At 28.9% G+C, this 57,671-nt stretch carries 58 protein-coding genes and 1 riboswitch (1 of these 59 running past the window's edge); of the genes, 15 read left to right on the top strand and 43 right to left on the bottom strand.

Annotation, left to right across the window (positions count from 1 at the left end; all coding sequences use genetic code 11):
* Together QZ286_RS07270 and hydG are read left to right on the top strand one after the other, a co-directional pair.
* Window positions 1-775, top strand: partial view of a YifB family Mg chelatase-like AAA ATPase gene (locus QZ286_RS07270; RefSeq protein ID WP_291256296.1) — the 3' portion only. It extends 737 nt beyond the left edge of the window; the window shows 775 of its 1,512 coding nt (coding positions 738-1,512); its start codon lies off the left edge, out of view; its stop codon occupies window positions 773-775.
* Window positions 776-838: 63 nt separating this feature from the next.
* Entirely contained in the window at window positions 839-2,242 is a 1,404-nt protein-coding gene (hydG, locus tag QZ286_RS07265; RefSeq protein WP_291256295.1) for a [FeFe] hydrogenase H-cluster radical SAM maturase HydG, read from the top strand.
* 75 nt (window positions 2,243-2,317) lie between these two features.
* Here the strand turns inward: hydG and QZ286_RS07260 are convergent, their stop codons facing one another.
* Window positions 2,318-3,058, bottom strand: coding sequence for a toxin-antitoxin system YwqK family antitoxin (locus QZ286_RS07260; RefSeq protein ID WP_291256294.1), 741 nt, complete (start codon window positions 3,056-3,058; stop codon window positions 2,318-2,320).
* 180 nt (window positions 3,059-3,238) lie between these two features.
* Window positions 3,239-3,416: riboswitch (cobalamin riboswitch) on the bottom strand.
* A 127-nt stretch (window positions 3,417-3,543) separates the two neighbouring features.
* Here QZ286_RS07260 and QZ286_RS07255 point away from each other — a divergent pair.
* Entirely contained in the window at window positions 3,544-4,974 is a 1,431-nt protein-coding gene (locus QZ286_RS07255) for an amino acid permease (protein WP_291256293.1), read from the top strand.
* Window positions 4,975-5,020: 46 nt separating this feature from the next.
* Here QZ286_RS07255 and QZ286_RS07250 read toward each other — a convergent pair whose 3' ends face one another.
* Together QZ286_RS07250 and QZ286_RS07245 are read right to left on the bottom strand one after the other, a co-directional pair.
* Window positions 5,021-5,740 carry a DNA alkylation repair protein gene (locus QZ286_RS07250; RefSeq protein WP_291256292.1) on the bottom strand — a complete coding sequence of 240 codons (720 nt, stop codon included), beginning with the start codon at window positions 5,738-5,740 and terminating at the stop codon, window positions 5,021-5,023.
* Window positions 5,740-6,876, bottom strand: a complete 1,137-nt coding sequence (locus QZ286_RS07245; RefSeq protein WP_291256291.1) for a replication initiation protein — start codon at window positions 6,874-6,876, stop codon at window positions 5,740-5,742. Before QZ286_RS07245 ends, QZ286_RS07250 begins: the two co-directional genes overlap by 1 nt.
* A 215-nt stretch (window positions 6,877-7,091) precedes the next feature.
* Here QZ286_RS07245 and QZ286_RS07240 point away from each other — a divergent pair, with 215 nt between their 5' ends.
* Together QZ286_RS07240 and QZ286_RS07235 are read left to right on the top strand one after the other, a co-directional pair.
* Complete coding sequence (locus QZ286_RS07240) at window positions 7,092-8,912, top strand: fructose-specific PTS transporter subunit EIIC (protein WP_291256290.1); 1,821 nt, start codon at window positions 7,092-7,094, stop codon at window positions 8,910-8,912.
* A gap of 59 nt (window positions 8,913-8,971) precedes the next feature.
* Entirely contained in the window at window positions 8,972-9,928 is a 957-nt protein-coding gene (locus QZ286_RS07235) for a fructose-specific PTS transporter subunit EIIC (RefSeq protein WP_291256289.1), read from the top strand.
* Between the two features lie 65 nt (window positions 9,929-9,993).
* Here the strand turns inward: QZ286_RS07235 and QZ286_RS07230 are convergent, their stop codons facing one another.
* The 7 genes from QZ286_RS07230 to QZ286_RS07200 all read right to left on the bottom strand — a co-directional run bounded on the left by QZ286_RS07230 (window position 9,994) and on the right by QZ286_RS07200 (window position 15,977).
* The gene (locus tag QZ286_RS07230; protein WP_291256288.1) at window positions 9,994-10,866 is read right to left on the bottom strand and encodes a DMT family transporter; all 873 of its coding nucleotides are present in this window, start codon (window positions 10,864-10,866) and stop codon (window positions 9,994-9,996) included.
* A gap of 89 nt (window positions 10,867-10,955) precedes the next feature.
* Window positions 10,956-11,564 carry a copper homeostasis protein CutC gene (locus tag QZ286_RS07225; RefSeq protein WP_291256287.1) on the bottom strand — a complete coding sequence of 203 codons (609 nt, stop codon included), beginning with the start codon at window positions 11,562-11,564 and terminating at the stop codon, window positions 10,956-10,958.
* Between the two features lie 8 nt (window positions 11,565-11,572).
* Window positions 11,573-12,967 carry a dipeptidase PepV gene (pepV, locus tag QZ286_RS07220; protein WP_291256286.1) on the bottom strand — a complete coding sequence of 465 codons (1,395 nt, stop codon included), beginning with the start codon at window positions 12,965-12,967 and terminating at the stop codon, window positions 11,573-11,575.
* 56 nt (window positions 12,968-13,023) lie between these two features.
* The gene (locus tag QZ286_RS07215; protein ID WP_291256285.1) at window positions 13,024-13,329 is read right to left on the bottom strand and encodes a PTS sugar transporter subunit IIB; all 306 of its coding nucleotides are present in this window, start codon (window positions 13,327-13,329) and stop codon (window positions 13,024-13,026) included.
* Between the two features lie 30 nt (window positions 13,330-13,359).
* On the bottom strand, window positions 13,360-14,643 hold the full coding sequence (locus QZ286_RS07210) for a PTS sugar transporter subunit IIC (RefSeq protein ID WP_291256284.1): 1,284 nt from the start codon (window positions 14,641-14,643) through the stop codon (window positions 13,360-13,362).
* A gap of 24 nt (window positions 14,644-14,667) precedes the next feature.
* Complete coding sequence (locus QZ286_RS07205; protein ID WP_291256283.1) at window positions 14,668-15,630, bottom strand: N(4)-(beta-N-acetylglucosaminyl)-L-asparaginase; 963 nt, start codon at window positions 15,628-15,630, stop codon at window positions 14,668-14,670.
* Between the two features lie 32 nt (window positions 15,631-15,662).
* Complete coding sequence (locus QZ286_RS07200) at window positions 15,663-15,977, bottom strand: PTS lactose/cellobiose transporter subunit IIA (RefSeq protein WP_291256282.1); 315 nt, start codon at window positions 15,975-15,977, stop codon at window positions 15,663-15,665.
* Window positions 15,978-16,224: 247 nt separating this feature from the next.
* On the opposite strand from QZ286_RS07200, the gene QZ286_RS07195 reads away from it, so the two are divergent.
* Together QZ286_RS07195 and QZ286_RS07190 are read left to right on the top strand one after the other, a co-directional pair.
* A complete protein-coding gene (locus QZ286_RS07195) occupies window positions 16,225-17,343 on the top strand; it encodes a replication initiation protein (RefSeq protein WP_291256281.1) in 1,119 nt (372 codons plus the stop codon).
* A 17-nt stretch (window positions 17,344-17,360) separates the two neighbouring features.
* Entirely contained in the window at window positions 17,361-18,665 is a 1,305-nt protein-coding gene (locus tag QZ286_RS07190; RefSeq protein WP_291256280.1) for a Na+/H+ antiporter NhaC family protein, read from the top strand.
* Between the two features lie 78 nt (window positions 18,666-18,743).
* Here QZ286_RS07190 and disA read toward each other — a convergent pair whose 3' ends face one another.
* The 33 genes from disA to QZ286_RS07025 all read right to left on the bottom strand — a co-directional run bounded on the left by disA (window position 18,744) and on the right by QZ286_RS07025 (window position 51,927).
* Window positions 18,744-19,796, bottom strand: a complete 1,053-nt coding sequence (gene disA, locus QZ286_RS07185) for a DNA integrity scanning diadenylate cyclase DisA (protein WP_291256279.1) — start codon at window positions 19,794-19,796, stop codon at window positions 18,744-18,746.
* Window positions 19,786-21,174: a DNA repair protein RadA gene (gene radA, locus QZ286_RS07180; protein WP_291256278.1), complete on the bottom strand. Its 1,389-nt coding sequence runs from the start codon at window positions 21,172-21,174 to the stop codon at window positions 19,786-19,788. Before radA ends, disA begins: the two co-directional genes overlap by 11 nt.
* 7 nt (window positions 21,175-21,181) lie before the next feature.
* Window positions 21,182-21,676, bottom strand: coding sequence for a pantetheine-phosphate adenylyltransferase (coaD, locus tag QZ286_RS07175; protein WP_291256277.1), 495 nt, complete (start codon window positions 21,674-21,676; stop codon window positions 21,182-21,184).
* A 10-nt stretch (window positions 21,677-21,686) separates the two neighbouring features.
* On the bottom strand, window positions 21,687-23,156 hold the full coding sequence (locus QZ286_RS07170; RefSeq protein WP_291256276.1) for an Rne/Rng family ribonuclease: 1,470 nt from the start codon (window positions 23,154-23,156) through the stop codon (window positions 21,687-21,689).
* The gene (locus tag QZ286_RS07165) at window positions 23,128-24,183 is read right to left on the bottom strand and encodes an elongator complex protein 3 (protein WP_291256275.1); all 1,056 of its coding nucleotides are present in this window, start codon (window positions 24,181-24,183) and stop codon (window positions 23,128-23,130) included. Before QZ286_RS07165 ends, QZ286_RS07170 begins: the two co-directional genes overlap by 29 nt.
* Window positions 24,170-24,892, bottom strand: a complete 723-nt coding sequence (rnc, locus tag QZ286_RS07160; RefSeq protein ID WP_291256274.1) for a ribonuclease III — start codon at window positions 24,890-24,892, stop codon at window positions 24,170-24,172. Before rnc ends, QZ286_RS07165 begins: the two co-directional genes overlap by 14 nt.
* A 23-nt stretch (window positions 24,893-24,915) precedes the next feature.
* Window positions 24,916-26,154, bottom strand: coding sequence for a beta-ketoacyl-ACP synthase II (gene fabF / locus QZ286_RS07155; RefSeq protein WP_291256273.1), 1,239 nt, complete (start codon window positions 26,152-26,154; stop codon window positions 24,916-24,918).
* A gap of 80 nt (window positions 26,155-26,234) precedes the next feature.
* Entirely contained in the window at window positions 26,235-26,456 is a 222-nt protein-coding gene (gene acpP, locus QZ286_RS07150) for an acyl carrier protein (protein ID WP_005883395.1), read from the bottom strand.
* Between the two features lie 62 nt (window positions 26,457-26,518).
* On the bottom strand, window positions 26,519-27,430 hold the full coding sequence (gene fabD, locus QZ286_RS07145) for an ACP S-malonyltransferase (protein WP_291256272.1): 912 nt from the start codon (window positions 27,428-27,430) through the stop codon (window positions 26,519-26,521).
* Window positions 27,431-27,498: 68 nt separating this feature from the next.
* Window positions 27,499-28,491: a beta-ketoacyl-ACP synthase III gene (locus tag QZ286_RS07140; protein ID WP_291256271.1), complete on the bottom strand. Its 993-nt coding sequence runs from the start codon at window positions 28,489-28,491 to the stop codon at window positions 27,499-27,501.
* An 18-nt stretch (window positions 28,492-28,509) separates the two neighbouring features.
* Window positions 28,510-29,517 carry a phosphate acyltransferase PlsX gene (gene plsX, locus QZ286_RS07135; RefSeq protein WP_291256270.1) on the bottom strand — a complete coding sequence of 336 codons (1,008 nt, stop codon included), beginning with the start codon at window positions 29,515-29,517 and terminating at the stop codon, window positions 28,510-28,512.
* A gap of 133 nt (window positions 29,518-29,650) precedes the next feature.
* The gene (rpmF, locus tag QZ286_RS07130; protein WP_291256269.1) at window positions 29,651-29,833 is read right to left on the bottom strand and encodes a 50S ribosomal protein L32; all 183 of its coding nucleotides are present in this window, start codon (window positions 29,831-29,833) and stop codon (window positions 29,651-29,653) included.
* Between the two features lie 36 nt (window positions 29,834-29,869).
* Window positions 29,870-30,352 carry a DUF177 domain-containing protein gene (locus QZ286_RS07125; RefSeq protein WP_291256268.1) on the bottom strand — a complete coding sequence of 161 codons (483 nt, stop codon included), beginning with the start codon at window positions 30,350-30,352 and terminating at the stop codon, window positions 29,870-29,872.
* A gap of 89 nt (window positions 30,353-30,441) precedes the next feature.
* Complete coding sequence (gene ychF / locus QZ286_RS07120; RefSeq protein ID WP_291256267.1) at window positions 30,442-31,539, bottom strand: redox-regulated ATPase YchF; 1,098 nt, start codon at window positions 31,537-31,539, stop codon at window positions 30,442-30,444.
* Window positions 31,540-31,717: 178 nt separating this feature from the next.
* Entirely contained in the window at window positions 31,718-32,131 is a 414-nt protein-coding gene (locus QZ286_RS07115) for a hypothetical protein (protein ID WP_291256266.1), read from the bottom strand.
* Window positions 32,132-32,150: 19 nt separating this feature from the next.
* Window positions 32,151-33,677, bottom strand: coding sequence for a Na+/H+ antiporter NhaC (gene nhaC / locus QZ286_RS07110; RefSeq protein ID WP_291256265.1), 1,527 nt, complete (start codon window positions 33,675-33,677; stop codon window positions 32,151-32,153).
* An 86-nt stretch (window positions 33,678-33,763) separates the two neighbouring features.
* On the bottom strand, window positions 33,764-34,564 hold the full coding sequence (locus tag QZ286_RS07105; RefSeq protein ID WP_291256264.1) for a response regulator: 801 nt from the start codon (window positions 34,562-34,564) through the stop codon (window positions 33,764-33,766).
* Window positions 34,539-35,828, bottom strand: coding sequence for a sensor histidine kinase (locus QZ286_RS07100; RefSeq protein WP_291256263.1), 1,290 nt, complete (start codon window positions 35,826-35,828; stop codon window positions 34,539-34,541). The genes QZ286_RS07105 and QZ286_RS07100 overlap by 26 nt, the downstream gene beginning before the upstream one ends.
* A 326-nt stretch (window positions 35,829-36,154) precedes the next feature.
* Window positions 36,155-37,357: a phosphopentomutase gene (locus QZ286_RS07095; protein ID WP_291256262.1), complete on the bottom strand. Its 1,203-nt coding sequence runs from the start codon at window positions 37,355-37,357 to the stop codon at window positions 36,155-36,157.
* The gene (locus tag QZ286_RS07090) at window positions 37,358-38,512 is read right to left on the bottom strand and encodes an alanine racemase (RefSeq protein WP_291256261.1); all 1,155 of its coding nucleotides are present in this window, start codon (window positions 38,510-38,512) and stop codon (window positions 37,358-37,360) included. It lies immediately after the preceding gene.
* A gap of 3 nt (window positions 38,513-38,515) precedes the next feature.
* On the bottom strand, window positions 38,516-39,619 hold the full coding sequence (locus QZ286_RS07085; protein ID WP_291256260.1) for an aminotransferase class V-fold PLP-dependent enzyme: 1,104 nt from the start codon (window positions 39,617-39,619) through the stop codon (window positions 38,516-38,518).
* Window positions 39,620-39,629: 10 nt separating this feature from the next.
* On the bottom strand, window positions 39,630-40,502 hold the full coding sequence (locus QZ286_RS07080; RefSeq protein WP_291256259.1) for a phosphotriesterase-related protein: 873 nt from the start codon (window positions 40,500-40,502) through the stop codon (window positions 39,630-39,632).
* Between the two features lie 2 nt (window positions 40,503-40,504).
* Complete coding sequence (locus QZ286_RS07075; RefSeq protein ID WP_291256258.1) at window positions 40,505-41,524, bottom strand: amidase family protein; 1,020 nt, start codon at window positions 41,522-41,524, stop codon at window positions 40,505-40,507.
* 58 nt (window positions 41,525-41,582) lie between these two features.
* Entirely contained in the window at window positions 41,583-42,869 is a 1,287-nt protein-coding gene (locus QZ286_RS07070) for a YhfT family protein (protein WP_291256257.1), read from the bottom strand.
* A 13-nt stretch (window positions 42,870-42,882) separates the two neighbouring features.
* Window positions 42,883-43,242, bottom strand: coding sequence for a DUF2620 domain-containing protein (locus tag QZ286_RS07065; RefSeq protein WP_291256256.1), 360 nt, complete (start codon window positions 43,240-43,242; stop codon window positions 42,883-42,885).
* A gap of 12 nt (window positions 43,243-43,254) precedes the next feature.
* Window positions 43,255-43,617, bottom strand: a complete 363-nt coding sequence (locus QZ286_RS07060; RefSeq protein ID WP_291256255.1) for a PRD domain-containing protein — start codon at window positions 43,615-43,617, stop codon at window positions 43,255-43,257.
* A gap of 13 nt (window positions 43,618-43,630) precedes the next feature.
* The gene (locus QZ286_RS07055) at window positions 43,631-44,518 is read right to left on the bottom strand and encodes a YhfZ family protein (protein ID WP_291256254.1); all 888 of its coding nucleotides are present in this window, start codon (window positions 44,516-44,518) and stop codon (window positions 43,631-43,633) included.
* 275 nt (window positions 44,519-44,793) lie between these two features.
* Complete coding sequence (locus tag QZ286_RS07050; RefSeq protein WP_291256253.1) at window positions 44,794-45,630, bottom strand: endonuclease/exonuclease/phosphatase family protein; 837 nt, start codon at window positions 45,628-45,630, stop codon at window positions 44,794-44,796.
* A 618-nt stretch (window positions 45,631-46,248) separates the two neighbouring features.
* The gene (locus QZ286_RS07045; protein WP_291256252.1) at window positions 46,249-47,652 is read right to left on the bottom strand and encodes a DNA cytosine methyltransferase; all 1,404 of its coding nucleotides are present in this window, start codon (window positions 47,650-47,652) and stop codon (window positions 46,249-46,251) included.
* A gap of 72 nt (window positions 47,653-47,724) precedes the next feature.
* Window positions 47,725-48,669: a hypothetical protein gene (locus QZ286_RS07040; RefSeq protein WP_291256251.1), complete on the bottom strand. Its 945-nt coding sequence runs from the start codon at window positions 48,667-48,669 to the stop codon at window positions 47,725-47,727.
* Window positions 48,670-49,022: 353 nt separating this feature from the next.
* On the bottom strand, window positions 49,023-50,660 hold the full coding sequence (locus QZ286_RS07035; RefSeq protein WP_291256250.1) for an AAA family ATPase: 1,638 nt from the start codon (window positions 50,658-50,660) through the stop codon (window positions 49,023-49,025).
* 242 nt (window positions 50,661-50,902) lie between these two features.
* Window positions 50,903-51,067 carry a hypothetical protein gene (locus QZ286_RS07030; RefSeq protein ID WP_291256249.1) on the bottom strand — a complete coding sequence of 55 codons (165 nt, stop codon included), beginning with the start codon at window positions 51,065-51,067 and terminating at the stop codon, window positions 50,903-50,905.
* Window positions 51,068-51,081: 14 nt separating this feature from the next.
* A complete protein-coding gene (locus tag QZ286_RS07025; protein WP_291256248.1) occupies window positions 51,082-51,927 on the bottom strand; it encodes a hypothetical protein in 846 nt (281 codons plus the stop codon).
* Between the two features lie 674 nt (window positions 51,928-52,601).
* On the opposite strand from QZ286_RS07025, the gene QZ286_RS07020 reads away from it, so the two are divergent.
* From QZ286_RS07020 to QZ286_RS06985, 8 genes are all read left to right on the top strand, one after another.
* The gene (locus QZ286_RS07020) at window positions 52,602-53,096 is read left to right on the top strand and encodes a siphovirus Gp157 family protein (RefSeq protein WP_291256247.1); all 495 of its coding nucleotides are present in this window, start codon (window positions 52,602-52,604) and stop codon (window positions 53,094-53,096) included.
* Window positions 53,097-53,109: 13 nt separating this feature from the next.
* Window positions 53,110-53,964, top strand: coding sequence for an ArdC-like ssDNA-binding domain-containing protein (locus QZ286_RS07015; protein ID WP_291256246.1), 855 nt, complete (start codon window positions 53,110-53,112; stop codon window positions 53,962-53,964).
* Complete coding sequence (locus tag QZ286_RS07010; RefSeq protein ID WP_291256245.1) at window positions 53,958-54,254, top strand: hypothetical protein; 297 nt, start codon at window positions 53,958-53,960, stop codon at window positions 54,252-54,254. The genes QZ286_RS07015 and QZ286_RS07010 overlap by 7 nt, the downstream gene beginning before the upstream one ends.
* 14 nt (window positions 54,255-54,268) lie before the next feature.
* A complete protein-coding gene (locus tag QZ286_RS07005) occupies window positions 54,269-54,562 on the top strand; it encodes a hypothetical protein (protein ID WP_291256244.1) in 294 nt (97 codons plus the stop codon).
* 16 nt (window positions 54,563-54,578) lie between these two features.
* Window positions 54,579-55,211 carry a Rad52/Rad22 family DNA repair protein gene (locus QZ286_RS07000; protein ID WP_291256243.1) on the top strand — a complete coding sequence of 211 codons (633 nt, stop codon included), beginning with the start codon at window positions 54,579-54,581 and terminating at the stop codon, window positions 55,209-55,211.
* Between the two features lie 302 nt (window positions 55,212-55,513).
* Window positions 55,514-56,032, top strand: a complete 519-nt coding sequence (locus QZ286_RS06995) for a hypothetical protein (protein ID WP_291256242.1) — start codon at window positions 55,514-55,516, stop codon at window positions 56,030-56,032.
* A gap of 406 nt (window positions 56,033-56,438) precedes the next feature.
* Window positions 56,439-57,065 (top strand): EcsC family protein, encoded by a 627-nt coding sequence (locus QZ286_RS06990; protein ID WP_291256241.1) that lies wholly within the window; start codon window positions 56,439-56,441, stop codon window positions 57,063-57,065.
* Between the two features lie 19 nt (window positions 57,066-57,084).
* Window positions 57,085-57,297 (top strand): hypothetical protein, encoded by a 213-nt coding sequence (locus QZ286_RS06985; RefSeq protein ID WP_291256240.1) that lies wholly within the window; start codon window positions 57,085-57,087, stop codon window positions 57,295-57,297.
* Window positions 57,298-57,671: the final 374 nt, after the last annotated feature.

Genomic DNA, 57,671 nt, shown 5'->3' with positions numbered 1-57,671 from the left:
AAGCACCAAAATATATAGTATTGCTGGAGAGTTGACAGAATCAAAGCCTATAATAAGCTCTCCTCCTTTCAGATCCCCTCATCACACAAGCACACCTGTATCTATAGTAGGTGGTGGAAAAAAAGTTATTCCTGGGGAGATCAGTCTCGCCTCAGGTGGAGTACTTTTTCTTGATGAGCTAGCTGAATTTCCTAGAAGCGTCCTTGAAAGTTTGAGACAACCTTTAGAAGACGGTATTGTTTCCATATCTAGAGCTCAATATAGAGTTGAATTTAAATCTAACTTTATCTTTGTAGCGGCAACCAATCCTTGTCCTTGTGGCTATGCTCTAGAACCTACAGGTAAATGTATCTGTACTCAGACCGAGATAAATAAATATATAAAAAAAATATCTGGTCCAATAATGGATAGAATTGATCTCCATGTTGAAATGAGAAGACTCAATGAAAATGAGTTACTTACATATCAAAGTGGGGACTCTTCAAAAATTATTAGAGAGAGAGTTATTAAAGCTCGAGCCATTCAAAAGGAGAGGTTTGGAGATGACATATACAACGGAATGATGTCTCAAAAAGATATCCAAAAATATTGTACTCTATCTGATGAAAATAGAGAATACTTTAAAAAGGTTATACAAACACTACAAATCTCTGCTAGAGGCTACGATAAGATTCTAAAAGTAGCTCGTACTATAGCAGATCTTGCTGGAAGTAGTGACATTGAAAAAGAACATCTTATGGAGGCAGTTTCTTTTAGAGAAAACTCAATAAATTAATTAGCAAATTGTATATCAATATGGTATAATAAAAAGAGTAAATTTTAAGAAAAGGTGAACGATATGAAAAAAGAAACATATGACATTAATTTCTTAAATGAAGATAAGATAAACGAGATCTTAATGTCTGCAAAAAAATATTCAAATGACAGAGAGACTATCAACAAGATAATAGAGAAAGCATCTCTTGCTGAAGGAATTACTCCTGAAGAGGCTGCAATTCTATTAAATGTGGAAGATAAGGATCTTTTAGAAAAAATATACAAAGTTGCAAAACAGATTAAAGAAAAAATTTATGGGAAAAGAATTGTTATGTTTGCTCCACTTTACGTGAGCAACTACTGTGTAAATAACTGTGTATACTGTGGTTACCAACATTGCAATGATAAACTTAATAGAAAAAAATTGACTAGAGAAGAGCTTGTAAGTGAAGTAAAAGCTTTAGAAAAACTTGGACATAAAAGAATTGTTCTTGAAGCTGGAGAAGATCCTATTAACTGCTCTTTAGACTATATTTTAGAGTGCATTAAAGATATCTATTCTATCAAATTTGAAAATGGAAACATCAGAAGAATAAATATCAATATTGCTGCTACAACTGTTGAAAACTATAGAAAATTAAAGGAAGCTGAAATAGGTACTTATACTCTTTTCCAAGAGACTTTCCATAAACCTACATACGAGTCTCAACACCTATCTGGTCCTAAGAAAGATTACTATTACCATACTACAGCTATGTTTAGAGCTAGAGAAGCTGAGATAGATGATATTGGAATCGGTGTACTGTATGGACTTTATGACCATAAATACGAAACTGTAGCTATGATACTTTATGCTAATGAGCTTGAAAGAGTCACTGGAGTTGGACCTCATACTATATCTGTTCCAAGACTTAGAGAAGCTAGCAATGTTACATTAAAAGAGTACCCACATCTTGTTAATGACGATGATTTTAGAAAAATAGTAGCTGTATTAAGATTAGCTGTTCCTTATACAGGTATGATACTTTCTACTAGAGAAGAGAGTGGATTTAGAGATGAGATTATTGAATTGGGAATTTCACAAGTAAGTACTGGTTCTTGTACTGGTGTAGGTGGATACTCTGAAGCTAATGAAAATACTGCTCAATTTGAAGTAGGGGATCACCGTTCTCCTATGGAGATGCTAGAAAGTCTAATAAAGAGTGGTTACATCCCTAGTTATTGTACTGCTTGTTATCGTTCTGGACGTACAGGAGATAGATTTATGGAGATAGCAAAGAGTGGAAACATCAATGTTATGTGTGAAGCTAACGCTCTTATGACTTTAAAAGAGTTCTTACTTGATTATGCTGATGATTCTTTAAGAGAATTGGGAAGTAAAGCTATTCTTGAAGCTTTAGAAAAAATGCCAAATGAAGAGTTTAAAAATAAGATTAAAGGATTCTTAAAAGATATTGAAAATGGAGCTAGAGATATTTCGGTATAGCTAGTATAAATGAATAAAGAAAAAGGAAAAAATTACTATCAAAAAGTAATTCTTTCCTTTTTTTATTAGTTTATTTTATAGATTTACTGCCTTTCCTTTTTCAAAATCAATCTGACCAAATAATTTTCCATTTTCATAGAATAGACTCCAATGTCCATCTAACATATTATCTTTAAAATTTCCCAATACATTTATTATTCCATTTTTATAATATCTTATATATCTTCCATTCTTCTTAGCTTCGTGATATTCCTCTTTTATCTCTATATCTCCATTCTCAAAATAATAAGTTACACTTCCATCTAATTCTCCCATTTTATAGTTTTTGATCTCTTGAATATTACCATTTTTATAGTACTTTATACTCTCTCCATTCAGAATATTATTTTTAAAAGTTATACTTTCATATACATCTCCATTAGGAGTATAAGTTATTCTCTTTCCATTTAGACTTCCTTTAATAAAAAAAGCTCTTACCCTTATACTTCCATCTATATAGTATTGTACCCACTCTCCATTCATTAAATTATCTTTAAATTGTACATACTCTTTTAAATTTCCATTTGGATAAAATTGCAAAAACTCTCCGTCCAACTTATTATCCTTATACTCTATACTCTCTTTTAAATACCCATTTGGGTAGTATTTTTTATCTATACCATTTTTTATTCCATCTATATAATCAGCTTCCTCTTTCAGAATATCATTGGAGTACTTGCATATTAACTTGCCTGTATAGGGCGTATCTTCTCCCTTTATAAACACTCTTCCATTGAATGTTATTTGATCAAAAAAATTTTCCACTCTTTTTTTCATAGTCTCACCTCACAATAAAAAATCCTAGACTTACAGTCGATTAAAAAACAAAAAAATAGGCTATTCATCACCACGACTAAAGTCAGGGGATTTCTAGCCTTTTGTTATAAATCTAGGATTAATATTTACAATTACAAAAAATACGAAAATATTCCTATTCCCCTATACTCGTCCTCGCAAGTTAGTTATTAAATCAATGGCAGGTCTCCTGACTTAGAATCTCTTTACTCACAACCTTCCCGAATATCTTCAGTGGTATTCTGCTTTCATCATCTTTACAGTGGCGGGACCGTGTAGTATTTTCACCTACTTCCCTTTTAATTCAGTTTAAATTGAAACCAATTGATCCATTATTTTGTTTATAATATAATTATATCCGTTACATTTTTCTTTGTCAATATCACTTTTTATCTTTTTTATTTTCTTTATATATTTTATATGATATAATTTATCTAAATTAATTCTATAAAAAGGAGAAAAGACTGATGAATACGAAAAAACTTAATTGGCGTACTCTTGCAATGATGGGATTCACAGTTGTATGGGGCTTTGGAAATGTGGTTAATAACTATGCTAACCAAGGTCTTACTGTCGTTATATCCTGGCTATTAATACTATCTTTATATTTCTTACCCTATGCTTTAATGGTAGGAGAGATGGGATCGGCCTTTGAACAAAAAGCTGGAGGTGTATCTAGCTGGATTGGATCTACTTATGGACCTATGATAGCTTACTTAGCTGGTTGGACATACTGGGTAGTACATATACCATACCTTGCCCAAAAACCTCAAGGAGCATTGATTGCTTTGAGTTGGGTATTTTTTCAAAATGGTGATATGATTAAAAGTTTTAATCCGTTGATGTTACAATCACTTGTTCTTTGTTTATTTTTACTTTTTTTATGGTTATCTTCAAAAGGTATAAATTCATTAAAAAAGATTGGAGCTTTAGCTGGAACTTCTATGTTCTTTATGGGAATACTATATATTCTTCTAACTGTTGCAGCTCCATCATTAATGAGTGTAAACTCTGCCACTGTTGATTGGAGTTTGAAAACTTTTATGCCTAAATTTGATTTCACTTATTTCACAACTATATCTATGCTTGTTTTTGCAGTTGGTGGTTGTGAAAAGATATCTCCATATGTTAAAGATGTAGATAATCCTAATAAAAATTTCCCTAAGGGAATGATAATCCTAGCTGCTTCTGTTGGATTATCTGCTCTATTAGGATCTCTTGCTATGGGAATAATGTTTAATAGTAATAATATTCCTTCAGATCTAAAAATGAACGGTCAATACTATGCTTTTAAACTACTTGGTGAGTACTATGGAGTAGGAAACTCTCTTATGATCCTATATGCTGTTGCTAATACATTAGGACAGATTTCTGCTCTGATGTTTTCAATAGATGCTCCTCTAAAAATATTAATTGGAGAGGGAGATCGTAGATTTATTCCAGCATCATTTACTAGAACAAATAAATACGGTGCTCCCATTGCTGGTTATAAATTAACTGCTATACTAGTTGGTATTCTTATTATTATCCCTGCTTTAGGTATTGGTGATATGAATAATCTATATAACTGGCTACTAGATCTTAACTCTATTGTTATGCCTTTGAGATATCTTTGGGTTTTCCTTGCTTATATAGGACTTAGAGGACTTGCTAAAAATAGAAATTTAACTTCAAATATAGCATTCAAATTTATAAACAATGATAAAGTAGCTACTTTAGTTGGTGTTTGGTGTTTTGGTTTTACAGCCTTTGCTTGTCTTATGGGAATCTTCCCTAAAAACTTAGCTCCATTTAGTTCTGAATGGATATTCCAAATCACTTTGAATATCTTAACTCCAATAGTACTTGTAGGTCTTGGATTTATCTTCCCTAAAATAGCTAAGAAACAAAATAACTGATAATTTATTTTAAAGTAGAGGTCAGATATAAATTATATCTGACCTTTTATTCATTAATTCTTAATTTTAAAACTAGATCTTTATCCTCAATACTAACCCTTTTAGATTCTCTGATTTTCTGTATAGCTTTATTCTGTATCCAACTATCTAATCTCTGACTCTTTAGATATTCTAATGTTTTTTCTCTAAATTTTATAAACATAATTGAAATCAACCAAGCTTGTGACATTTTTACATAGTAATCTTCATTTTTTATCCTTAAGCAGATCTCAAATATATTATCTATATAATCACTGATCAAATAAAAATCCAATAATACTACTACTCCAAACCTTATTCTCCAAGAATTGTCTGCTTCTATGCAATTTTTTATAAAATCGTAATATCTTTCTCGCTCTTTTTTTAAAAATTTTAAATTTGCAACTACTATATCACAAACAGCCCAGTTATCTATATTTTCTATAAATTGATTCAAGTATTCTATCCTTTCTTCATACATTGAAGAACAATAGCCCAATATCAAACCTTCTATTACGGATTCTTCATAGTACTCATCTCCACTATATTTCAAATACCCCTTCCAATCTCCTTTAGATATTATTTTAGCATACTCCTTTAATACTGGTGTTCTAATTCCAATAACATCTTTTTTTACTCCTAACAATTTAGAATGAAACTCTCTATACTTTTCATCTCCTTCTAACAAAAGAAATTTTTTAAACTCTTCATACTTTTCTAAATCCCAAACAATATTTTTTAATTCCATTATTTTCGCTCCTTTGACTCAAATATCTTAAAAAACCCCTTATTATTTTTATATTTTCCATAAATTATATATGTAGAATCTTTATAGTAGAGTGTCTCTCCCTCTATATAGTTTTTTATAACACTTAAAAATTTAAAGTTTAATGAATAATAAAAATCATATGCAATAATTGTATCATATATTATCTTTATAAAACTAGGAATATCCTTATATATACTATATTTCTCTTTTATAAGTATGTGATCAGAAAGTTTTAAAATTTCCTCGATATTTCTGCCATCATTTCTTAAATAGTTTTTTATCTCATTATCACTTATCTCAAATCCATTTTCCTTTAAAAATAGTAAATTTCTTTTAGTTGATTCAAATCCATAATTTTGGATAGAAGCATTAACTTCTTCCCAAATATCCCTATAATCCTGTACCATGTTTTTTATAATTTGAATTAAATAGTTTGTTTCACCTCTATTCTTTTCAATCTCTATATTATGTATAGTAAATCTAATTCCAATTACTTTATTATTTTTATTTTCTCCTTTTTTTATTTTGTCATATTTTATTGTAAAATTTGAAAATGTATTAAGTTTTTCCACAAGAGGTTTCAAAATATTTTTTTCAAAATCAAAAAATCTTTCATAAGAATCGTTAGAAATTTCTAATAGATCTTTTAGTTCTTCCAACTCTATCTCAATCTCCCTATCTTGTTCTATATTTTTTATCAATAGATTCATAAATTTTATCACTATTTTTTTTCTCAAATAAAAAAATGTTCTCAATGAAATTCCATATTCAAAACTATTCTTTGTAAAAGAATTTATTATACTAGGAACTACAAATATTGTAAAAGTTTCATTTATCTTTTGATAACCAGCTACATAGTTAAAAGAAACAACATTTTCCTTCTCTCCATCTAGATAACTCAACTTTAACCCCTTATTCATCAAGCCTTTTAGCCCTTGCTCTATCTCTTTTTCTTCAACTTCAAACTCCTCTTGTTTAAAAGTTAGTATTGTATATTCTTTTTCATTTTTCTCTATATTTTTCTTTATTTTTTCTAATATAATTTGAAAAATTTTATCCTCTAATCTTGAAGTCCTTACATTTATATCAACAAAAATATTTTTAATATTTTTCATTTATTTAAATTTCTCCCAACTTTTTTAATTTTTTTATTTAATTTTAACATATTTATAGACGAAATTAAATTATTAAAATAGAAAAAAATATTTTTTTTAGAAAATAATAGACGATATTTTTTATTAAAAATATGAAATTTGACAAAAATATACATTTTATTTTATATTATGAACATAAGAAACTATTACTGAGAAAATTTGATGGAGGTTGGAATATGTTAAGTAAAGAGTTTATTAAAATGAACCTTACTGGAAAAAATAAAAATGAGATTTTAGAAGAAATGGTTGATATTCTTGATAAAGGTGGAGTTCTAAATGATAAGGAAGAGTATTTAAGAGTAGTTAAAGAGAGAGAAGCTACATCTTCTACGGGATTAGAAGAGGGAATTGCTATTCCTCATGGAAAGACAAAAGCTGTAAAGAAAGCTACTATAGCTTTTGGAAAATCTGAAACTGGTGTAGATTTTAACTCATTAGATGGAGAGAAAGCAAGATTATTTTTTATGATTGCAGCTCCAGAAGGAACTACTGATGAGCATATTGAAATGCTATCTAAAATTACTAACAAACTTTTAAATGATGAATTTAGAGAAAAATTGGATAATGCTAAAACAGAAGATGAGATAATAAAATTATTTAACAGTGTTGAAAAGAAAGAAAATGAAGCAACAATAAAAAGAGACGGATATGTTGTAGCTGTAACTGCTTGTCCTGTTGGTATTGCTCATACATATATGGCTGCTGATTCATTAATTAATAAAGCTTTAGAATTAGGAGTGGATATAAAGGTTGAGACTAATGGTAGTGTTGGTGTTAAAAACGAACTAACTACTGAAGATATCAAAAGAGCTACTGGTGTTATTATAGCCGCTGATAAGAGCATAGATATGGATAGATTTGAAGGAAAAAAACTTATACAAGTTCCTGTGAAAGAAGCTATTAGAATTCCTGAAGAATTAATCAATAAAACTCTGAATGGAGAGGGTACAATATTCCACTCTTCATCTAAAAAAGAGAGTAAAACTACTGCTAAAAATGAAAAGACTGGAGCTTATAAACACTTAATGAATGGTGTTTCTAATATGTTACCATTAGTTGTTTGTGGGGGAGTTCTTATTGCTCTTTCAATTGCTCTATCTGGAATTAAAGCTGGAGCTGGAGCTGATGTTACAAATCCGTTTTTAAAATCAATGTTAGATTTAGGTGTTACTGCATTTGGACTTATGATTCCTGTTTTATCAGGATATATAGCTATGAGTATTGCTGATAGACCTGGTTTAGCTCCTGGACTTGTAGGTGGTGCTTTGGCTAATACAGCTGGAGCTGGATTTTTAGGTGGAATGGTTGCTGGTTTTGCTGCTGGTTACATTGCAAAATGGGTTAAAAACTGGAATGTCCCAGCTGGATTGAGACCTATTATGCCAATCTTTGTAATTCCCTTAGTTTCTACTGGTTTAGTAGGTATATTGATGTATTTTATCAGTTCTCCTATATCTGGATTTATGAATGCTTTAACTAATGTCCTTAAAGGAATGCAAGCAGGATCTATCTTTCTAGCATTGATTTTAGGGCTTATGATATCTTTTGATATGGGTGGACCTATCAATAAAGTTGCCTTCCTGTTTGGATCTGCTATGATCACTCAAGGAGTTCCAGAAGTTATGGGACCTATTGCTGTAGCTATCTGTATTCCTCCTATTGGAATGGGATTGGCTACTATGATTGGTGGTAAAAATTTTGAAATCTCTGAAAGAGAAGCTGGAAAAGCCGCATTTGCTATGGGACTTATAGGAATTACAGAGGGAGCTATTCCATTTGCCGCTGCTGATCCTTTAAGAGTAATCCCATCTATAATGACAGGTAGTGCTATTGGTGCTGTTATAGCTGCTATTGGTAAGGTTACTGATCATGCTCCTCATGGTGGACCTATTGTTTTACCAGTTGTTGACAATAAATTGATGTTTATTATAGCCATAGTTGTTGGTTCATTAATTACTGCTATCATGGTTAATATACTTAAAAAAATAAAAAAATAGTTCAAGTTGAAAAAAAATAACTCCCATGCTATTATTTATATAGAATGGGGGTTATTTTTATGAGAAAAATTTTAATGAAAAGTATTATTCAATCTATTCCAGCAGTGATTATTGGTGGAATAATGGCGATAATCGCCCTATATACAAAAATAGATTTTTTTAAAATTGTAAGTAACTACAGTTTTTTTATTGTTCCCCCACTTCTAGCTGGGTTTATCGCTAAAGAAAAGTGTGGTAGTACTGGATTTATTCCCGCTCTTATCTTAGGAAGTCTATCTCAATTTATCAATCTTGGACTTATTGGTGGAATTCTTTCAGGAATATTTATTGGATATTTTATTGAACTTTTAAAAAAGATAAAAGTTCCTTTGGAATTTAGCTCTATTATGTATCTGATAATTATTCCAATAGCTTCAACACTATTAGGTAGTTCTATTATGTTCTATCTTTTAAAAGAACCAATAACTTTTTTTATAGAAAATACAAATGTCTACCTCAATACCTTAAGTGATAAAAACATTATATTTTTGATCTTTATACTCGGGGGTATGATTGGAGCTGATTTAGGTGGACCAATTAACAAAATAGCATATATTTATGGCATTACAACTTTAGATTATGGTAAATATGATATTATGGGCCCTCTTGCTGTGGCTATATGCATTCCACCACTATCATTAGGAATAGCTCAATATATCTTAAAAAATAGATTTTCAAAAATTGAACGTGATACTGGTATTTTAGCTATATTTTTAGGTATACTTGGAATTACTGAAGGAGCCCTAATATATTTAACTAAAGATATTAAAATTCTTCCAATAACAGTTATAAGTTCTGCTATTGGTGCTTGTTCAGCAGCTATTCTTCACGTTACTTCAAAAGCTCCTCATGGTGGATTAATTGTTTTGCCACTTATAGATAATAAAATAGGTTTTTTAATTTCCATTGCTATTGGTAGTCTAGCAGCTATTTTCCTACTCTATTTCCTTAAAAATCCAGTAAACAAAGAAATTTAAAATAAAAAAGTTGATTGCTAGGAACACTTTCCTTAACAAATCAACTTTTTATTTTATACTCTTAGTTATTTTTTCAAATTGAAATCTCCTTCAGCTAAAACTACAGATGCAAATATCAAAATCCCACCAAATAACATCTTTATAGTTAAAATATCTCCCATAAATATCACTGAAGCTAATGCTCCAAATAATATCTCTGTTGAAAGTATCAAAGATGTTGTAGAAGCAGCCACATATCTTTGAGCAGCTGTTTGAACTAAATATGCTATCATTGTATTACAAATTACTAAAAATCCAATAGCCAATACTTGAACTGTATTTAGTTTTGTGCTAATTAAAGAGAAATTTTCAAATAAAATATTCAATACAAATGTCAAAATTCCAGCACTTAACATTTGAAAAGTATTGACTATAACAGGGTTCTTTCCCTTTATAGTAGCTCCAATTATCGACATTTGCAAAGCAAAAAATATAGCACACACAAAAGTTAGAAAATCTCCATAGTTCACGCTAAAATCCCCATCTAAAGAAAGAAATCCTATTCCAAACAAGCATAAAAAAGAAGCAAAATATATTATACTTTTTGGTTTTTCTTTAGTAATCAACCAAGAGATAAAAGGTACCATTACAACGTATGCACCTGTTATAAAAGCATTCTTTGAAGAGGTAGTATAAAACAATCCAACTGTTTGCAATGAAAATGCCAATCCTAAAACTAGTCCAGCTCCCAAGCCCAACTTTATCTCTGATCTTGTTGGTTTTTCTCCAGCAAATTTCAAATAGATAAACAGTATTAATGCTGTTACTAAAAATCTTATTGACATTAAAGCATTTGGTGCTATCCCACTCTCCAATGCAATCTTTGTAATTGGAAATCCACTTCCCCAAGAGGTTGCTACTAAAATTAGTGCCCCCTTATAAATACTCTTTTTCTCCATATTTGTATCCCCCCTACCAAATATTCTCATATTATAGGATACCCCATTATTCTCTTTTTTTCAATAAGGAGGATACAAAACTAAAAATTTTAAACTATTTTCTTTCCATGATACTCTTTGCTTGGTATAGTTTCAGATATCTCTTTTAGGCTATCCTTTGTAACCTTTCCTGCTACTATTATTATGATATCATCTCCAGCTTCTTTTATCATTGCATTTAAGATATCTTTTCCTTCTAAAGCAGTTTCTTTTGTTCCTGAAGTCAATATTCTATCAACTCCTAAATCTGCTAATTTTTTTACTTCAGCTACTGGATCTGCCAACTCATCTATTGCTTTATGAAAAGTTATTGACATAGGTTTAGCTAGTTCTATCATCTCTTTTATAGCTTCATAATTAATTGTATTATCTCTATTTAAAGCTCCTATAACAACACCTTTAACACCTAATTTTTTACAAACTCTTATATCCTCTTTCATTATCTCTAACTCTTCTTCTGTATAAAAGAAGTCTCCCCCTCTTGGTCTGATAATTACAAAAGCTGGAATATCTAGTTTGTCAACAACCATTTTTATAGTTCCATATGAAGGTGTTGTCCCTCCCTCTTCTAAGTTATCACAAAGTTCTACTCTCTCTGCTCCTAATTTTTGTGCTTCTATTGCTTCTAAAAAGCTCCCAATACATTTTTCTCTTAACATTTTTCCTCCTAAATATACTCACTTAATTTTAATATAGCTTTAGCATATACTTCTATTCCAATCTTTAACATATCCAAGTCCATACACTCATCAAAACTGTGGGGATTTCCTTTAAACTCCTTAAAATTTGGTCCAAAAGCCACTGTATTTGGCATAAGTTTAGCATAAGTTCCTCCACCTAAAGCTGCAGGCTCTTCATCTCTTCCAGTAATATCTCTATAGGTATCTTGCAAAGTTTTTACTAAGATAGAATCCTTTGCAAAATATAGTGGTGGATTGTGGTTCTCCTTAAAGAATACAACTCCATTTTCTTGGGCTCTACATTGTAACTCTCTATCTAAAATCTCCTCTGTTGTTGATATTGGATATCTAATATTGAATTTTATATTTATATACTCATCTATTTTTTTAGTAATTCCAGCACTGATAGTTAAATCCCCAGTTTCCATATTTAAACTATCTATTCCCAATAGTTTTCCGTCTGTTGTCTCTTGAATATGTTCAGCTATAAATCTTGCAAAATTTTTAAGTGAATCCTTTTCTTCTAATACCTCATTTAAAAATAAATACATTCCATAAATTGAGTTAATTCCTCTTTCAGGTGAACTTGCATGAGCAGCTTTTCCATTTACTGTCACTACCAATCTATCTTCCTCTTCCAATAATTCAAAACTACATTTTGAAAGTTCAACCATTTTTTTCAGACTCTCTTTAACTTTTGTAGCTGAACTATTTCTTAAAGTTATTTTTCCTTGTTCAGGAACTACATTAGATCTTGTCCCAGCTTGTATCTCTAAAACCTCTGTTCTATCCCAATCTATTCTCTCTCTAAAAGAAAATGTATATATACCCTTCTCTGAAAATATAACTGGAAATCTTCCATCAGGTGTAAAAGCATATTTTGGTGGTTTTTCTAAGCTTAGATAGTGTTTTATATCCTCATCTCCACTCTCTTCATTTGTTCCAAAGATCACTCTCACTCTTTTATTAAAGTGTGGATTCTCCTCTAATATAGCCTTTAATGAGTACAATGAAGATATGATTGGTCCTTTATTGTCTATAGCTCCTCTTGCTACCAGACAATTATTCTTTATCTCTCCTCCATATGGATCTACACTCCATTTAGAACAATCTCCTTCAGGTACAACATCTATATGTCCTAAGATAGCAATATACTCCTCTCCCTCTCCAATCTCAGCATAACCAACATAGTTATCTAGATTTTTAGTTCTAAATCCTAAATTTTGAGCCAATTCCAAAGTTTTTTCAAGTCCATATTTTAAATTCTCTCCAAATGGAGCATCTCCTACTGGTTCAGCTTTTACTGTTTTTATCTTTATAATATCTATAACATCTGACATTATCTTATCAAAATTATTATCTATATAGTTTTTAATTTTCATAGTTATCCTCCAAATAAACAAAGGAGCAACTAAAGAAGTTGCTCCTCATTTTTCAACTATCCTATTAAACCTAGAGCAAAGTCTAAAACTTTATCCCCTTTCATCATTCCATAATCAATAGTATTGATTACTTCTACTTTTTTTCCAACTTCAGCTGCCATCTTCTCAAATTCAGCTTTTCTATATTTAATTTGTGGTCCTAATAAGAAAACATCATATTTATCTAAGTTTTCTTTAAACATCTCTAGACCTACAGCTTTTATTTCAACCTCTATTCCCTTTTTTTCTGCTGCTTCTAACATTTTCTTTACCATCAAGCTTGTTGACATTCCGTTAGAGCAAAGTAATAATATTTTTTTCATATTGACACTCTCCTTATAACTCTGCTATTTTTATTCTCCTAATTCTGTTTCCTCTTTTAATGATGCTTTATCTAGTATTCTTAAGAATGGTAAGTAGATCATAGCTCCTAAAACTAAGTTAAATAACTGTATTAAAGCTCCTGATAATCCTCCTACTACAAAGAATCCACTTATAACTGCTGGTGTTGTCCAAGGTAAAGCAATTCCAATTGGTCTAGCTACAAGTCCTATATTCATAGCTATATACTGTGTTGTAACTACTACTAATGGAACTATATTAAATGGAATCAACATAATTGGGTTTAATATTACTGGTAATCCAAATAATAATGGTTCATTTATATTGAATAGACCTGGTACTGCTGCTATCTCTCCAACTGATTTTATATGTTTACTTTTTGCAAATATTATAATTGCTAATAATAGAGATAGTGTTGCTCCAGATCCTCCCATCCATACCATATCAAAGAATTGCTCTGTGATAACGTGTGGAATAGGTAATCCCTCTTTTATTGCTGCTATATTTTCTAATTGGTTCTCTAACCAGAATGGTCTAACAATACCATTTACCATTGATCCAGCATTAATTCCTACTGACCATAAAACAGATATTGAGAATACTGTTAACATAGATCCTATATATGAAGTTCCCAATGATTTTAATGGTATAGCTATCACTTTATATACAAAGTCATGAATAGTTCCAAATGATGTATGAGCCATTCCAACTCTTACTAATAGTGCTACTATTAATATTGCTGCTCCAGGAATAAGAGCTTCAAATGATCTAATTACTTCAGGTGGTACTCCATCTGGCATTTTTACTAAGATATTTCTTTTTACGAAAAATCTAAATATTACCATAGTAAAGAATCCTACCATCATAGCTATAAACATTCCTTTACTTCCTAACCAGTCAAAAGTGATTACACTTCCATACTCTTGTGTATTTCCTAAAGGTGTTAAGATAAAGAATGCCACTGTTGATAACAATCCTACTGCAACGCTATCCAATTCAAATTGCTTTGCTAATTGTTGAGCAACTAAAAATGATACATATACAGCTAACATTGAGAAAGTTGCATTTACAGGTATATCGAAAACTGATCCCCAGTTATCTCCAAAAACACTTTTCATAAAATTTTGATATGCTGGCAATGGAAATGATTGAATCATTAAAAATAATGACCCTATCATCAATGCTGGCATCAACATAACAAACGCTCTTCTTATTCCATTAACATATTTATTAGCTTCTAGCCAAGCAGCTATAGGAACAAGTTTTTCTTCTAATATATAAATTAATTTGTTCATTCTTCTCCTCCTATTTTATATTTACTACTCTATTGGTTTTTGAATACTTTTTTTATACTCTTCCATATACTCTTTACTAACTGCTTCTATCCTTACATCCTTGCTTCCCTCTATTGGATTAGCAATATAGACTTGAGGTATCTCCTCTGATGTAGTCGCTGCAAAAGTAAATTCCACATTTGTTCCTATTCCCCATTCACCTTTATTATTAAGGGCTATTACTGAAATAGCTCCAGCATGTCCTCTTCTTCTTTTTAACTCGTCAGTAAAGTCCATTACAGCACCTTGAGCTGCTTCTTGAGGAGTCTCTCCCTTTTTCATTCTTTGAACTACTTCATAAGATAGACAACCTTTCATTATATCTTCTCCAAGTCCTGTAGCTGCTGCTCCTCCAACTTCATTATCAACATAGAATCCCGATCCAGAAACAGGCGAATCTCCTACTCTACCTCTTTTTTTCATAAATAGTCCACTTGTTGATGTAGCCACAGCCATATCTTTTTCCTTATCAAGAGCTATCATACAAACTGTATCATGTCCATCATATGGAGAAAGATTTTTCTCATATATCTCTTTTTTTCTCTTTTCCCAAGTTTTCTTTGCTCTCTCAGTTAGCATATTCTGTCTAACAAAACCATTTTTATGAGCATATGCCTCTGCTCCAGCTCCAACTAAGAAAATATTAAATCTATCTTCACTTAATTTTCTTGCTATTGAAACAGGATTTTTATAGTCTTTTATTCCTGCTACTGCTCCTATTGATAAAGTTTTTCCATCCATAAATGCTGCATCTAATTCTACTTCACACTCTTCATTAGGAAGTCCACCATAACCTACAGATTTATAAAATGGATAATCTTCTACTTGCATAATTGCTTTTTCTACAGCATCTTGGCATTTTCCACCATTTTCTAATATATCAGCTCCTAGTGCAACAGCATCTCCTGCCATTCTCCAAGTTGCTATCATACCCCATTCTCTTTTCATTAACTCTTTTCCTCCTAAGGTTATTTCAATGATTATTTATCTAATCTCTTATATAGAGCGATCATCTCTTCAATTAACTCTCTAGCAAGTATTGAAGTCATTAAGTGGTCTTGAGCATGTACCATTAATAGATTCATCTCTATTCCATTTCCATCTGCTTCATTACATATTAACTCTGTTTGCATCTCGTGTGCTGCTAAACTTCTCTCTTTAGCTTGATCTAAACACTCTTTTGCTTTATCATAATTTCCCTCTTTTGCTTCTCTTAAAGCTTCAAATGCTAAGCTTCTCGCTTCTCCTGCATTTCCCACTATTGTCATTGCTATCTCTTCAATTGTTAAACTCATCTGTATTACCTCCACATATTTTTTATTTATTCACATCTTTATCATATATTATATATTATAAAAAGTCAAATCTGTCATTTTTTGAACTTTTTTCGTTATTATCATTATAGTTTTTTTGTTAGTTGTTGATTTTTTATAGAATAAATGGTAGACTAATTAGGTATAACGAAATATTATTTGTTATTTTTCGTTTTATTTTTATGAAAATTATATTCAAAATTTTTTTAATTTTTTTAAGGTGGTATGTATGAATGAAAAAAATGACAAAATAAGTCTTTTAGATTTTGAATTAATTGGAAAAGATATTAAACTTGATTTTACAAAACACTTAACAAAAAAAGATAAGGAGTTATTTCGTAATATAAGATTACAGAAATATAATCATATATCATTAAATAAATTTTTAAAAATTTTTAATTTTACTGAAAAAGAGGAGATTTTAAAATATCTAAATAGTTTGATGAGTAAAACTATCACAATTTTTTCCAAAGAGAATAACTATTTTACCTGTATTAGCATATTACAATCTTATTATATTAATAACGAAACTATATATCTTGTATTTTCAGATGAAATTACTAATTCATTTAAAAAGGGATCTTTTTTTGATAGAGTTGGTCTGAGAAACATACTGTTTCTTGAGGAGAAATTCTCCTATCGTCTCTATCAATATATTTACAATAATAAAGATAACAATATCTATATTCCAGTTGATACTCTTCGTGAAATTCTTGAAATAGGCGACTCTTATAAAAGATTTTATGACATTGAAAAAAATCTTCTCATTCCAATACTAGAAGATATTAAAACCAATGGTAAATTAAATCTTGAATATGAAAAAGTTAAAAATGGCGAACATAAAAGTGCCAAAATTTTAGGAATAACCATTAGTAAGAAAGTTGATTCTAATTCAATTGCTGAGGAAAATACAACTCAATTTATTGATTCGTTAATGGCTAAACTAGGGAAAAATATTAAAAATTTTTCTGAAATATACTCCCTACTTTTAAAATCTGTAGCAGAGTATGGAGAGGAGTTTGTAAAAAATAAAGTTGAATATGTTTTGCTCAATTTTGATATTGATATTGAAAAACATCTCCAACTATCTCTTGCACAAAATGAGGAACTTGATAAACCTGATTATATTTTGAAAAAGAAATTTAAATCTCTATTTCAAATGCACACAGATATCCTTGTCTTTATTCAAAAGAATAATCTTCCTCAACTATCTAAATATATGTTTACTATTACTCTTTACTCACTAAAAGATAAAGAGACAGTAGTTTTAAAAGATAAAACTCTCTCTATAAAGATAAGTTACAATAAAAATGATACATCAATTATTGAGTTTTATGTTCATAAATAATTTTAATGGAGGTTTTAATGAAAAATAATAACAATGGAAGTTTTATTGGCTTAGTTCCACTCATTGTATTTGTACTTTTTTATTTGGGAGCTGGTATTATACTTCAATTGCAAAAAATTCCAATGGCTTTCTATCAATTACCATCACCTATAGCAGCTTTTATTGGAATTGTTTTTGCTTTTATCCTTTTTAAAGGGAGTATTAAAGAGAAATTCAATACATTTTTAGAAGGGTGTGGACATCAAGATATTATCACTATGTGTATAATCTATCTTTTAGCTGGAGCTTTTGCTGGAGTAGCTAAAACTATGGGGGGAGTAGATTCTACTGTCAACTTAGCCCTATCTTTTATTCCAGTAAGATTTTTAGCTCCCAGCTTATTTGTTATAGCTGCTTTTATTTCAACAGCTACTGGTACATCTGTTGGAGCTATTGTTTCTATTGCACCTATTGCAGTTGGTCTTGCTGATAAAAGTGGAGTTTCTCTAGCTCTCATATTGGCGGCTGTTATGGGTGGAGCTATGTTTGGAGATAATCTCTCTGTTATCTCAGATACAACAATCGCCTCTACCCGAACTCAAGGAGTAGAGATGAAGGATAAATTTAGAGTAAATTTAAATATTGCTCTTCCTGCTGCTATTTTGACAGTTATTTTATTCTTTCTCTTCGGTGCTCCAAAAACAATAGTAAATTTGGAGGTATTAGATTATAGTTTCCTTAAAATAGTTCCATATTTATCTGTTTTAATCTTAGCTTTAAGTGGAATAAATGTCTTTGTAGTACTTACTCTTGGAATAGTAATAGCTGGAATAATTGGAATATTTCATGGAAATTTTACTTTTTTAACACTGTCTAAAGAGATATATAATGGATTTACTGGAATGAATGAGATCTTTCTTCTATCACTATTTTCAGGTGGTTTAGCTAATATGACATCAAAAGCAGGTGGAATACAGTGGCTAATTGGTCATATCCAAAAATTAATAATTGGTAAGAAGAGTGCTAAATTAGGTATAGGTATATTAGTATCTCTAATTGATATGGCTGTTGCCAATAATACTGTTGCTATAATAATCAGTGGTCCCATTGCAAAAAATATATCTAAAAAATATGATATTGATCCCAAAGAGAGTGCTGCCATTTTAGATATATTCTCTTGTATATTTCAAGGAATTATCCCATACGGTGCTCAAATGCTAATTCTATTAAGTTTTGCTTCTGAAAAAGTTTCACCTATAGAGTTAATATCTCTACTTTGGTATCAGATGCTTCTACTTGTCTTCACTTTAATTTTTATAAAATTAAAAGATAAAAAAGTTTAAAGCAAAAAAGGAAAAAAACTACTACAATAGGCATTATCCTATAAGTAACTTTTTTCCTTTTTCTATTTTCTACTTCTATTACACTTTTTCCAATTCAACAGTCAACTTCAATCTTTTCAAACCACTTTTTAAGGCTTTTATCTTAACCTTACTTATCTTCATATCTGATAACTCTTCATCTGGTACATCTTGAAGTTTTGAAATACTATTGTATCTATTTATTAATTTTTCTATATCTTTTTTTGTTAATTTACTTATTCTACCTAATAATCTGTAACCTTTAGGACTTACTTCATTATCTAATAGACTATAACTCTTTCCATATCCAAGAGAGTGTGAAAAATTCTCTACCTCTAACAACTCTTCATCATCAAGGCTCTTCATCTTCTCTTTTACCTCTTTATAGTCAATTCCATCCTCTATATAGTCTCTGATTAAGTCGTACTCATCTTCCTCTATATCTTGATTTAGGTCTTGAAATTGAAGATTTAACAATCTTCCCTCTACACCTAGCTCAACAACACAGTTATTTACCTCTGCTCCTATTCTTCTCAACATTTCAAATCTCTGTAGTGCAGTAGCCACATCATATAGAGTTGCTGTATTATCCAACTCCAATATTGTCAAGTTTGCTAAGGCTCTATCTAAAACTGCCTTGTATCTCTCCATTGTCTTTATAGCTTGAGCTGCTTCATTTTCTATTGAAGAAGCATCTTTCAATCTATATCTTATATCATCTTTATATAGAGTTATTACATTTCTTCTCTCTGAAACTGCTATTACCAATTTCCCTATCTGCTGTCCAGCTCTTTGAGCTGTTCTATGTCTTGTTCCACTCTCTGTAGATTTATATTTTCTATCTGGTTGCAAATGAACATTAGCATACATTATCTTTTTACACTCTGCATCTAAGATTATTGCTCCATCCATTTTTGCCAATTCATATACTCTTTCTGGAGTAAAATCACACTCTAAATAAAATCCACCATCTGCCATTTTTTTTACATTTTCATCAAAGCCTATAACTATTAAAGCTCCTAATCCTGCTTCTAATATATTATTTAGTCCCTCTCTAAGAGCTGTTCCTGGCGTTACAAATGACAGCATCTCTTCCAATTTTTTACTGTCCATCTTTATTCATCCTTTCTAAAAGTTCTTCTAAATTTTTTAAATATATCAGTTTTAAGTTATAATTTTTCTTATCAATCTCTTTTCTATTAGCTTCTGGTATATAAACCCCTTTAAATCCTAGTTTTTCTAATTCCCTAAGTCTTTTATCTATAAAAAATACCTTTCTAATCTCTCCTCTTAATCCCAATTCCCCAATAGCTGCTATTTTCTGACTTATCTCTACACCCTTGTATATTGATAGTATTGATATTAAAACAGCTAAATCTGCTGCTGGATCCTCGATACTAAGTCCTCCAGGAATATTTACAAATAGATCTTTCATAGCTAGATTCATATACATCTTTTTTTCAGCAATTGCTGTTAGAATCTGTATTCTATTTTTATCAAACCCTTGTACTATCCTCTTAGGAATTCCAATTGTTACCTCTGTAAGAAGAGTCTGCACCTCTAATAAAAATACTTTTGTTCCCTCTAGTACAGGAACTACCATACTTCCTATATTTCTTTCCTCTCTCTCGCTGAGAAAATATTCAGACGAATTTTTTATCTCCTTCATTCCGTCTTCTTCCATACTAAAAACTGCTAACTCATTTGTTGAGCCAAATCTATTTTTGGTACTTCTCAGTATACGATAGAAAAGCCCCTCTTCTCCCTCAAAATTAAATACTGCATCTACCATATGTTCCAATAATTTAGGTCCTGCCACTTTTCCATCTTTTGTAATATGTCCAACTATGAAAAATGAGATCCCATATTTTTTAGCTAACTCTATTATCTTCAGTGTACACTCTCTTATCTGTGTAGGTGTTCCTGGTATTGAATCTACAACTGAGTTGTATAGAGTCTGTATAGAATCCACTATCACAACTTTAGGTTTTTTTGCTATTAAAAATTCATATATTTTTGAAATATCTGTCTCTGACATCAAATAAAGATTTTTACTCTTTATTTTCAATCTCTCTCCTCTGCTCTTTACTTGAGCTGGAGACTCCTCACCTGATATATAAATTACATCTCCATATGTAGTATACTCATTTGCAACCTGTAATAATAAAGTTGATTTTCCTATTCCTGGATTTCCAGTGATAAGAACAACTTCACCACATAATAAACCTCCACCTAATACTCTATCAAACTCACCTATTTGAGTTTTGTATCTATCGCTCTCCTCTATTATGACATCATTAAAAGAGAAAACTTTCTCTGAAGTTTCCTTTATAGATACTGCAGAAGAGACTACTGGTGCTCCTACAGCTGAGGAAACTTCCAACTCCTCTTCAAAAGTTCCCCAACTATTGCATTGTGGACACTTTCCTGTCCATTTTACAGTTTTATATCCACATTCACTACATACATAAAAACTCTTAGTTTTTGCCATTTATAACCTATCCCTTTATATTTTTAGCTTTATTTTTAACTATATCCACTATTTTTGTATCTACAAAAATATCTAGCCTTGCTCCTACAGTTGCTGCCTCTCTTACTGCACTCGAACTTAAATACATGTACTCTCTTGCTGCTGGTATAAATATTGTATCAACTTCTCCAGCTGAAAGATCATGATTTACAAAAGCATAACCCAACTCATATTCATAATCAGATACTGCTCTCAATCCTCTTATTATGATCTCTGCATTATGCTCCTTCATAAAATCTATTAACAAGCCATCAAAACTCTTCACTTCTACCTTTTCACCAAATTCATTTGTTAGCATTTTTATCAGTTCTTTTCTCTCTTCTAATGAAAACCAGCACTTTTTATTGGCATTATTCATAACTGCCACTATCAATTTGTCTGTTATTTTTAAAGATTTTTTTATAACATCAAAATGCCCTTTAGTTATTGGATCAAAACTTCCTGCATACACTCCTATTTTCATATATTCACCTTTACTTTATTAAAACAATCTCATACTCGTAATTATTCTCTTTATTCTCTTCCAATATAAGCTCTTTCTTTCTATTTTTTACAAAATCTTCTACAAACTCAAAATACAACTCTTTAAAAGCTATCTTTAATTTTTTAGATAATACTACCTTTATCTTTGATATGTCCTCATCTTTTGCACAGATTCTAATTTCTGACATCATCTCGTGAATAACTGCATCTTTAGATTTTATCTTTCCTGTTCCACTACACATTGGACAAGTTTCTTGAAAATAACTATACAATGGTTTCCCTGTTCTTTTTCTAGTCATCTCTATCAAACCTAAATCTGTAAAATGAACGATATTATTTTTTATTCTATCTTTGGCCAGATTCTCTTCCAATGTCTTTAATACCTGTTCCTTATCCTCATCTAATCTCATATCAATAAAATCTATTATTATAATTCCACCATAATTTCTCAATCTCAACTGTCTTGGAATCTCTCTTGCAGCCTCTAAATTTGTATTTAAAACTGTTTTTTCAAGATTATAGCTTCCTGTATTCTTTCCAGTATTTACATCAATACTTATCAATGCTTCTGTTTTCTGAATTACCAGTGAGCCCCCACACTCTAATCTTACCTCTTCCTTTAAAGCGTTTTGTATCTCTTTATCAATTTCAAATACTTCAAATATATTTCTTTCATCTTCTCCTTTAAAAAGTTTTATCTTTGTTTTTAAAGTCTTTTCACTAAAAGCGTTTATATAATCTATAATTTCCCAATAAGCTTCCTCATTATCAACTATAAGTTCATCTATATCATTGGAGAAAATATCTCTTAAAACAGTTGTTATAACTCCATTATCTTTGTATAACACCTCTCCTATTTTAGCATTTTTCGTTTTTTTCTCTATATCTTCCCATTTTTTTACTAGGTACTCTATCTCTCTTTCAAAATGAAAAATACTCTTTCCAAAGGCTGCTGTTCTAATTATAATTCCCATATTTTCAGGCTTTATATCCTTAAATATCTCCTCTAATCTAGATCTCTCTGCCTCATCTTTTATCTTTTTAGATATTGCAAGATGATCATTATTTGGCATCAATACCAAGTATTTTCCAGGCAATGTATAGTGTGTAGTCACTCTTGCACCCTTGCTTCCTCTTGGTTCATTCAAAACCTGTACTACAACCTCATCTCCAACATTTAATATATCCTCTATTGGTCTTTCACTATTACATATCCCATCTAAATACTTTTCTTCAAACTCTCTCAGATCATTTACATAGAGAAAGGCATTTTTTTCCAACCCTATATTCAAAAAAGCTGACTCCATTCCAGGAAGAACATTAGCTACTTTTCCTTTATAAATACTCCCATTTATTCTTCCCTCTTCTTCTCTTTCGATCAGAATCTCGATCACTTTTTTATCTTCAATTATAGCTGCTCTTGACTGAAACTCATCTATGTTGATCACTATCTGATTCATTTCTTTTTAACTCTCCTCTTAGTATATCTAACCTAGAATATTTTTTTCCATTTACAACTACATCATCTTTTTCGATTGAATTATCTATCTTTATATTAAAATACTCTTTTAATCTCAATCTATTAGCTTTATTTATTCCAACAAATTTTGAAACAGACTTCTCATTGGCTAAAATATCCAACCTCTTATCTTTCAGTGCTATATCTTTAAAGAAGTCATAGTGTATCTCTGTTTCAACTAGCTCCCTAAATGCTGAGTGGAACGGTCCTGCAATAACTACTCCATCCTCTCTCAAATCATCACTTGGCTGTAATCCTACTCTGATTACATTCACTCCTTTACTCTCTACAAGAGAGTAAATTTTCCTAGTTATCTCAACAGCCTCTTCCAATGTTAACGGAATATATTCTCCATTGTAAAACATTCTCTCCATCTTAGTATTTTTTATCACTAATGTCGGATATATTCTTACCATGTCTGGTTCCATAGCTAAGGCTTTTTTAGCTGTTTCATACTCTTTTTCTTGAGTAGATTTTGGTAATCCTATCATCAATTGGATTCCAACTTTTATCCCATATTTTTTTAGTAATCTACAAGCATTTTCTACTACCTCTAGAGGATAGTATCTCTCAGTTGCCAACAATACATCTTTATCAAGAGATTGAACTCCTAATTCAACAACTGTTACTCCATATTTTTTTAACTGTTCTACTATCTCCTCTGTTATACAATCTGGACGAGTAGACAATCTTATCCCATCAATACTTCCAGCTTTTATATATTCATAAGTTGTCTCTAAGTATTCTTTTTGTAAATTCATAGAAATTCCTGTAAAAGTTCCACCAAAGAAAGCCACTTCTTTCTTGGAATTCTTTGGAAGAGTTTCTAAATATGTCTCTATTGTATCTTTTAAATCTTGAATTGTAACATCTGTTTCTCTACCATTTATCTTTTTTTGGTTACAAAAAACACATGAATTTGGGCAACCAAAATGACTTATAAATATTGGAATATTATAGTGCTTCATGAATCTTTACTCCTAATTTTTTACACAATGACTTAGCAGCTGCTTGTTCTGCTGTCTTTTTATTCTTACCTTTACCTATTTCAGACTGTTTTTCCTCAATTCCATTATCTATCTTAACCTCTATCTCAAACACTTTTTGATGATCTGGTCCTATCTCTTTTATCACTGAATATTCAGGTATAATTTTATATACTTTCTGACTATACTCTTGTAATATTGTTTTAAAGTCTAAAATATCCTCATTGTTGTCCACATTATCAATAGCATCTTTTATATGTGAAAGTGCAAATTTCTTGGCTGTTTCAAAATTTGAATCTATATATATTGCCCCTAATATAGCTTCAAATGCATCTCCTAATATAGAGCTTCTCTCTCTTCCACCAGTTAGTTCCTCACCTCTACTCAACAGTAGATATTTTCCAACTTCTAATTTTTTAGATATCCCTGCTAAAACTGGTTCACTTACCACCATAGATTTTACTTTTGCCAAATCTCCCTCTGTAGAGTTTGCATAGCTTTTATATAGATACTCTGTAACAACGAGGTCTAGAACTGCATCTCCTAGCAGTTCTAGTCTCTCATTACTTATCTTTTTATATCTTCTATGCTCATTTCCAAATGAACGGTGAATAAGTGAATTTTTTAGAAGTTCTTTATTTTTAAAATTATACCCAAGATTTTTTTCAAAATCTAAGTAATTTTTTTTCATTTCTCCTCCTAAATTCTACAATTCTACTTATATTTTCTCATAGCTATTACAGCATTATGTCCACCAAATCCTAGTGAACTTGACATTGCTACATTTACCTCCTTCTCAACTGCCTTATTTGGCACATAGTTTAAATCACACTCTGGATCTGGATTATCATAGTTTATTGTTGGTGGAACAACACCTTCAAAAATACTCTTCGCTATAATTACAGCCTCAATTCCTCCAGCAGCTCCCAATCCGTGTCCTGTAGCTCCTTTTGTTGAAGATACCATCAATTCCTTAGCATGATCTCCAAATACAGCTTTTATTGCTGCAGTTTCATTTTTATCATTTGCTGGTGTTGAAGTTCCATGAGCATTTATATAATCAACATCTTCTAATGCTATTTCTCCCTCTTTAAGAGCCATTTTAAATGCTCTTGCTGCTCCTTCTCCTCCATCTACTGGAGCTGTTATATGGTAAGCGTCACAAGTCTCTCCATATCCAACTATTTCAGCATATATCTTTGCTCCTCTTGCTTTTGCAGATTCTAACTCCTCAAGAATTAACACTCCTGCTCCCTCTCCCATTACAAATCCATCTCTGTCAGCAGTAAATGGTCTTGAAGCTTTTTCAGGCTCATCATTTCTTGTTGAAAGAGCTTTCATATTAGCAAAGGCATTCATAGCAAAAGGTGTTATAGCTGCTTCTGTTCCTCCTGCTATCATCACTTTTGCTCTTCCATTTTTTATCATTTCAAAAGCTTCTCCAACTGAGTGAGTTCCAGCAGCACAAGCTGTTACAACTGATTTATTAGGTCCCTTTGCTCCAAAATAAATCCCTATATTTCCTGCAGCCATATTAGCTATCATAGCAGGAATTGTAAATGGAGATATTCTTCTTACTCCCTTTTCTAACATTGCTTGGTGTTGAGCTTCAAATACCTCTATTCCACCAATTCCAGAAGAAACAACTACTCCTACCTCTTCAGCATTATTCTCATCTATTACTAATTTAGAATCATCTAAAGCCATTTTTGTAGCTGCTATTGCAAATTGAGTATTTCTAGCTAATTTTTTTATCTCTTTCTTTTCAATTCCAAACTCTGTAGGATCAAAGTCTTTTACCTCTCCAGCTATCTGTACTGGCATCTCAGCTACATCATAAGATTCTATCTTAGCTATTCCTGTCTCTCCAGCCACTATTCTCTTCCAACTCTTCTCTATTCCTGTTCCTAAAGCAGTTATTAGTCCTAGACCTGTAACGACTACTCTATTCATAACATCACCTCTAATTTTGCTCTAATATATATAAGTAACGGGGTACCTACTCAATACCCCGTTCATTTTTATCCAATTAATTATTTTGATTCAATATAATCAATAACATCTTGAACTGTTTTTATTTTCTCTGCATCTGTATCAGGAATCTCAACGTCAAACTCTTCTTCGAATGCCATTATTAACTCAACAGTATCTAAAGAATCTGCTCCTAAATCCTCAACAAAGTTTGCCTCAGGTACTACTTGCTCAGCGTCTACACCTAATTGCTCTACTACTATTTCTCTTATTTTATCTAACATTTTTTCTTCCTCCTTAATTTTTTCTTTATATATTTTAAAAACGTTATATATTATAGATTTTACTATATATTTGACAAATCTTCAAGTTTTTCTATATTTTTTACTATAATTTCTTTATCAATTTTCTTTATAAGTCCTGCTAATACTTTTCCAGGTCCTATTTCATAAATTGTATCTACCCCTTCAGCTTTCAATCTATTTATTGTTTCAACCCATTTTACTGGACCAAAACTCTGTCTATAGATCTCTTCCTTTACCTCATCAACTGAATTTAAAATTTCAGCTGTTGTATTTGCTACTAACTTAACATCTGTCATAGTAAAGTTATACTTTTCAGCCTCTAATTTTAATTTTTCTCCTGCTTCCTTCATCAATGATGAATGGAAAGGACCTGATACTGCTAATGGCATTGCTCTTCTAGCTCCAGCTTCTTTAAGAGCCACACAAGCTCTCTCAATAGCATCTTTATCTCCAGCTATTACAGTTTGCTTAGGTTCATTAAAGTTTACTGCTTCAACTACTCCCTCTACTCCTTCAAGTACTTCAACTATCTTTGAAGAATCCAATCCAATAATTGCTGCCATTCCACCATTAACTTTATGTGCTACTTCATTCATATAGCTTCCTCTAGCAGCAGTTAATTTAACTGTATCCTTCAATGACAAATACCCAGCTGCTCCAAAAGCTGCATACTCTCCTACAGAGTGTCCTGCTACATAATCAGCCTTTACTCCTTTAGCTTCTAATAATTTTGTCAATATTAAACTCATTGATACTATAGCTGGTTGAGTATTTTTAGTCTCTTTTAACTCCTCTTCTGGACCTTCAAACATAACTTTTTTTAAATCAAAATCCAGTTTTGAAAATAGATTATCAAACTCTTGCTTTGCTAGCTCATTGTTCTCATATAATTCTTTTCCCATTCCAACATATTGTGTTCCCTGTCCTGGAAATACAAAAGCTACTTTAGACATCTTTTCCTCCTTAATAAAAACACGTGTAATTTAATATATCATAGCATCTAAATTCTGTCAATTCTTTATTAATATGTCCATCTCATTATTATAGAACCATATGTTAATCCTGCTCCAAAACCTGTTAAAGCTATTAGATCTCCTTTTTTTACAAGTCCTTTCTCTAACGCTTCTCCCAATGCAAGACCTACAGAAGCTGATGAAGTATTTCCAAATTTTTGAAGATTCATATAGAACTTCTCAATTGGTACATGGATTCTTTTTGCTGCTGACTCTATTATTCTTACATTAGCTTGATGTGGGAATATCATAGTTAGATCATTAGCACTTACATCAGCTGTATTTAAAGCATTTTTTGTAGCATTTGGTAGTGCATGTACAGCAAATTTGAATACATCTTGTCCCTTCATCTTTACAAAGTTCTCTCTATTCTCTATTGTTTGTGCATCATTTGGTTTTTTTGTTCCACCAGCAGGAGTTCTTAATATATCATCATCTTCTCCTTCAGCACCTAGATAAGTTGATAGTATTCCGTATCCCTCTTCAACCTCTCCAACTACTGCAGCTGCAGCACCATCACCAAATAATATACAAGTATTTCTATCCTGCATATCTATAATTCTTGAAAGTGTCTCTGCTCCTATTACAAGTATATTTTTGTATACTCCACCCTTTATCATTCCGTTAGCAACTGTAAGTCCATATATAAATCCACTACAAGCTGCATTTAAGTCAAAACATGGAATATTCTTTCCACCTAATTTATGTTGTACCAAACATGCAGTTGCTTGAACTAAATAATCTGGAGTACAAGTAGCCACTAATATTAAATCTAAGTCTTCCACTGTCATATTGGCTCTATCTAAAGCTTTTTTAGCAGCCTCTACACATAGATCTGAAGTTGCCTGATCAACAGCAGCAAATCTTCTCTCCTCTATTCCTGTTCTTGTTCTAATCCATTCATCAGATGTATCTATTATCTTTTCAAAATCAAAGTTAGTCATTACTTTTTCTGGAACATAGTATCCTAATCCTTTGATTCCTACGCTTTTAAATTCCATTATCTCCTCCTATAAGGTCTATTCTTTAATATTATCTATATCTATAACATTTTTTAACTCTTCAATAAAATTCATCTCAGCAAATTTATTAGCCACCTTTATAGCATTTTTTATTCCTGTTGAATCTGAATTTCCGTGAGCTTTTATAGAGATTCCATTCAAGCCTAAAAATATAGCTCCACCATACTCTGATGAATCCATCTTTTTAGCTATATGTTTTATTGCTGGTTTGATTAGTAAAGCTCCCAGCTTATATATAAATGATTTACCTATCTCCTCTTTCAATGATGAGACGATAAACTTTGCAACCCCTTCAGAAGTCTTTAAAACCATATTTCCTGTAAATCCATCAGTTACTACTACATCTATATTTCCATTCATAACCTCTGTACTCTCTACATTTCCCATAAAATTTATAGTTTTATTCTCTTTTAAAAGAAGGTAGGCTTCTCTAGTTACCTCATTTCCTTTACCCTCTTCAGTTCCAATATTTAATAATCCTACAGTCGGATTTTTCTTTCCTAACAATACTTCCAAATATTTAGAACCCATCATAGCATATTGATTTAAAAACTCTGGCTTACAATCTGCAGTTGCACCAACATCTAGCATCAACATCTTTCCAGTCTTATTAGGAAACATTGTAGCAATAGCTGGTCTCAATACACCCTTTATTCTTTTTAGTTTTAATTGACTAGCAGTTATTAAGGCACCTGTATTTCCAGCTGAAACAGAAGCATCTGCTATTCCCTCTTTAACAAGCTCTAAAGTTCTATTCATAGATGAATCCTTCTTTCCTTTAACTGCTGTTACAGGATCATCAGTCATCTCTATTTTCTCTCTAGCATCTACTATCTCTATTCTATCTCTATCAACTTTGTATTTTGATAGCTCCTCTTCTACTATCTCTTTCTTTCCAACAAGTATGAGGTGTAAACTTTCACTCTCTTCTAAGGCTTTCACTGCTCCTTTTACCGTTTCAAAGGGAGCTTTATCTCCACCCATAGCATCTAAAGCTATTCTCATTGTTGCCTCCTATATAATTATCTTTACAACATTATACATCATATTTGTGAATTTTAAAAATATTTTTCTTATTTTTATAATAAAAAAAGGCAAGAGCTTATCTTGCCTTTTTTTATCTAATTAAACAATCTAATTACTCAGCTTGTCCTGCTAGAACTTGTTTTCCATTGTAATCTCCACATGAAAGACATACTCTGTGTGGTCTTCTTGGAGCTCCACATTTTTCACAAGTTGCTAATCCAGTTCCAGTTAAAGCATGATGAGATCTTCTCATGTTTTTCTTAGCTTTAGATGTTTTCTTCTTAGGTACTGCCATCTTAGTTTCCCTCCTACTTACATTCTTATTTAAAAATTAATTTTTTATTTGTAATAATTGCTGCCATCTTGGATCAATTCCATTATCACTGTGCTTCTCTATCTCTGAATCATCTTCACAAACAGGTTCACACTGTGGATATGGTGGCATATCAAGTATTATATACTCTCTTATTAATCCTTCTAAGTCTATAACTCCATCTTTTATCTCGTCATAAATCTCATTTTGATTAATTTCACATTCTGCATTTAAACTTTTTAAATACTGAACATACTCACTTTCATCTAAGAAAGTTCCCATAAAATCATTACTTAATTCTATTTCAATCTCTTTTAGACATCTTACACATTGTGTTTTTACTTTAGTTGAATATTTTCCACTTATTTCAACCTTACCATTGTTATTTACAGCTGTTCCTATAACATGCACTCTATCTTTTAGATCTATGTCCTCCATACTATCAATATAGAAGTCAAATTCTAAAATTTGGTTTGGAAAATTTTTAATCTCTAATCTCAAAACAATTTCCTCCAATCGTACACCTAGATATTTTACTAAGTTTTTTAAATATTGTCAAGTAATTTTTCTTAACAAAAGATTTTTTTATTCTACACATTGAATAAAAATTCCATTAAATCTCCATCTTGAACTATATACTCTTTTCCTTCTAATCTTAATACTCCAGCTTCCTGAGCACCCTTCCATCCTGAATACTTTATAAAATCAGCAAATGAAACTACTTTTGCTCTGATAAATCCTTTTTCAAAATCTGTATGAATCTCTCCAGCAGCTTTTGGAGCAGTATCTCCGATTCTTATTGTCCAAGCTCTAACCTCTTTTACTCCTGCTGTAAAATAAGTTTGAAGACCTAATAACTTGTATCCAGCTCTTATCAATCTATTCAATCCTGCCTCTTCAACACCAAGTGCCTCTAAGTACTCTTTCTTGCTCTCTTCATCATCCATCTCTTGTAATTCAGCTTCAACTTTTGCAGAAACTATTACAACTTCTGAACCTAATTTTTCAGCATACTCTCTTACTTTTTCTACATACTCATTTCCTGTTGCTAAATCATCTTCAGCCACATTTGCTGCAAATATCATAGGTTTTAAAGTCAATAATTGATATGTTCTTATTACCTCTAACTCCTCTTCTGTCATAGATAGAGTTTTTAATAGCTGAAACTCTTCTAAATGTGCTTTACATTTTTCTAATACAGGCATTAATGCCATAGATTCTTTATTCTTATTCATAGCTAATTTTTTATGTTTTTCAATTGCTTTATCTACAGTTTCCATATCAGCAAATATTAGCTCTGTGTTTATTACCTCAATATCTCTTATTGGATCTACTGAACCACTTACGTGAATTACATTATCATCTTCAAAACATCTTACTACTTGGCAAATTGCTGCTGTAGATCTAATATTTGATAAGAATTTATTTCCTAATCCCTCTCCTTTTGCTGCTCCTTTTACTAATCCAGCTATATCAACAAACTCTACAGTAGCTTGAACTACTCTTTGAGGATTAATTATTTTTGATAACTCATCTAATCTTGAATCTGGTACAGTTACCATTCCTACATTTGGTTCTATTGTACAGAATGGGTAGTTTGCTGCCTCTGCTGCACCCGCTTTTGTTATTGCATTAAAAAGTGTTGATTTCCCGACATTTGGAAGACCTACTATTCCTATTCCAATCATTGAAAAGCCCCTCCTAAAAAATTTATATTACTACAAATTTTACCATAATTTAAAGAATTTGTAAATACCTTAGCTTTATCAATCTTGTAAATTATTTTAAAATAAAAATATATAAAAAGTTGTTATGAAAACAATATTTTTTATATTTTCATAACAACTTTTATTTCTGAAAAACCTTCTATTTTCTTTCTATTTCAGATATATAAATTTTGGAATTTGCTTTTTTTATAACCTCTATTATTTCACAAATATTTAAGTTTTGAAAAATAAATCTTCTAGAAACTATTCCTTTACTAATATGAAATTCAACATTTGGTTTTGAATTTTTATAATCCAAATGAACACTTCTTATTTCACTCCATTTCCATATATTATGAAATTGAAATCCACAAATACTATAATAAATATCTACGCCATCAGCTGTTAATATATGTTTTTTTCTACAAAAAGTTGCAAATATTAGTATAATACCAAATAAAATATAAAATAAATTTATATTTAAAATAGAGGTGTAAATGCTATATAAACCTAAACTTATAGCTCCTATTTTTATTCCCATCCCTCGTTTAGGGATAATTCCATAATGCTCCATTACTCTTTCCTTTCTAATTTTATACTCTAATATTATCTGTTTCATTTGTACTTCTTATTTTTGCTAGTGCTTTCATTGCTTTATCATATGCTTTTTCTGGAGCTTCTGCTGGTCCACGTCCTTTTTTTAACTTTCCAAAAACATTTGTTTTAGATCCATCCACATATAAAATATTTCCACCCCAACTTAAAGTAACTATTGCATAGATTGGATTTATTATATTCATAAAACAATATGGTAGATATAAAAGTGTCGGAACTCCAAGTACAGCTGCATGATATGCTCCACATGATGACCAAGGAACAAGTGGTGACCATAATGTTCCACCATCTTCTAAAGTCCTTGAAAGCATATTTCTTCCAAGTCCCATCTCATCAAAACGATCCTTATACATAGAAGCTGGAATTATTAAACCTAAATATTGATCACACATAGTTGTAATACAAAATATTGAAGTTCCCATAGTTAAAAGAACTAATTGGAAAGGAGTCTTTACTTTATTTATAAATCCACCTAAAATAGATTCTACTGCACCTATTTTTTGAAGAATTCCACCAAAAGCAACAGCAACAATAACAAGATTATTGGTCCATAGCATACTGTTCATCCCACCTCTATTTACAAGTGTAGTAAATAGTTCATTATTTGACTGGGCATGATATCCATAATGTAGCATCTTTATACAGTCTGCAAATCCTGCTCCTTGAAAAATTACTGCAAAAATACATCCTAATAAAGAAAGTAAAACCACCGAAGGGATTGCAGGCATTTTTATAACTGCTACAACTACAATCAATAAAACAGGAATAAGCAAAATAGGACTCATATAAGTATAATGTTCCAATATAGCAGCTGATAATTCATTTGCAAGAGTAGGATCATAAACTCCAACTTTAGAAAAAGAGAAAAAAGCATATATAATTACTGCTATAACTAGACTTGGAAAAGTAGTTGTTACCATAGCAGCTACATGATCAAAAAGACCTGTTTGTGCTGATCCTGCTGCTAAATTTGTTGAATCTGAAAGAGGAGAAAATTTATCTCCACAACAAGCTCCAGAAAGAATAGCTCCAGCTATTAATGCTGGATTTAATCCCATTGTTGTTCCTATAGCCATAAATGCTATCCCAAGTGTTGCTGTTACAGTCCACGCTGATCCAAGTGCAACTCCTACAGCAGCACATAAAATAGTTACAAATGGTAAAAATATAATAGGTGTAAATAATTTCAATCCATAATATACAACAGCCGGAATAGTCCCACTAGCTGTAAATGATCCTATTAAACAACCTACAAGAAGAATAATTATTATAGCTTCAAGCGATTGATTTACAGCTTCAAGTCCTGCTGCTAGCATCTCTTTGTAATTATATCCACATATCTTTCCAATAATCATAGCAACTCCACAAGATAAAGTTACAGGTATATGTGGGTCAAATCCCCATCCTAAAGTATAGTTAGCAATCATAATTGCTAAAAGGAAAAAAATTGGAATCATTGCCTCGATTCGACTTGGTAATCTCCCCATCTGATTCTGTGTACTCATTTTAATACCTCCAAGAAATTTTAATTTATATTATATTAACTTTAATATAACATTCTTACTGTCAAGGAAGTGTCAATGAAAATATTTTAATCTTTATTTTGATATTTTTCCATATCTAAAAAAGCATTTATTTCTTGTCCCCAAGAATATTGTGCCATATATTCTCCATGATAAAGTTTTTTTCCTTCAACACTATTTTCTCTCCATTTAAAATAGTCACACTGTATATCTTCTAATCTTGAAAGACCAATTTGACCCCTTTCACTGTATATTATATTCCCACATCCTAATTCATTTAATACATCTTGTAAATCTTTTTTTAACATCCTGTAATATGAATCATGTCCGTCTTCTTCCCATAAATTAGCAATTATCTCCTTCGCTGTACATCTTGCACCTCTTCTATGAACAAGATAAGCTAATAATTCTTTCGTCTTTTCAAACTTAAACTTAACAGGCTTTTTATCTATAAGTACATCAAAATTTCCAAAACAAGTAATCTCTATTCTCCCTTTTTTAATTTCATCTTTAGATACAGAATATCTTAAATTTTCAAGTGCATGTCTTATTTGTTCAATATCAACTGGTTTCATTATATAATCACTAGCATCTAGTTTAAATGCTTCCCCCATAAAATTAGAATCTCCTGTCACAAAGATAAAATTTATTTTTGAATATATTTTTTTTAATTTAGTTGCAAATTCTATTCCATTCAATCCTGGCATCTGTATATCGATAAAGCATACATTAAATTGTTGCTTTATTGATTCTAAAGCTTGAATCGGATTATTCACAACTACAATTTCTGCAGTTTTATCAATCTCCAATAACAATGATTTTAAATACTCTCCAGCAAGTATCTCATCGTCCAATACTAAGTATTTCACGCCTTCTTCCCCTTTCTATCTCTTTATTCTTCCCTTTTTTAGGAATAATAATTTTTACAACTGTTCCTAATCCTATAAAACTTGTTATTTCTAGCTCTGCATTAATAATATTTTTTAATCTTTCTTTTACATTTTGTATTCCAATATGTACTTTTCCATCACTTAATATTTTTTCCATACTAAAACCTATACCATCATCTGAAATAACTATTATATTTTCCTTATCTTTGCTTTCAGTAGTTATTTTTATAGTTCCACCTTCCATTTTTTTACACACTCCATGTTTAACTGCATTTTCAACTATTGGCTGTAAAGTCAGGGTTGGCATATCAAAATTTTCTACTTTTATGTCATACTCAACTCTCACTCTATCTCCAAATCTTAATTTTTCAATATCAATATATATCTTAGTGTGTTCTAATTCTTTCGAAAAAGGTTGAGTATCATTTTTTCCTAAATTATACATATTTTCTCTCAAATAACTTGAAAACTTTACTGTAGTTTCCTCTGCAAGTTTTGGATTTATCCTACAAAGTGCCGTTATTGTATTTAAAGTATTATATAAAAAATGAGGCTGTATTTGAGATAACATTAGTGACATCCGCTGTTCTCTTAATTTTATCTCCTTTTCTTCAACTACTTTTTGAGATATTTTTACATGTAATACAAGATAATAAAATAAAAATATCATAGCATAAGTTACATTTAAAATTCCTTCTTGTAACTCTGAAATTTCTGCAATAGTAGCTGTCATTAACCAGGCTATACAACAAAATATTTGTAGATGGTTTACCTCTAAATTTTTATATAACTTAAAATCCAATATCAAAAGAAATACAATCCAATATATACATGTTGTTACAATAAAAGAATATATTAAAGCATCTGATTCAAATATTTTTGTTTTTGTAAAATATATTATTTTATCCTGAAAAATTACACTACAACTAATTACAGCATTTATTATTGCTGGAATATAAATCAATTTTATCTTTGGTTTTAAAATAGTTATCGCTATTGGCATTACCAGTATTCTTATCGAACTATATACCATCTTTACTACTGGTAATATCATATTTCCATTTAATTTAATATAAAATTCTAAAATAGATAATATCAAAATAAGTGACATATTTATAATTATTCTTTTTTTTATAAATACATCTACTGCTGATTTCATCGAAACAACAAAATATGTTCCCAACACTATCATAATTAAAATATAATTTTGAATAAGATACTTTTGAATATACAACTCTTGCATAAATATCTCTCCTAATGTTTTTCTATATATTTGTATTTATTTTTTAATTTTTGTTTTTATATATTATAACACGTTCTTTATAAAAACGATATTTATGTTTATATAAATTATTATTTGTTTGAAATATTTTTTATATTAGTACTATAAATATTTTTATAATAATTTTTCCATAACCTTCACAATCTATATAACTATTATAAATTTGATTAAGCAATTAAAAAGTTTTAACATTTTTTAATTTTTATATTGATAAATTACATAAAAAAATGTTACAAACTAATGACTAAAATTCATCAGTTTATAACACCTTATACAATTAAATATATTTATATATTTTTTAAAAATGATTTCCCATTTTCTGGTAAATTTTTCCCGAAATATTCTGCTACAGTTTGTCCTATATTTGCTAAACTTTCCATTTCACCTATATTTATTAATTTATCAATATTTTTTTTATAAATTAAAATAGGAACATTTTCTCTTGTATGATGTGAATGTTTTATTTCTGGATCATTTCCATGATCTGCTGTTATTATTAAAATATCTTCATCATTTAGTAAGGGAAATAATTCATTTAATTTCTTATCAACTACTTCTAATTTTTCAGCATATTTTTTTGAATTTTCTTCATGCCCAGCTAAATCTGTTTCTTGTATATTTGCACATATAAATGCTTTTTCATTATTTTTTATTTCTTCTATGAGTTTATTCATAACTAATTCACTATCTACTGCAAATATTGATTTTCCATATTTATTTTCAACAATATCAGCTACTTTCCCAATTAAAATAGTTTTTATCTCTGTTCCTAAAATATTTGGAAGTTGTACCTCTGTTTTTACTCCATAACCTAAATGTTGCACTTGATATCCTTTATTATAAACCTTTGATTTTGGAGCATTAACTCCTGCATATATGTTATCTTTACATTCATATGCATTTTTTAAATCATCCAAAGTTACATCTTCTCCACCAAAAGTTATTACTCTTGGAACCTTTACAATTTTCCTAACTATTTTTCCTATTTTTAAGAGATTATCAAAACTAATTTTATCAAAAATTCCTGTTATATTATATACTTGTCCCAAATCAGCCTCTAAATTATCTCCTATACTTAAACAATCATCTACAATTAATATTTTTTGTTCAGTCCCATATCTTCCTACTTTATGACCTTCAAGCAATAATTTTTTTTCAACTTCATCTATATTTTTAAAAAAAGGTTCATTTATAGGTTCCTTTGGTTCTGTTCCCATTAACTCTTGATGACCATAAAATGTATCACATCCAAAATGCTTCAATTTACTTTTTCCAAAAATAGCTATATTCGAAAATTTTATATCATCAACTTCTAAATTAGCTGCATTTGCTATTCCTAATTTTTGTAAATTAGGAATAACTATCCCTTTATTTTTAGAAACAACACTTTTATATGTATTTGCTCCTATATCTTGTGGTCTTGTGGCCTTTACATCTTCCATTTCACCAATTCCAAAGCTATCCAAAACAAGAACTATGAATCTTCCCATTTATTTCTCCCTTCCTAAACTATCATATATCCCTATTATATATGGTTTATTTTCCTTCATTCCACCTATTAAAGCAACATCACTTCTTGTTACAAATATTTGTGTCCTAAATGCTCCTAAAACTGTGTCTCCAACGTTTGCTTCTTCATTAAGCTCAAAATAATAGTCTATACTTTCATCTGTTGGAGGAGTTACTTTTATTTCCTTCAGAGATTTTGATTTATTTCCTACTAAAACACTTTCTATTCCAGAACGTCTATAATATCCTCCACCATAAAAATAACCTTTTCCTCTTAAATTATGAGAAATTTCTGAAAGGTATAAAATTGCTGGTTTTTCTCCCTCATCATTATATGCATTAAATGGTGTAGTTCCTGTTAGTGCATGTCCTGGTTCTCCGTGTGTTCCTCCATTTTCTCTAATATTCTTTATATTAGCTAAACTTGTTGCTGAGGGAAAATTAAGCTGTTCTACTTTTATTCTATATTTACTTAAAATATTTTTTGCTTTTTTTATGGTTTCAACATTTTTTGTAGGGTTAATCTTATTTAGACTTTTATCATACAAATAACAAGGAAAAGAAGTTAATCCATTTATTTTAATGTTTTTTAGCTTTTTTATCTTCATACAAAGCCCTTCAAGTTCATTTAAATAAAATCCACCACTTTGTCCTGAATATATTATGCTATCTTCTTCTAAGACTCTCAACATAATATTTTGTATCTTATTTAATTTCTTAGCCACTTTATCTATTTGTTCTATCTTTTCATAAGAATAAACTGTCATTATTTCAACATTGCTTTTTATAATTTCCTCAAGTAACTTTGTTGGTGCTTGTACTAAATGTCCTACATTTCCAAGAGGAATATTATTTTTTATCATTATTTCTGCTTCTTTAAAATCAACAGCAACCACTCCTGAATATCCTAATTCCAAAATTTTTTTAGCTAAAAAAGGTATTCTTCCTATTTGTTTTGTCATTGCATATAACTTTATATTATTTTTTTTTGCTTTTTCTATTAATAATTTAGCATTATCTAAAATAGTATCTACATCTAGTAAATATGTGTCTGGAGAAAGTAATCCTTTTTGATGAAATTCAATTGCTACATTTAGTAAATTTTGATTTCTTTCTTGTAATTTCTTTAAAAACATTACCTATTCCTCCTGTATTTTCTTATAACTTTCCTCTAAAATTCTAATTATTGTCTCCACTCCTGCTCTATTAGGATTTATTCTAATCATTCTTTTTTCAAGTGTTGGATCTGTTTTTCTGAATGTACCTGATATTCTATAGAATAATGGTGAAAACTCATATTTCGATTCAGCTCCTACTGGATTTGGCAAAGCTCCTAATTTTTCAGAATAAACTAACATTTCTTCTGCTATATTTTCTTTTAACTCAACAATAACAACTTTTGATTGAGCATTTACTAAATATGCATTTTTTATAAATGATAATCTTCCATTGTTTAAAATTTGGATCAATTCATCATTTACTTCTCCTTGAATAGCTAGAGAAACAGGGGCATATACCATTCCTCTTAATACATCTAGTGCCTCATGTCCTTGAACTTGTCCACCACCAGAGTAATTTGATTCTATTACTTGGGATACATATTTTTCATCTCCAACTAAACATCCTATTCCTTCTGGACCTAATAATTTAAAAGTTGAAAATGCTGATAAATTAGCTCCTAATTCAACTCCAATATTTTTAACTTTCATTACTGCATAATTATCGTCTGTTAATATAGGAACTTCATATTCTTTTATTTTTTCTATTACCTCAGTAATTTTATAACTATCATCTATTTTTTGACGAGTATACTGTACAACCACTACATCAATCTTCTCATTTTTTAAAATTTTTTCTAACTCTTCTAAATTATTATAATCTACCTCTAAAATATTTGCATTTAACATCTGTAAAGATACTAAAGTTGTTGGATAAATAGGTGCTTTGTGTACTAATACTCTTCTTCTTTTAGAATTCTTTAAAATACTATACAATCCCCATTTTATAGCTGATGTTCCTGCCCCTCTAACTAAAATAGCTTTCTCTACATCAAAAAAATCTGCTATTATTTCTTCAACCTTCTTGGTAGTTCTTGGTTTATTTAATCCCTTTACTACCCCTAGATCCCCTCTTGTTAAAATTTCACTTCCTCTAAATTTTCTTGTAATTATATCTATTAATTTAAATTGTTTTCTTTTTGCCTCTTCTAATGTAATTGATTCTAATGGATATGTTTTCATCATTTTTTCCTTTCTATTTTATTCCTAAAATTTTTTTTGGATTTTCAACTAAAAACTTTTCTATTTTTTCTAATTCTACCCCATTCTCAATTAACTTTGGAACAAATTCTTCAAGTAAATAGGAATACCCTATTCCACCATTCTCTTTTAAATGAGATTGTCTTGTTAAATCTACTGATAATAGAATTTTATTTTCCCATCCTCTATCACATAAATATTTAATATATTCAACTCTTTTTTCTTCTGAAAGATATTTTATCTTTCCTATTGTGTCAAAAGAAATATAAACTCCTCTTTTTAATAAACTCTCTATATAATGTATATCTTTTGATAAATCAGTGTGTCCTAAAATAACTTTTTCTAAATTTCCACCATTTTTTTCAATTATATCTAACTGTTCGTGTCCTAATTTTCCTAGACTTGTGTGTGTTGATACATATACTCCCGTTTTTTTCTGTACTCTACTTGCTACTGTAAAAATCTTTTCTTCAAGGGAAGTCATTTTTTCAAAGCCTGTTCCTATTTCACCTATAAAAGTTGCTTTTTTATTTGTTCCATCTATTCCTATTTTTATATCCTTTATTAATTTTTCTTCTAATTTTTCTATACTTAATTTTTCAACTTCCTCTGGAAAAAATGGTTCTTTATAATAACCTGTTGACATTAAAATTTCTATTCCTGTTTCCTTTTCCAACCTTATTATAAATTCAACATTTCTTCCCATTCCAATATTCGTAACATCAACTATTCTTACTACTCCTAATTCTTTTAATCTTAATAATTCTTTTTTCGTTTTTTCGAACTCATCTAATTTACAATCGATATTATTTTTTATTCCAGATAAATCTATTGTCATATGTTCATGTATATATGTTATATCTTTCATCCCTACATCTCCTCTAAAATTTCAAATGTTCTATTATCTATTCTTTTTAAAGGATAATTAAAAAAATATTCTTGAAATAATTTTGGACGATATTCATAGTCTAATATTTTTCCTATTTCTAAAACATATTTCAAACCATCCTTTCCCTTTGGTGTTACTATTACTATAGAACTCCCTATATTTTTTAAAGGAATTGTAATCGCAGTACAATCAAGCATATTAAAAACTTTTAAAAATTTTTTATTAGAGTTTTCTTGAAAAGTTTTACCACTATCTCCTAAACAACCTAAAATACTATCCCCTATACCATCTACTTCTATATTTTTTTCAACATATATAAAAACATCTCCCAGTTGAAAAATATTGTTTAGCTCTATCATCAATTCTTCTCTAGAGAAAAGTGATCTGTCTTTCCAAATTGTAATTTCATAATTATTTTTTAGTTTATCTCTGATCTCTTTCTCAAGAGTATCACTCAAAACTAATTTCTTTAATTTTTTTTCACTTTCTTCATAAAAAATTTTCAAAATTTTTTCTAATTCTACAAAATTTTGAGTTATAAATCCAATTCCAGCAGTAAAGACTATTTCATCTGTTGATTTCTTTTTATTTTTACCTTTCAATCCCATTCCAGATAAAAGAGCTGAATATAAGTTTAAAGAAATTGCTGGTCCTAAAACAGAACCGCCACCATCAGTTCCTATCCCTACTGTATTTAATCCATAAAGAACATTTATTGCCGTTCCACTTGATGAACCTGTCATGACTTTTGAAGTTATTGGATTTAATAACCTGATATCAATAGCTCTTCCCCTATCTGATGAAAAATCTACTGTATTCCAAATATATCCATTTCTTAAAAGTTTTTTTATTAATTTATTATCAATTTCTTTGCTATCTTTTACTCCTATTGTTTTTCCTTTATTTTTACAAAACTCTAAAATAATATTTGGATTTTGTTCCTTAACTGTTTTTCCTATAAAATTTTTCGTTCTATCGATTCCTGCTAAAATCTTTTCCATAACTCAACCTCATATCTTATAATTTAAGAGGAGTCCCCCTCCTCTTAAAACTTTAATTTTATCCTACATATAATCCTATAAGTGAAAAAATATTCAGTATTATTCCTAGCATAATTGCTGAAACTGGTCCTACTGCCATATCTACTAAAGGTTTTTTTACTGTTTTATTTAACACATATACTCCTGCAACAAATAAATACCCTAATCCTGGAGCCATGGCATCTGCTGCTATCATTCCTCCAACTATTAAAGAAATTTCAAGAACTTTTGACATTGCAGTTCTAATTTGATCTCCACATGCTTTAACTCCTGGGAATTTATCTAAAAATTTAGCTACTGCACCTAAAGCATAAATCTCAATAATAATTGCTAATACTCCCCCTATAAATGCTATAATAGGATTTCTTAAAAATATTCCAACTACAAATACAAATGTCATTCCTGCTGGAGCATATACTCCTGTTGCTATTGCTGTTGTTGCTACTAAAGGAACAAAACCAATCGCTCTAGCCAAAGCTGCTAGCCCCGCTTCTGATATTTTTCCTTCTGCTAATAAGTTTAAAGAAATTGGGTCTCCTGCAACTAAATTTAAACTTATTGCTGTAGCTATAACTCCTCCCATTAATCCTAATGGAATTACATTCTTCTTAATTTTTTCTACTCTTGTTGCAAATATATTTAATAACATTTCATTTGATCCGACACCATTTGTTGTTGCTTTTTCTCTCATTGCAAAAGTTACCATTATAATCATTCCTACCAATAAAGCCATTCCATCTGGATTTAAAGTTATTGTACTTCCCTCAAAAGAAATTTTTCCATATACTTGAAATAACTGTCTAACTAAAATAGTTGTTATAAATGTTATTACTCCTTTTTTAAATCCATATTGATAAGCTACCACTAAAGCAGGAAAGGCTGCAAATGCAATAATTATTGGTGCTCCTACTTTTCCCAATGCTGGCAAAAAATTTACAGGTAATTTTGCAAATAATTCTACAATTATTTTTAACCCTAATGTTATCAATAATCCATATACTCCACCAATAACAGTTGAAAAAATTGCTCCCTTTTTATCCATACTAAATGATGTTCCTATTATATCTGTTGCTAATAAAATACTATGTACTAATATTATTGGTGTTGTTAATGAAAATGGAATTCCAAATCCAACAACAAGTCCAAAGCTTAGTGCAAAACTTGTTGCTGCCAAAGATTTTCTATCCATTCTTCCTTCTAAAAATTCTGGAACAATCGGTCTTAATCCATCATTAAATACTGCAACTCCTCTATTTGCTAAAAATGAAGCTAGTGCTCCCAGTAAAATTGCAACTACATAATTCATATTAACACACTCCTTATTTTAAAATTTCCTTTAAAATTACTGGAACTACTTGTTCTATATGTTGTGCTGTAAATCCAAATGCTTTTTTACCTGCATTAACCTCTGCTATTATTTCTACATCAGATTTTATGTTTCCTGGCATTGATACTGTAGCACAATTATTTGCTCCTAATAATGCTATAGCCATTGCTAAAGCACCGCCACCACCAGTATTACAAGCTCCTAAATAAATATCTGCTACTCCTGTTTTAACATCCATAGCTGCTTCTATATCACTTTTTATTGTTATAATTGCTTCTTCTCCAACTATTTTCTTTACTACTTCTGCTAATTTTTCTTTATCAATTTGTCCTCCAATAACTATTTTTTTCATAAAAACCCCCTTCTAATCATTTATAATATCTAATATTGTACATATATTTGCTAACATATATTTTTTTTCATCTTCTGGTAATTTTATATCTAAAACTCTCTCTAAATCTATGTATATTTCTTCAGATTTTTCAAAAAATTCGCTTTCTAATACTTCTTTATAAACCTCTTCATCAATAATTTTTACTGGTTCATTATTTTTTACTCTTGTTATAGCCATTGATAAGTGCATTGTCATCATAGCTCCATTTTCTTCTGTCAACATAATTTGATATTTTTCTTGAAACATTTTTATTACATTTAATACCACTTCTCTTGTTTCTTTACTAATTATTCCCGTTGAATATAAAATTTCAAGTCTTGTTTGTAAATCCATTACTCCTCCTCACCTAATCTATTAATTTAAAACTTTCTTTATCAAAAAACTTATTAAAAAGTGTTTTCATGGTTTTATTATTTTTAGGAATTACTATAACTGATTCAGTTGCTAATAAACTAATTCCACTTTCGTCCTTTAACTCTTCAATAACAATATTATTTTTTTCTAATAATATCAATTTATCTAAAACATCATCATAATTCCAAATTGCTGCGTCTATAGTCTTATCTATTAGTTTCTCTATTACTTCTGAATACTTAATTTCTTTAAAACTTATATTTTCATTTTTTTGAAAATTAATATTAGTTAAAAATGTATGATCATTTGATTCTAAATCTACTCCTACTCTTTTTACTAAGCCATCTTTTCTTTTTAAAACAACATGTTTAGTGACATACGTTCTTGGTCCAAATTCTTCAATAATTTCTAGATTTAATCCTGATATAATAGCCTCTTGTGCTGCCAATTTTGATACAACTCCAAATTGAAAAACACCTTGCTCTATCAGTTTAAGTCTTACATATCCACCACGCATATGTGAAAAATATAATGAAATTGGAATTTTAAAACTGTCATTTATACTCTCCATTATTTTTTTATATCTTGATGAATAAGTTATAGGCATCACACACAGTAAATATTCATATCCTAAAATATCCAATAACTTTTTATAATCAATTTTTTCTATTCTAGTTCCATATTTTCCCATTTTTACCAATTTTACTATTTTCTTTTCGCATAATAATGTCAATGATTTTTGAATTGTTCCTAATGATAAGTTAAATTTTGCTGAATAATTAATAATTGTATCTATATTTTCTCCAATTTCTCTTGAAAGAATATCTTTAGCTAACTCAATTGTTCCTATTTCTATTTTTTTATATTTATTATTCTCCATAAACTCCTCCATTATTTTCAATTTTTTGAAAATAATATTTTTATAAAAATAGAATACATTTTTTTTGTATTTTTGTCAAGTTTTTTTTATTTTTGTCTATTTTAAAACATTCTATTTATATTTTTATATAAATTCAACATTTGTATAGTATATATTATTTTTTATATTTTTCTCCATAAGTCCCTACTAATCTTTAGTTGATTTTTCCCAAAGAGACCTTTTTTATACAAAAATGGCTAAAGAATTTTCACCTCTTTAGCCATTTCTTTTCTTCATTATTTTTCAATTAATGTTAATTCTGTAATTATAGGTATGTGATCACTTATTTTATTCCATTCAATACCATATTTTTTCATATCTTTTGGTTTATTTGGAATATATGTTTTGGCTTCCCATATTTGAGCATGATTTGTAAAGATATAATCTAGCCCTACTTCTGGATTGATTGCTGGCCATGTTCTATGATCATTTTCTTTTGTTATTACTGGTTTCCAATAACGATTTAGATGTTGGATAACATTAGAGTTAAGAGTATCATTAAAATCGCCACCCAATAATTTTATTCCTCTAATATCTAAAGTATGTTCATCTATTGTATAAATTTGTGACATACGAGTGTTAGGATTTTCATGCCAATCTAAATGAGTATTTATATAAGTAATTGGTACTTCAAATCCAGGAACATCAATATTTGCAATTAGTGCAATTCTTTGTTCATCTGAACTCGGAAGATTTATTTGATAATGATTTAAAATAGGATACTTAGATAAAATAGCTATTCCGTATTCTCCATCATCAAAATCAATGGTTTTTCCAAATACGAAGTTATATCCAGTTAACTCAGCTAAAACTTTAGCTTGATCAACTTTTCCACTACGATTAGTCAATCTATCAACCTCTTGAATTCCTATGATATCTGGATTTAGTTTCTTTATTGCTTTTGCTATTTTTTCTGAATTAACTTTGAAATTATTTGCTCCAGCTTCAATATTATAAGTCATTACTTTTACTTTAGGCTTTTTTCCGTCTATTTTTCCATCATATAAAACCTTACTATTCGCAAAAGAAAAAATAGAAATCATTATTAGTAAAAAAAACACTATTTTTTTCATACCCAAATCCTCCTAATTTATAAAATACTTCCATTAACTTAATGTAACATTTTTATATATAAAAATCAAGATTAAAAGTATTAAAATATGCTCTTATTATATTTTATTTTCATTTTTTTAAACACTTCACAAAGATAATTCTTTCTTATTCTTCTTTCTCCATTTATTAAGTAAGAAGAATATAAAATTTAGAATTAATAAATTATGTGAAAATAGTGTATTATATCACTGGTGGCATGCTAGAATCTATAGCTCCTAAATTCTCTATGATATGGAAATCTATTCCTTCTCAATTGAGTCGTGAAAATAAGGTTTATAAGGTTGTTAAAAAAGTGTAAGAATAAGAGAGTATGAAGATGCTTTACAATGGCTTATGATAGTTTTATACTCTGGAAATTTATATACCTAAGAACAGATATATAAATTTCCATTTTTTAAAGAAAAAACCCCACAAACATTGAGTTTGTGAGGTATATAAATCCCATGTAATTATCTTTTTGAGAATTTGAAATCCTTGATTTCATTGGTATAAATATACCTTTTGTTACCTATGTGTTACCTACAGAGGTATTTTTTATAATCACACAAAGTTTTTAATTCATCTTTATATAAAATCAACTAATCTTTTAAAACATCTTTTATAGATAGAGCTATCGCCTTTGCTAATAGAGGTGGAACCGCATTTCCTACTTGAGTATATTGTGGAACTTCTAATTTTCTTCTATTTCCTCCAGTAGTTCTTTTCCCTAGAAAGATAAAACTATCATCAAAAGATTGTAATCTAGCCATTTCTCTAACTGAAAAAGTTCTATTTTCAAAAGGAGAAATATAATCATCTGGTAAAGTAACTATTGTTCTTGATGGAGCTTCCTTATTTAACCTTACTCTAATATTTTTCTTACTTAAAATAGCATTTACAATTTCTTCTTTTCTTTCTTCTTCTAACATTTTAAAAATTTCTAGTTCTTTTTGAAAATCTTCAAATGAAGTATATCCTAACTTTCCATACTTAAAAACATATTCTAGTAAATCTTTTAAAGAATAGATTTCATCTATTCCATTTTTTAATAAACGAGCTTTTACATCTTTAGTAGTTTCTCCATTTTTATATAAAGAAAATCTTTGAACTATATAGTCAGAATGAAAAGATAATTCTATATTATTTAAATTCCCACTAAAACTTATTGGAGAATTAGTATCAAATATTTTTGTTCTTCCTTGATTAGAAGCTTCTATATATGATAATTTCTTTTCAGTTTTCAATGATAATAATTCTTTTTCCCTAATATTAGAATTTGTTATTAAATCTGCTATTGCTTCTTTTACACTTACTTTATAATTTTTTTTATATTTCTTAATATCATTAGGCTCCGTTAAATACTTTTTGTAAGCTATAATAATAACTCTTTCTCTTTTTTGAGGAACCCCAAACTCTGAAGCATCTAATACTAATTTTTTAAAATTGACTTTATCTTCTAAATTATATTTTTTTATCCTATATCCAATCTTTTCAAACTCTCTCTCTAGAATATCCGTTACTAAAGTATCATCTTCATATTCTTCTAAATCATAACTTATAAAATTATTTAATTTAGTATCAAGTAATCCAACTACATTTTCCATTACAACATAATTAGGTTCTATTTCTGATACTACTCTAAGATATTCTCTAAATAACAAATTTCTTGGATCGTTTTTATCTCTTTTTCCAGCTCTACTAAATCCTTGACATGGAGGACCACCAAATATCACATCTATTTTATTATCAAATTTATTTTTAAAATATTCTAAATTACTAATAGAATCAAGAATAAATTTTCCAGTTAAATTTGAAATATCCTCAGTTATAAAAAATGTATTATATCCATTATGTAATCCCAGTTGTTCATGTCTATTTTGATAAGTTAATGCAACTTCTGGACTTTTATCATTCGAAAAAACAATATGAAATCCTGCTTGAAGAATTCCTTCACTCATTCCTCCAGCACCGCAAAATAAATCTATTGCTAAGGGTTTTCTCATTTTCACCACCTAATTTTTTTTATTCTATAATATATATTATATCAAGTTTAATAGTAAAAGTCCAGGTTTTTTTTATAATCCAATATCATTTAACTCTACATTTTTTATCCTATCATCAAATTTTATTTTAGAATAGCTTTCATTAAAATTATCTTTAAATATTTCTCCAATTGATTTAGCTACATTTTCTTTAGTTATTGTTCCCCAAAAATTTCCACCAGATAAATTTTTAACCCTTAAAACTGGTGTACTATCTTCTTTAAATTTTTCTAGATTTTTTTGAGTAGGAACTGTTATAAAAGAATATTTAAAATCCTTTATTTTATGAATTGAAAAACCATCCTTTCCTATTTTTATATCTCCTTTTGTAAAACCAGTTGATGAATATATAATATCCCATCCCATTGGAATTTGAGCATTATCATTCCAGTTAGTTTTACACTGAATAACATTAATCTCTATTTTAGAAATATTATTTTCTATAATCTTATTCAAATATTGATTTAAAGCTTTTAATGAATCATCTTCTAAAACTTCCAAATCATTAATTGAAAATATTTTACCTTCATATTTTTTTAACTCTTCTATTGAATAAGCTACTTCATCTTCTTTTGGAAAAGTTATTGCTATCAAATCACTTTCACTATTTGAGATAAATTCTCCATAATTAATAGTTATTGTTTTCTGAATACATTCAAAATTAAACTCTTTTTTAGGTTTTATTACTATAGTCCTTGTTCTGAGTAATCCTAGATTTAAATACCATGCTAGTAAACTTTCCCATCCAGTACCAGCAGTAGAAACTTCACTTTGATTTCTAGAACCAGAACTTGTAGATAAAAATATCTCTCTTAAATTTTCTCCTAATTTTATTAGCGAATCTTCAGAGATATTTTTACCTTGAAAGAAATTTAAAATTTGATTTTTCCAAGAATTACTCCAACTTTGAGAAAAACTATTAATCTCAAACAAATATTTAAATATTTCTTTTCTGTATTTTTCAATTAAATTAATCATTAAAATTCTCCTTTGTATTTTTCTAATTTAGAATATTTAAATACTCCTTTTTTTATAACTTAACCGTTTTATTTCTTTACTTAACACTTTTAAACTTTTACTTAGCCTTTTATTTTATTCTCTAAACTCTTTATAATTCTTATTTGGAAAAATTATTATAAATTTTACTCTCAATAACTTAACCGTTTTAGCTCTTTACTTAACACTTTTAAAATCTTACTTAATCTTTAAACTAATATTTTTAACGACTTCTTCTTAGTATAAAATTCTTCCTTTGATTATACCATAGAACATAATAAAATTCCATATTATGCTAAAAATAGTGAAGATTTTACTCTCCACTATTTTATCCATTATTTAACATAGTTACTTATTACTTTCTTACCATCAAAAACATAGCCTAGTTTAATTATCTCTTTTACCCCATATCTTTCTAATTCTACATAATATTTATTCTCATTTATTTGTTGCAAAGCTTTTTCCACTTCTTTCTCTAGGTTCTTAGTATAAGCTCTTTTCAATTCTAAAATATATCCTGCTTTTGTCTTATCTCTTGGGAACAGTATTATATCTGCTCTACCAAATCCAGTTTCCATATTTGATTTAGGAAGATAGTAACTATCTAAAGCATAGAAAAATCCAAGTAGTAACATATGATATGGATTTTCATAGTATTTCGTTATATCATATGAACTCATTGTATGTAAAACTAATTCTTCTATTGATTTATTTACTTGTTCTAGGTTTTTATCTTTTAAAGCATCTCTTAATTTATCTACTTTATCATAATTTCCAAATACAATAGTTAAAAACTCATCCTTGAAGAAATTCATAATTTCCATATTAGGTATTCTTACTAAATACCTTCCATCATCTAATCTACCATTTATAGTTAGATAACCAGAGTATAACATAAGTTCCCATACTTCACTTGCTGATAGGTTATTTCCAAATCTTACATTATCAGTTATTCTTACTGCTACCTCTTCTTGACTAAAAATTTTTTCAAGAGTTTTTAACCCCTCTTCACCAGTATGTTCTAAAAGTTCTCTTATCATAAAATTAGAACTTGTATTTATCCAATATGATTTTAGTATTTTATCAGATACATAGTTTAATATACTCCAAGGATTATATATTTCATCTTTTCCAAAACTATACCCATCATACCATTTTTTTACTTCAATCATCTCATAGCCTATCTCATAATAATCAAGCATAGTTTTTACTTCTTCACCTACTAAACCAAAAGACGTGCTATATTTATCATCTAATACTGAAAAAGATTTAAAATTATTTAAATCAGAGAATATTCCTGCTTGAGCTACCCTTATTATTCCAGTAAGAACTCCCATTTGTAAATACTCATTAGTTTTAAGTACATCCCCATAAAAAGCTTTTAAAAAATCTCTCATCTCGTTATAGTATCCCTTTTCGTAGGCATTCATAATAGGAGAATCATACTCATCTATTAATACAACTACTTTTTGATTATAGTATTTATATAATAAAGAAGTTAAAAAAGATAGAGAAGTTTTTAACTCTTCTTCGTCACTTTCTTTCCCCGCAAATTTATTAAATATTTTATTTTCATTTTCTGTTAATATGTGATTAATTTTTCCATCATACTCATTATATAACTTGAATATTTTATCTCGTATATTTTTAACTGCTCCTTCCCAAGTAGAAGCAGTTATTCCTTTCAAACTAAGAAATATTACAGGATATTTTCCTTGTTCCTCTATCAATGGAGAGTTTTCTATATATAAATCATTAAATAATTTTCTGTTTTCATCTTTATTTTTTACATCAAAAAAATATTTAAGTGTGGACATATTAAGAGTCTTTCCAAATCTTCTAGGACGACAAAATAGTTTTACTTCTGCCCCATCATTTAATATATCTTCTATAAACTTTGTCTTATCTATGTAATAATAATTTTCTTCAATTATTTTTTTAAAGTCCTCTACTGCAATAGGTACTTTTTTCATAGTTATATTACTCTCCTTTCCTCAAATATATAATATTTATTATACCACACTATGAAGAAAACCCCTATTTTATTTTATAGCTAATATTTTTTCTGTAATTAAAATTTAATCTCATTTTTATATATTAAAAATATAATATTAATATAAAATAAATATTTGACTTTTTAATTATTTCACTGTATATTTATACAGTGAAATAATTAATTTATGAGATATTTGAAAGAAGGAATGACATTATGTCACTACTTCTTTTTTATTTTTATAACTTTTTCGGTATCATCATAAATTACCTCAATCTCTCTATCTGCATTTGTAATTTTCATTTTTTCTATTATTTTTTTAGAGATATTCACCCCATATTGCTCTGCTACTCCTTTTCTAGCTTTTCTGTATATCATTTTTACCATTTGTTTCTCACCCTCTATCTTATTTCCATTATTTTTATTTCATTTCTTAGTTCTTTAATTCTTTCGTATGTATCTAAAATAATAACATTCTTCTTTTTTTCTAACTCTCTTAAGATTTTTCTCACACATGTAATAGCACTTTCTCTAGTTTTTTTATTACAGATATTTTTATGTAAAGCTTTTCTTAAAATTTTATAGTCATAAATACCTTTTGAATTTTCCCAAATAAATACCTTGTAACTAAAAGAACTCCCATTTCTCTCTTCTGCTAAAATTTTCTCTAACTCTTCTATTTTATCTTCATAGATATCATTAATAATATCTAAATTTAAGATATTATCTAAAATATAATCTTTATAACTTTCATAGTAAGCTTTAATTATATCAAATTCTCTAAATTCTTCTAAAGAAAAACCTTTTCGTCTTATTCTTTTAGAGACCTCTAATCTTATTCTTCCTATCAGATTTGGATTTTCAGCTATTGCTTCTTTTAATTCATTATCTTTTAATTTTTTCTCAAGATTTCTATATTGATTATAAATCATTAGTCGATTATTTGAGGTTTTATCAGTTTTTCCATTATCTGAATAAACAATTGTTTCATACTTATCGTCTATTAAATCTAGGTATCCTTTAACTCTTCCATTTTCTCCTTTTCTTCGGCAATAAACCATAGCAAAAATCTTATATAAATTTTTATAGCTATGAAAATCTAAATCTTCATCTATTATAAATGTAAAAGGAATATCTACTCTTGTTAATACGATCTCATCTATCAACTCTGTAAAATAAGGATCATTAATGAAAAAGTCACTAAAAGTTTCTTGAACTTCAAAACATTCTGATTTTTTGGTAATCAAGAAAGCATTGCTTCTGCTAAAATATCTTGGGTATGATATTTTAACTAATAAATCATTATTAGGTGTTACTTCAAGAACATCACAAAATCTATATCCCTTTTTATTTTGTATTTTATTAATTACTCTCCTTAAGCAATTAATATCCTCTAAATAAATTCTTTTTTTAATACTAATTTTACTTCAATAGTATCCATTTAAATTCACTCCTTTTTTATAAAAATCTAATATATTTCAGTGAGTGTACAAATTCCACTAAACGTTTCATTTGTAACTCACTGTTAAAATCTATTAAAAATCAAGTAAAAATACCTATAAAAAGCATATTTTTATATAAAATCATACTTATTTTCAAATAAATTCCTTATATTATTTATTTTTTATTTTTAACTTAATCTATATATCCCCTGAAGGGTATAGGGGTTAATATTAGTAATGATGTAAAAATATATTGAAATTTATTACTCTTTCTTTAATAGTTGTCTTTACACTTTTATTGTTATATACATGTATTTTTTTAAAAATTAAAGAGTTATATATTATGAAATGTAATGCTGAAATTAAAAGGAGATGATAAACTTGTTTGAAATAATAGGAGCTATACTAATAATTACAGGAACAGTTTTAAAAGCAGTAGATGATATATTTAAAAGAAAATAAAATATGGGAGTGATGTTATGAAAGCTTATGAAATTAAAAATGCTATGATTGATACTTTGGATATATTCTTGGAGAGCAATCAAGCTGAAATGGACAAAGAGAATTACGATTATGTTATGGAATATTTAAAAGAAGAGTTAAAGAGTAAGAGTTCTAATATAGTTAGATATCTTAGAAATTTAGAGTTAGAAAATATAGTAGCTAAAACAGAAATAGATAGATTAGAGGAGCTTAAAAAGAGTAGAGAAAGAAAGATCATTTCACTGAAAGGGTATATTAAAGGAATACTTTTAGAATTAGAGAAAAAGAAGATTGAAACTGATTTAGGAAATCTTAGTTTGAGAAAGACTACAAGTGTAGAGATAGTTGATTTATCCAAGATTCCTAAAGAGTATTTAGTTATTAAAGAGGAGAAAGCACCATTAAAAAGCTTAATAAAAGATAGCTTAAAGAAAAATATAACAGTTAGCGGAGCTATGCTTAAAGAGGATTATTCATTACAAATTAAATAAGGAGTATGAGAATATGGAAAATAAAGAGTTTATGAGTATTATAGATGGACTAAAAGAAAGTATAAATGATAAAATAAAAGATTTCTTAGATAACTCACAAGAGTTGAAGGACTTCATAGAGTTTAGAAGAAAGAACTTCTATAATTACAGTATTAGGAATAATGTTTTAATTTATAAACAAGATAAAACAGCAACTGTGATTGCAAGTTTTAAAAGATGGAAAGAGCTAGGATATAATATTAAAAAGGGTGCTAAAGCTATTCATATTTTAGTACCACTGATTAGCAAAAAGATAGTTGATGGAAAAGAAGAGCAAAATGTGTATGGATATAGATATGCAAATGTCTTTGATATAAAAAGTACTATTCCTACGGATAAAGCAGTTGCTATTCCAGAGATTGACACTAGAATGAAACAAGGGGATAGCAAATATAAGATAATGGAGTTATTTAAAAAATCCAAGGAAATAGTGGAACAGTATATTCCAGTAAATATAGTTAAAGAACTTTATGCTAAAGGCTGTACTGACGGAAAAACAATTACACTTAGAAAAGATAGATATGTAGCTATGAGTGGAACTCTTATGCATGAGTTTACTCATTATTTAAATCATTTTGGAGAGAATGTTAAAAATCAAAATCAAGAAGAAATAGAAGCAGAGATAGGAGCCATGTTATATGGTTCCTATTTTAATTTGGATATAAGTGGAAAGTATAAATACATAGCTCTATGGAAAAGTAAAGAGGTCAGACTAGATGAAGCATTTGATGTAGCTCTGTCATCATTTGAAGAGTTACTATATGGAAATATAGATAAAAAAGGATTAATAGATTTAATTGAAGGAGAAGAGGAGAAAGAAATATGTTAAGTACAAAGAGAGTTATAAAAATATTGGAGAAGTTAATACTAGAAATGGAGAAAATCAATGTTAGAAAGGTTATTAGTATATCATTATCAGAAACTAATAGAAACATCCCTAAAGTTCCTAAAGTAGTAATTAAGGAAATGTTAGAAGAAATTAAACAAAAGAATAAGACTAATTTATCAATTGTAGATATTCCAGATGATGATTCAAGATACATATTCCAAGATATTTTAAATGGGAAACTAGTGGTAAATAATTTAAGCAAAGAAATAATCATAGGAGTAAGAATTTAGAAAGGAGAGAAATGATGAGAACTATATTTATGACCCCACTTATAAGACATGATTTAGAAACAAGAGCATTGCTGATGATAGTATCAGCTTTAAGATTAAAAGAAGAGAAAGAGGAAAGTCAAGGATTAGATCCATTTCAAATATTTGAGTTCAAAGATAAAAAGATGATTAATAGGCAAGAAGAACCACAGGATAAAATAGAGTTTGAACTAAGTTATGAAGTGAAAGAGTGTGAAGTATGGGCAGTACTAGGACTAGATGAAATGTTTGGAGAATACTGGACTATTATGTTTCCAAGTGAATATTAAAAGGAGGAATGAAAATATGGATAAGTTGTTAGAAAAATTAAGAGAACCGTTTGCTAGAGAAGAATTAGAATTTAGAGTTGGAGCAATCAGCAGAGAAAAAATGGAGGGGTTAGCTCTTGCTTATGTACAAGCAAGGGCTATTCAAAATAGATTAGATGAAATATTTGGTATTGATGGTTGGACTGTAACATATAAAGAAGTATCAGCGGGATTTATTTGTTCTCTGTCTATAAAGATAAATGATAGATGGATAACTAAAGAAGATGGAGCAAGTATGACAGAGTATGAAAGTATAAAAGGTGGAATATCAAATGCTTTTAAAAGAGTAGCAAGTAGTGGATTTGGAATAGGAAGATATTTATATAAGGCTAAAAATAAATGGTATCCAATAAGACAACAAGGAAAGGGATATACATTTATAGTAGAGCCAGAATTAGAACTTGAAGATAATACTTTAACATTTAAAAAATCAAAAAAAGAAGAAGAATCTAAGGTAGTAGGAAGTAGCAAGATTGTAATAGAATTTGGAAAATATAAAGGACTTACATTACAAGAAATATACGATAAGGATATTAACTATATCAAATATCTGAAGGCTAATGCTAAAGATAAAAAAATATTACAAGGATGTGTAGAATTAATAGCATAACTAGACAATAAAACATAAAAATTATTAATGAATATACAAAGAGTTTAGAGGAGTGATAAAAAATGAAGTTTTATTTACATATGGCAATAGCAATAAAGAATTTATAAAAGTCATTTACTTTTATAAATTAAAAATAATGACTCATTATGGGATGGAAAATAATAATTATTATTTAATTAAACATAAGTATTAATTGATATTTTATTAAAAATATATTTTATAAAATGAGTAAAAAAATACTATTTGAGAGCAATTTTTAAAAGTGTTAGAATATAGAAAAATAGAGTGCTGTGAGGGAATAAATGAGAAAAAAGATAAGAGTAAAAATTCCTAAACTTGTTTATGATGTAATGATACAAGATATGAAATATTTTGATTTGAAAAGAGAAACTCTATATAACATAATTCTACAAGAATTGGGTTTTGAAAAAATCAATGAAATAGGTAAAGAACTATTAAGTTTAGATGAAAAGAAACAAATAGCTTTTAATCTAAATGATATGAATACTAGCTTAATTTTAGCTATGCAAGAAACACAAAAAATTAGTAATGATGGAGAATTAATTATCAAATTATTTTCAACTTATGCTAATTTACACTCTGCCATAAGAGAAAGGGTTATTAGAAAAGATTTCTTCTTACGTTTAGAAAAAGCTATTAAAGAGAAAAATGAAGTTAAAATATTATATCAAGACATAGTAACTAAAATATTTCCACTAGCTTTTGAAAGAGATTTTGAAACGGGATATAATTATCTAAGGGTAAAAAATGGGAAAGAAGAATTTCTATATGAAGTTAGAAAAATAAAATTTGTATCATAAGCTAGAGAATATCTCTAGCTTATGTCTATAAAAAAATCAAAAGAAACATAAAGCTATTCTAATAAATTAACAATGAATTTACCGTATAATTAAAATAGATATGAATAGAACATATTAAATTTTAGATATTACTCTAAAAAAAGATAGAGGATAGATACTAATTTACTCAAATAGTCTTTGATAACGTTCTAAGGATTTGAAAATTAGTTTTGGAATGTTTAAGGAAAATTCAAAATATTTATTGTAGAAATTAGGGGGGATAAAATATGTGGATATTTTTAATCATTTTATTAATAGGTCTTCTAGGAACAGATGTAGGAAAAGCCATCTTATTTTTATATGTTATTTATATAATCTATAAACTAATGGCAATGTCATCATAAGATTTATAAAGGAGAGAATGAATATGGAAAGATTAGATGAAAATAAAATGGTACAAATTTTAGATACTTGTTACCAAAAAGCATTAAATGGAATTCCTATGGTTAGTGAATCAGTTAATGAACTTGGAGATTATTATTTAAGTACTTGTGTAACTACTGAAAAAGCTATTGAAAAATTAATAGATACTCAGGTTCAAAAATGTACAGTTAGTGGATTTTTAACAGGGCTTGGAGGAGCAATAGTTCTGCCAGTTGCTCTTCCTGCTAATGTATCAAGTGTTTTATATATTCAATTAAGAATGATAGCTAGTATTGCCTATATGAATGGATATGATGTAAGACATGATGAGGTTAAAACGATGGTATATCTTTGTTTAGTTGGTAGTTCTGTTTCTGATATTTTAAAAGATGTCGGAATTAAAGTTGGAACAAGATTAGCTGAAAATTTAATTAAACAAATACCAGGAAAAGTATTAGCTCAAATAAATAAAGCAGTTGGATTAAGACTTCTTACTAAAGCAGGAACAAAAGGAGCAATTAATTTAGGTAAATGTATTCCAATAATAGGTGGAGTAATAGGTGGAGGTTTTGATTATGTCTCAACTAAAACTATTGCTACTTATGCTAAAAATACTTTTTCTAATAATTAAATTTTATAGAGGAGAAAATATGTCGATAACATTAAAAATTGAAGAACAAGTTAAATATGCAATTAATGAAGTCAAAACTTATCCTAAAGGTTACGAATTTAATATTAAGGATATTTTAGTAGTAAGTAGATGTATTGGAGCTACAAACTATATTAGTTTTAGATTAAAATTACAAAGTGCTCTAGTTAAAATTTGTAGTCCAATTGGAAATGAAAGATATAGAAAAAAATAAAGAGAGATACACTCTCAGTTTATACTCCTTTTTTAACTTAATATGAAAGTATAGATTTTTTTGCTTAAAATAAAAAAGAATTTTCGCAAAATTTCTTATTAAAATTAAAAAAATTTAGTATAATATTAAATATAGAGATTTTTAAAAATAAAAAAACATATGGGTTAGATATACAAAAAAAGTTATGGAGCATATAATATTATAGTGGAAAGTAAGATTTTAATTTAAGAAAAGATAGTATAAATAATTTTGTGTAAATAAAAATCTCTCTTGATTATTGATGAATTATAAGTATAATTTAATTAATATCAAGGGAGGTTTTTTTATGTCTTTATTACCTAAAGAACTTATTAAAGAAATTGTTAAAAAAGGAA

This window comes from Fusobacterium sp., assembly GCF_019012925.1.
Lineage (GTDB): Bacteria > Fusobacteriota > Fusobacteriia > Fusobacteriales > Fusobacteriaceae > Fusobacterium_A.
The sequence above is the reverse complement of the archived record's forward strand: the minus strand, read 5'-3'. Positions and strand labels throughout refer to the sequence as shown.

Coding starts and splice junctions, on each gene's coding strand:
- hydG (WP_291256295.1), top strand. CDS start 839: ATGAAAAAAGAAACATATGACATTAATTTCTTAAATGAAGATAAGATA.
- QZ286_RS07260 (WP_291256294.1), bottom strand. CDS start 3,058: ATGAAAAAAAGAGTGGAAAATTTTTTTGATCAAATAACATTCAATGGA.
- QZ286_RS07255 (WP_291256293.1), top strand. CDS start 3,544: ATGAATACGAAAAAACTTAATTGGCGTACTCTTGCAATGATGGGATTC.
- QZ286_RS07250 (WP_291256292.1), bottom strand. CDS start 5,740: ATGGAATTAAAAAATATTGTTTGGGATTTAGAAAAGTATGAAGAGTTT.
- QZ286_RS07245 (WP_291256291.1), bottom strand. CDS start 6,876: ATGAAAAATATTAAAAATATTTTTGTTGATATAAATGTAAGGACTTCA.
- QZ286_RS07240 (WP_291256290.1), top strand. CDS start 7,092: ATGTTAAGTAAAGAGTTTATTAAAATGAACCTTACTGGAAAAAATAAA.
- QZ286_RS07235 (WP_291256289.1), top strand. CDS start 8,972: ATGAGAAAAATTTTAATGAAAAGTATTATTCAATCTATTCCAGCAGTG.
- QZ286_RS07230 (WP_291256288.1), bottom strand. CDS start 10,866: ATGGAGAAAAAGAGTATTTATAAGGGGGCACTAATTTTAGTAGCAACC.
- QZ286_RS07225 (WP_291256287.1), bottom strand. CDS start 11,564: ATGTTAAGAGAAAAATGTATTGGGAGCTTTTTAGAAGCAATAGAAGCA.
- pepV (WP_291256286.1), bottom strand. CDS start 12,967: ATGAAAATTAAAAACTATATAGATAATAATTTTGATAAGATAATGTCA.
- QZ286_RS07215 (WP_291256285.1), bottom strand. CDS start 13,329: ATGAAAAAAATATTATTACTTTGCTCTAACGGAATGTCAACAAGCTTG.
- QZ286_RS07210 (WP_291256284.1), bottom strand. CDS start 14,643: ATGAACAAATTAATTTATATATTAGAAGAAAAACTTGTTCCTATAGCT.
- QZ286_RS07205 (WP_291256283.1), bottom strand. CDS start 15,630: ATGAAAAGAGAATGGGGTATGATAGCAACTTGGAGAATGGCAGGAGAT.
- QZ286_RS07200 (WP_291256282.1), bottom strand. CDS start 15,977: ATGAGTTTAACAATTGAAGAGATAGCAATGACAATAGTGGGAAATGCA.
- QZ286_RS07195 (WP_291256281.1), top strand. CDS start 16,225: ATGAATGAAAAAAATGACAAAATAAGTCTTTTAGATTTTGAATTAATT.
- QZ286_RS07190 (WP_291256280.1), top strand. CDS start 17,361: ATGAAAAATAATAACAATGGAAGTTTTATTGGCTTAGTTCCACTCATT.
- disA (WP_291256279.1), bottom strand. CDS start 19,796: ATGGACAGTAAAAAATTGGAAGAGATGCTGTCATTTGTAACGCCAGGA.
- radA (WP_291256278.1), bottom strand. CDS start 21,174: ATGGCAAAAACTAAGAGTTTTTATGTATGTAGTGAATGTGGATATAAA.
- coaD (WP_291256277.1), bottom strand. CDS start 21,676: ATGAAAATAGGAGTGTATGCAGGAAGTTTTGATCCAATAACTAAAGGG.
- QZ286_RS07170 (WP_291256276.1), bottom strand. CDS start 23,156: ATGAATCAGATAGTGATCAACATAGATGAGTTTCAGTCAAGAGCAGCT.
- QZ286_RS07165 (WP_291256275.1), bottom strand. CDS start 24,183: ATGAAGCACTATAATATTCCAATATTTATAAGTCATTTTGGTTGCCCA.
- rnc (WP_291256274.1), bottom strand. CDS start 24,892: ATGAAAAAAAATTACTTAGATTTTGAAAAAAATCTTGGGTATAATTTT.
- fabF (WP_291256273.1), bottom strand. CDS start 26,154: ATGAATAGAGTAGTCGTTACAGGTCTAGGACTAATAACTGCTTTAGGA.
- acpP (WP_005883395.1), bottom strand. CDS start 26,456: ATGTTAGATAAAATAAGAGAAATAGTAGTAGAGCAATTAGGTGTAGAC.
- fabD (WP_291256272.1), bottom strand. CDS start 27,430: ATGTCTAAAGTAGCTTTTGTATTTCCAGGACAGGGAACACAATATGTT.
- QZ286_RS07140 (WP_291256271.1), bottom strand. CDS start 28,491: ATGGAATTTAAAAGCGTAGGAATCAAAGGATTAGGATACTATGTTCCA.
- plsX (WP_291256270.1), bottom strand. CDS start 29,517: ATGAGAATAGCTTTAGATGCTATGGGTGGAGATAAAGCTCCCTTTGAA.
- rpmF (WP_291256269.1), bottom strand. CDS start 29,833: ATGGCAGTACCTAAGAAGAAAACATCTAAAGCTAAGAAAAACATGAGA.
- ychF (WP_291256267.1), bottom strand. CDS start 31,539: ATGATTGGAATAGGAATAGTAGGTCTTCCAAATGTCGGGAAATCAACA.
- QZ286_RS07115 (WP_291256266.1), bottom strand. CDS start 32,131: ATGGAGCATTATGGAATTATCCCTAAACGAGGGATGGGAATAAAAATA.
- nhaC (WP_291256265.1), bottom strand. CDS start 33,677: ATGAGTACACAGAATCAGATGGGGAGATTACCAAGTCGAATCGAGGCA.
- QZ286_RS07100 (WP_291256263.1), bottom strand. CDS start 35,828: ATGCAAGAGTTGTATATTCAAAAGTATCTTATTCAAAATTATATTTTA.
- QZ286_RS07095 (WP_291256262.1), bottom strand. CDS start 37,357: ATGGGAAGATTCATAGTTCTTGTTTTGGATAGCTTTGGAATTGGTGAA.
- QZ286_RS07090 (WP_291256261.1), bottom strand. CDS start 38,512: ATGTTTTTAAAGAAATTACAAGAAAGAAATCAAAATTTACTAAATGTA.
- QZ286_RS07085 (WP_291256260.1), bottom strand. CDS start 39,619: ATGATGAAAACATATCCATTAGAATCAATTACATTAGAAGAGGCAAAA.
- QZ286_RS07080 (WP_291256259.1), bottom strand. CDS start 40,502: ATGAAAGATATAACATATATACATGAACATATGACAATAGATTTATCT.
- QZ286_RS07075 (WP_291256258.1), bottom strand. CDS start 41,524: ATGGAAAAGATTTTAGCAGGAATCGATAGAACGAAAAATTTTATAGGA.
- QZ286_RS07070 (WP_291256257.1), bottom strand. CDS start 42,869: ATGAATTATGTAGTTGCAATTTTACTGGGAGCACTAGCTTCATTTTTA.
- QZ286_RS07065 (WP_291256256.1), bottom strand. CDS start 43,242: ATGAAAAAAATAGTTATTGGAGGACAAATTGATAAAGAAAAATTAGCA.
- QZ286_RS07060 (WP_291256255.1), bottom strand. CDS start 43,617: ATGGATTTACAAACAAGACTTGAAATTTTATATTCAACGGGAATAATT.
- QZ286_RS07055 (WP_291256254.1), bottom strand. CDS start 44,518: ATGGAGAATAATAAATATAAAAAAATAGAAATAGGAACAATTGAGTTA.
- QZ286_RS07050 (WP_291256253.1), bottom strand. CDS start 45,630: ATGAAAAAAATAGTGTTTTTTTTACTAATAATGATTTCTATTTTTTCT.
- QZ286_RS07045 (WP_291256252.1), bottom strand. CDS start 47,652: ATGAGAAAACCCTTAGCAATAGATTTATTTTGCGGTGCTGGAGGAATG.
- QZ286_RS07040 (WP_291256251.1), bottom strand. CDS start 48,669: ATGATTAATTTAATTGAAAAATACAGAAAAGAAATATTTAAATATTTG.
- QZ286_RS07035 (WP_291256250.1), bottom strand. CDS start 50,660: ATGAAAAAAGTACCTATTGCAGTAGAGGACTTTAAAAAAATAATTGAA.
- QZ286_RS07030 (WP_291256249.1), bottom strand. CDS start 51,067: ATGGTAAAAATGATATACAGAAAAGCTAGAAAAGGAGTAGCAGAGCAA.
- QZ286_RS07020 (WP_291256247.1), top strand. CDS start 52,602: ATGAAAGCTTATGAAATTAAAAATGCTATGATTGATACTTTGGATATA.
- QZ286_RS07015 (WP_291256246.1), top strand. CDS start 53,110: ATGGAAAATAAAGAGTTTATGAGTATTATAGATGGACTAAAAGAAAGT.
- QZ286_RS07010 (WP_291256245.1), top strand. CDS start 53,958: ATGTTAAGTACAAAGAGAGTTATAAAAATATTGGAGAAGTTAATACTA.
- QZ286_RS07005 (WP_291256244.1), top strand. CDS start 54,269: ATGAGAACTATATTTATGACCCCACTTATAAGACATGATTTAGAAACA.
- QZ286_RS07000 (WP_291256243.1), top strand. CDS start 54,579: ATGGATAAGTTGTTAGAAAAATTAAGAGAACCGTTTGCTAGAGAAGAA.
- QZ286_RS06995 (WP_291256242.1), top strand. CDS start 55,514: ATGAGAAAAAAGATAAGAGTAAAAATTCCTAAACTTGTTTATGATGTA.
- QZ286_RS06990 (WP_291256241.1), top strand. CDS start 56,439: ATGGAAAGATTAGATGAAAATAAAATGGTACAAATTTTAGATACTTGT.
- QZ286_RS06985 (WP_291256240.1), top strand. CDS start 57,085: ATGTCGATAACATTAAAAATTGAAGAACAAGTTAAATATGCAATTAAT.